Annotated in this window: 41 protein-coding genes and 1 pseudogene (1 of these 42 running past the window's edge); 35 read left to right on the forward strand and 7 right to left on the reverse strand. The window is 57.0% G+C overall.

From position 1 onward, the window contains the following. The 3 genes in view from B347_RS0123165 to B347_RS0123175 are tightly spaced (at most 52 nt apart) and all read right to left on the reverse strand, a layout consistent with a single transcriptional unit that may run on beyond the window. A protein-coding gene (locus B347_RS0123165) for a replication-associated recombination protein A (RefSeq protein WP_019412079.1) crosses the window boundary here: on the reverse strand, positions 1-1037 show its 5' portion. The gene continues 289 nt to the left of window position 1, outside the view; only the first 1037 of its 1326 coding nucleotides appear in the window; the start codon lies at positions 1035-1037; its stop codon lies off the left edge, out of view. Between the two features lie 27 nt (positions 1038-1064). After that, a complete protein-coding gene (gene lolA / locus B347_RS0123170) occupies positions 1065-1688 on the reverse strand; it encodes an outer membrane lipoprotein chaperone LolA (protein WP_019412080.1) in 624 nt (207 codons plus the stop codon). Positions 1689-1740: 52 nt separating this feature from the next. After that, a complete protein-coding gene (locus B347_RS0123175; RefSeq protein ID WP_019412081.1) occupies positions 1741-4143 on the reverse strand; it encodes a DNA translocase FtsK in 2403 nt (800 codons plus the stop codon). Between the two features lie 414 nt (positions 4144-4557). Here B347_RS0123175 and aat point away from each other — a divergent pair, with 414 nt between their 5' ends. The 3 genes from aat to infA all read left to right on the forward strand — a co-directional run bounded on the left by aat (position 4558) and on the right by infA (position 6318). After that, a complete protein-coding gene (gene aat, locus B347_RS0123180; RefSeq protein ID WP_019412082.1) occupies positions 4558-5238 on the forward strand; it encodes a leucyl/phenylalanyl-tRNA--protein transferase in 681 nt (226 codons plus the stop codon). A 54-nt stretch (positions 5239-5292) separates the two neighbouring features. Next, positions 5293-6000: an arginyltransferase gene (locus tag B347_RS0123185; protein WP_019412083.1), complete on the forward strand. Its 708-nt coding sequence runs from the start codon at positions 5293-5295 to the stop codon at positions 5998-6000. A 99-nt stretch (positions 6001-6099) separates the two neighbouring features. Next, complete coding sequence (infA, locus tag B347_RS0123190; RefSeq protein ID WP_002553999.1) at positions 6100-6318, forward strand: translation initiation factor IF-1; 219 nt, start codon at positions 6100-6102, stop codon at positions 6316-6318. A 135-nt stretch (positions 6319-6453) separates the two neighbouring features. On the opposite strand, the gene clpA is transcribed toward infA, so the two are convergent. Then, the gene (gene clpA, locus B347_RS0123195) at positions 6454-8724 is read right to left on the reverse strand and encodes an ATP-dependent Clp protease ATP-binding subunit ClpA (RefSeq protein WP_019412084.1); all 2271 of its coding nucleotides are present in this window, start codon (positions 8722-8724) and stop codon (positions 6454-6456) included. A gap of 29 nt (positions 8725-8753) precedes the next feature. Further along, positions 8754-9116, reverse strand: a complete 363-nt coding sequence (gene clpS, locus B347_RS0123200; protein ID WP_019412085.1) for an ATP-dependent Clp protease adapter ClpS — start codon at positions 9114-9116, stop codon at positions 8754-8756. 225 nt (positions 9117-9341) lie between these two features. Here clpS and B347_RS0123205 point away from each other — a divergent pair, with 225 nt between their 5' ends. The 24 genes from B347_RS0123205 (at position 9342) to B347_RS0123320 (ending at position 38336) form a co-directional block, all read left to right on the forward strand. Then, a complete protein-coding gene (locus B347_RS0123205; protein WP_019412086.1) occupies positions 9342-9620 on the forward strand; it encodes a cold shock domain-containing protein in 279 nt (92 codons plus the stop codon). Positions 9621-10222: 602 nt separating this feature from the next. After that, positions 10223-12445 carry an NADP-dependent isocitrate dehydrogenase gene (locus B347_RS0123210; protein WP_019412087.1) on the forward strand — a complete coding sequence of 741 codons (2223 nt, stop codon included), beginning with the start codon at positions 10223-10225 and terminating at the stop codon, positions 12443-12445. Positions 12446-12673: 228 nt separating this feature from the next. Further along, positions 12674-13120 carry an NUDIX hydrolase gene (locus B347_RS0123215; RefSeq protein ID WP_019412088.1) on the forward strand — a complete coding sequence of 149 codons (447 nt, stop codon included), beginning with the start codon at positions 12674-12676 and terminating at the stop codon, positions 13118-13120. A 59-nt stretch (positions 13121-13179) separates the two neighbouring features. Then, positions 13180-14313 carry a tRNA 2-thiouridine(34) synthase MnmA gene (gene mnmA, locus B347_RS0123220; RefSeq protein ID WP_019412089.1) on the forward strand — a complete coding sequence of 378 codons (1134 nt, stop codon included), beginning with the start codon at positions 13180-13182 and terminating at the stop codon, positions 14311-14313. After that, the gene (gene hflD, locus B347_RS0123225) at positions 14310-14933 is read left to right on the forward strand and encodes a high frequency lysogenization protein HflD (protein ID WP_019412090.1); all 624 of its coding nucleotides are present in this window, start codon (positions 14310-14312) and stop codon (positions 14931-14933) included. Before mnmA ends, hflD begins: the two co-directional genes overlap by 4 nt. A gap of 128 nt (positions 14934-15061) precedes the next feature. After that, positions 15062-16432: an adenylosuccinate lyase gene (purB, locus tag B347_RS0123230; protein ID WP_019412091.1), complete on the forward strand. Its 1371-nt coding sequence runs from the start codon at positions 15062-15064 to the stop codon at positions 16430-16432. 83 nt (positions 16433-16515) lie between these two features. Beyond that, entirely contained in the window at positions 16516-17682 is a 1167-nt protein-coding gene (locus B347_RS0123235) for a cupin domain-containing protein (protein ID WP_019412092.1), read from the forward strand. Then, on the forward strand, positions 17675-18097 hold the full coding sequence (locus B347_RS0123240; RefSeq protein WP_019412093.1) for a GNAT family N-acetyltransferase: 423 nt from the start codon (positions 17675-17677) through the stop codon (positions 18095-18097). Before B347_RS0123235 ends, B347_RS0123240 begins: the two co-directional genes overlap by 8 nt. Positions 18098-18287: 190 nt before the next feature. After that, positions 18288-19031, forward strand: coding sequence for a secretin N-terminal domain-containing protein (locus tag B347_RS0123245; protein ID WP_019412094.1), 744 nt, complete (start codon positions 18288-18290; stop codon positions 19029-19031). Between the two features lie 232 nt (positions 19032-19263). Beyond that, the gene (gene aceA, locus B347_RS0123250) at positions 19264-20589 is read left to right on the forward strand and encodes an isocitrate lyase (RefSeq protein ID WP_019412095.1); all 1326 of its coding nucleotides are present in this window, start codon (positions 19264-19266) and stop codon (positions 20587-20589) included. Between the two features lie 491 nt (positions 20590-21080). Continuing rightward, the gene (locus tag B347_RS0123255) at positions 21081-21494 is read left to right on the forward strand and encodes an NADH-quinone oxidoreductase subunit A (protein ID WP_003446990.1); all 414 of its coding nucleotides are present in this window, start codon (positions 21081-21083) and stop codon (positions 21492-21494) included. Positions 21495-21504: 10 nt separating this feature from the next. Further along, positions 21505-22179 carry a NuoB/complex I 20 kDa subunit family protein gene (locus B347_RS0123260; RefSeq protein ID WP_019412096.1) on the forward strand — a complete coding sequence of 225 codons (675 nt, stop codon included), beginning with the start codon at positions 21505-21507 and terminating at the stop codon, positions 22177-22179. Positions 22180-22252: 73 nt separating this feature from the next. Beyond that, positions 22253-24037: an NADH-quinone oxidoreductase subunit C/D gene (gene nuoC, locus B347_RS0123265; protein ID WP_019412097.1), complete on the forward strand. Its 1785-nt coding sequence runs from the start codon at positions 22253-22255 to the stop codon at positions 24035-24037. Between the two features lie 2 nt (positions 24038-24039). After that, a complete protein-coding gene (gene nuoE, locus B347_RS0123270) occupies positions 24040-24537 on the forward strand; it encodes an NADH-quinone oxidoreductase subunit NuoE (protein ID WP_019412098.1) in 498 nt (165 codons plus the stop codon). Then, positions 24534-25889: an NADH-quinone oxidoreductase subunit NuoF gene (gene nuoF, locus B347_RS0123275; RefSeq protein WP_019412099.1), complete on the forward strand. Its 1356-nt coding sequence runs from the start codon at positions 24534-24536 to the stop codon at positions 25887-25889. Before nuoE ends, nuoF begins: the two co-directional genes overlap by 4 nt. A 132-nt stretch (positions 25890-26021) precedes the next feature. Continuing rightward, on the forward strand, positions 26022-28736 hold the full coding sequence (gene nuoG / locus B347_RS0123280; protein ID WP_019412100.1) for an NADH-quinone oxidoreductase subunit NuoG: 2715 nt from the start codon (positions 26022-26024) through the stop codon (positions 28734-28736). Beyond that, positions 28733-29740: an NADH-quinone oxidoreductase subunit NuoH gene (gene nuoH, locus B347_RS0123285; RefSeq protein ID WP_019412101.1), complete on the forward strand. Its 1008-nt coding sequence runs from the start codon at positions 28733-28735 to the stop codon at positions 29738-29740. Before nuoG ends, nuoH begins: the two co-directional genes overlap by 4 nt. Positions 29741-29752: 12 nt before the next feature. Continuing rightward, a complete protein-coding gene (gene nuoI, locus B347_RS0123290) occupies positions 29753-30301 on the forward strand; it encodes an NADH-quinone oxidoreductase subunit NuoI (RefSeq protein ID WP_016780194.1) in 549 nt (182 codons plus the stop codon). Between the two features lie 9 nt (positions 30302-30310). Further along, positions 30311-30814, forward strand: coding sequence for an NADH-quinone oxidoreductase subunit J (nuoJ, locus tag B347_RS0123295; RefSeq protein WP_019412102.1), 504 nt, complete (start codon positions 30311-30313; stop codon positions 30812-30814). 1 nt (position 30815) lies between these two features. Further along, positions 30816-31124 (forward strand): NADH-quinone oxidoreductase subunit NuoK, encoded by a 309-nt coding sequence (gene nuoK / locus B347_RS0123300; RefSeq protein WP_019412103.1) that lies wholly within the window; start codon positions 30816-30818, stop codon positions 31122-31124. Then, positions 31121-32974, forward strand: coding sequence for an NADH-quinone oxidoreductase subunit L (gene nuoL, locus B347_RS0123305; RefSeq protein ID WP_019412104.1), 1854 nt, complete (start codon positions 31121-31123; stop codon positions 32972-32974). The genes nuoK and nuoL overlap by 4 nt, the downstream gene beginning before the upstream one ends. Positions 32975-33012: 38 nt before the next feature. Continuing rightward, a complete protein-coding gene (gene nuoM, locus B347_RS0123310; protein ID WP_019412105.1) occupies positions 33013-34545 on the forward strand; it encodes an NADH-quinone oxidoreductase subunit M in 1533 nt (510 codons plus the stop codon). A 7-nt stretch (positions 34546-34552) separates the two neighbouring features. After that, positions 34553-36022, forward strand: coding sequence for an NADH-quinone oxidoreductase subunit NuoN (gene nuoN / locus B347_RS0123315; RefSeq protein ID WP_019412106.1), 1470 nt, complete (start codon positions 34553-34555; stop codon positions 36020-36022). 196 nt (positions 36023-36218) lie between these two features. Continuing rightward, the gene (locus B347_RS0123320) at positions 36219-38336 is read left to right on the forward strand and encodes a TonB-dependent receptor family protein (RefSeq protein WP_019412107.1); all 2118 of its coding nucleotides are present in this window, start codon (positions 36219-36221) and stop codon (positions 38334-38336) included. On the opposite strand, the gene B347_RS0123325 is transcribed toward B347_RS0123320, so the two are convergent. Together B347_RS0123325 and B347_RS0123330 are read right to left on the reverse strand one after the other, a co-directional pair. Continuing rightward, positions 38333-39415: an AI-2E family transporter gene (locus B347_RS0123325; RefSeq protein ID WP_019412108.1), complete on the reverse strand. Its 1083-nt coding sequence runs from the start codon at positions 39413-39415 to the stop codon at positions 38333-38335. The genes B347_RS0123320 and B347_RS0123325 overlap by 4 nt on opposite strands. A 42-nt stretch (positions 39416-39457) precedes the next feature. Continuing rightward, on the reverse strand, positions 39458-40204 hold the full coding sequence (locus tag B347_RS0123330; protein WP_019412109.1) for a FadR/GntR family transcriptional regulator: 747 nt from the start codon (positions 40202-40204) through the stop codon (positions 39458-39460). 469 nt (positions 40205-40673) lie between these two features. Here B347_RS0123330 and B347_RS0123335 point away from each other — a divergent pair, with 469 nt between their 5' ends. The 8 genes and pseudogenes from B347_RS0123335 to B347_RS25345 all read left to right on the forward strand — a co-directional run. Further along, positions 40674-41942: an OprD family porin gene (locus tag B347_RS0123335; protein ID WP_026014380.1), complete on the forward strand. Its 1269-nt coding sequence runs from the start codon at positions 40674-40676 to the stop codon at positions 41940-41942. Between the two features lie 223 nt (positions 41943-42165). Next, on the forward strand, positions 42166-42993 hold the full coding sequence (locus B347_RS0123340) for an NAD-dependent epimerase/dehydratase family protein (protein ID WP_019412111.1): 828 nt from the start codon (positions 42166-42168) through the stop codon (positions 42991-42993). Positions 42994-43040: 47 nt separating this feature from the next. Further along, positions 43041-43928: a glucurono-1,5-lactonase gene (locus tag B347_RS0123345; protein ID WP_019412112.1), complete on the forward strand. Its 888-nt coding sequence runs from the start codon at positions 43041-43043 to the stop codon at positions 43926-43928. A 60-nt stretch (positions 43929-43988) separates the two neighbouring features. Next, positions 43989-44972, forward strand: a complete 984-nt coding sequence (locus tag B347_RS0123350; protein WP_019412113.1) for a TRAP transporter substrate-binding protein — start codon at positions 43989-43991, stop codon at positions 44970-44972. A 62-nt stretch (positions 44973-45034) separates the two neighbouring features. Next, on the forward strand, positions 45035-45562 hold the full coding sequence (locus B347_RS0123355; protein WP_019412114.1) for a TRAP transporter small permease: 528 nt from the start codon (positions 45035-45037) through the stop codon (positions 45560-45562). Beyond that, the gene (locus B347_RS0123360) at positions 45563-46843 is read left to right on the forward strand and encodes a TRAP transporter large permease (RefSeq protein WP_019412115.1); all 1281 of its coding nucleotides are present in this window, start codon (positions 45563-45565) and stop codon (positions 46841-46843) included. Positions 46844-46956: 113 nt separating this feature from the next. Next, positions 46957-47871, forward strand: a complete 915-nt coding sequence (locus tag B347_RS0123365) for an EamA family transporter (RefSeq protein ID WP_019412116.1) — start codon at positions 46957-46959, stop codon at positions 47869-47871. 27 nt (positions 47872-47898) lie between these two features. Continuing rightward, positions 47899-48148, forward strand: a pseudogene (locus B347_RS25345) (aldose 1-epimerase); the annotation flags it as partial.

A 48148-nucleotide genomic window follows, 5' to 3' on the forward strand; every position in this document is an offset into this window, starting at 1 on the left:
AAGCCCATATACACCGCGTTGCTTTTCGGCGCACAGGCCAGGTAAGTGATGGCCTGGGCCACGGCCAACTCGCCTTCGGGGCTGCCGAGCCGCTCTTGCACGTCCCAGGCCGAGAGGCACAGGCTCAAGGCACGCGGATCAGCGTTGCCGATGTCTTCACTGGCCATGCGCACCACCCGGCGAGCGATGTACAGCGGGTCGCAACCGCCATCAATCATCCGCGCAAACCAGTACAGCGCACCGTCCGGGTTGGAGCCACGCACCGATTTGTGCAAGGCCGAAATTTGGTCGTAAAACGCCTCACCGCCTTTGTCGAAGCGCCTCTGGGTATCGCCCAGCAAGTCATGCAGCAGGTCGACGCCGATTTCACTGTGGTCTTCCGCCAGGTCAGAGGCGTTTTCCAGCAGGTTGAGCAAACGTCGGCCATCACCATCAGCGGCCCTGAGCAACGTTTGGAAACCCTCATCGCCCAAGGTTAGGCCTCGCTTGCCTAGGCCTTTGTCTTCGGTCAACGCCCGGTGTACCAACTTGTGCAACGCCGTCTCGTCGAGGCTTTTAAGCACGTACACCCGCGCCCGCGACAACAGGGCGTTGTTGAGTTCAAAGGAGGGGTTTTCGGTGGTCGCGCCGATAAAAATCAGGGTACCGTCTTCAACGTAGGGCAAGAACGCATCTTGCTGCGACTTGTTGAAGCGGTGCACTTCGTCGACAAACAGGATGGTCCGTCGCCCGTATTGACCGGCTTGCTGCTTGGCGATTTCAACCGCCTGACGGATTTCCTTGACCCCGGCGAGGACCGCCGAGACCGTTTCAAAATGCGCATCCGACACTTCTGCGAGCAATCGTGCCAAGGTGGTTTTACCCACCCCCGGCGGGCCCCAGAAGATCATCGAATGCAACGCGCCCTGCTCCAGCGCTTCACGCAGTGGCTTGCCCCGGGCAAGTAAGTGTTCTTGACCGACGTACTCATCCAGATTGGCTGCACGCAAACGGGCAGCCAAGGGTTGGGCAATCGGGGCACTTCGAAACAGATCCATAGCAGCGTTTGAAACCTCGTCCAGGGCTTATTCCTGGATGACATCAGCCCCTTTCGGGATATCGAACTTGAATTTGGACGCAGGGATCGGCACGTTGGCCTTGACCCCGGTGAACAGCAGGTCAGTACGCTGACCCACGCTATCAACCAAACGCATGTTATTGATCAAACCCTTGTTAAACGACAGGTTCAGCGAGTCAAACAGGGTGTCTTTGGTCTTGGGCTTGAGAGTGAAGTCCATCACATCACCAGCCTGTTTGGAGGTAATGTCAAAACTTTCGCTGATTTTTGATACATCACCCGAGAGCAGCAAGGCCGGGGTCTGAGTCAGGCGCTGGTCAAGCTTCTTGATGGTGACCTGCTCAAGGTCCGGGTCCCACAAGGTGACCTTCTGGCCATCGGAAACCATGGTCTGCTCATTCGGCGCATCAGTGTGCCAGTAGAACCGCCCCGGACGCTGCAAGGCCATTTGCCCTTTAGTGTCTTGGAGCTGAGTCCCGCCGCCATCCAGGGTCAACTGAGAAAAATCGGCCGTCAACGTTTCCGACCGTTCCAGAAGGCTGGTCAGGCTCTGTACATCCGCGGGAGCGGAACTGGCGGAAAAGGCAGTTAACGCCAAAACCGGTAGCAACAACATGCTGACAAGACGCATGGAAATCCTCATTGATTAGTTAAACCCTGCTTGCAGATTACCTGCGAGCAGATCAGTCGCGTATTGGAGCTGGCGCCAGCACTTCGCGGGAGCCGTTAGTGTTCATCGAGGTCACAACCCCGGCCATTTCCATGGACTCGATCATACGCGCAGCGCGGTTGTAGCCGATCTTCAGTTTGCGTTGAACCGCAGAGATCGAAGCACGGCGGCTTTCAAGTACAAATTGGACGGCTTCGTCATACAGCGCATCAGTTTCAGCGTCGTCGCCGCCTTCACTGCTGCCGCCGTCAAAGCCACTGCCCGGCTCTTCAACGCCCGCTAGGATGTCTTCGTTGTAGTCCGGCGTGCCACGCAGCTTCCAGGCCTCAACCACACGGTGGACCTCATCGTCCGAAACGAACGCGCCGTGTACCCGAATGGGCAGGCTGGTGCCGGGCGGCATGTAGAGCATGTCACCGTGACCGAGCAATTGTTCAGCGCCGCCTTGGTCGATGATGGTCCGTGAGTCAATTTTGCTCGATACCTGGAACGCCATACGGGTCGGAATGTTGGCCTTGATCAGGCCGGTAATCACATCCACCGAGGGACGCTGGGTCGCGAGGATCAAGTGAATCCCTGCGGCCCGCGCCTTCTGGGCGATACGGGCGATCAGTTCTTCAACCTTCTTGCCGACGATCATCATCATGTCGGCAAATTCGTCGACCACCACCACGATGGTCGGCAACTTAGTCAGTAGCGGCGCTTCGTCATGAATGCTTTCGCGCTTGTACAGCGGGTCACTTATCGGCTCGCCAGCAGCCTCGGCGTCTTTGATCTTCTGGTTGAAGCCCGCCAGGTTACGCACGCCCATCTTCGCCATCAGTTTGTATCGGCGCTCCATCTCGGCAACGCTCCAGCGCAGGGCGTTGGCCGCGTCCTTCATGTCAGTCACGACGGGGCACAGCAAATGCGGAATGCCTTCGTAGATCGACAGCTCAAGCATTTTCGGGTCGATCATGATCAGCTTGGCGTCTTCCGGCCCAGACTTGAACAAAATCGACAGGATCATGGCGTTAACGCCTACCGACTTACCGGAACCGGTGGTACCGGCGACCAGCAAGTGCGGCATTTTCGCCAAGTCGGTGATGACCGGCTTGCCGCCAATATCATGGCCAAGGGCCAATGTCACTGGCGACTTGGCGTCATCAAACTCAGGTGTCGACAACACCTCGGAGAAGCGCACGATCTGGCGATCTTCGTTGGGGATCTCGATACCCACAGTGGTTTTGCCGGGGATCACTTCAACCACCCGCACGCTAGTCACGGCCAGCGAGCGTGCCAAGTCTTTGGCGAGGTTAGCGATACGGCTGACCTTCACCCCGGCAGCCGGCTGAATTTCGTAACGGGTAATCACCGGGCCAGGATGGATCGAGTCAACGGTCACCTCGACCCCGAACTCCTTGAGCTTGATTTCGAGCAAGTGGCCAACGGCCGCTAGGGATTCAGGAGAGTAATTAAGTTGTTTCTTCTCAGCGGGGTCAAGAATCGAAATCGGCGGCAAAGTGCCTTCAACTGCACTGTCGACAAACAGCGGGGCCTGCTTCTCTTTCTGCACGCGCTTGCTTGGCTCAGGCGCTTTGGCCTGCACGGGAGTGATCACTGCCGGGACGTGCTTTTCACGGTCGGACATGTGCTTGGTCAAAGCGTGCTCGCGTTCGATCAGGCGTTCTTTAACCTTGGCCTGCTCGCGCTTGTCGGAAACGCTTGGGGCGACGACTTCGTTGACACGGGTATCGACCTCGCGCAATTGAGCAACCAGTTGCTTGCGCTCATTGCGCTCCGACCACCAACGATTGGCTGCACCCTGGATCAGCTCAAACAAGTCGAGGGTAATTTTGCCGGTCACATCCATGACCTTGAACCACGACAAATCGGTAAATATCGTCAAGCCAAACAGGAACAAGGCAATCAGAAGTAAGGTGCTGCCTTGGATATTCAGGGCGTTTTTCGCCAAATCTCCCAGGCTTTCACCCAATGCACCGCCAGCACCTGCGGGCAAACCACTGGCTGAGTGGAAGTGAAGGTGCGCCAAGGCTGCACCCGAAATGACCAGAAACACCAGACCCACCAGACGCCACGAAAACAGCAGGCCGCTCCACTGCCAAGGCTGATGCCGCTCGCGGAAGATCTGAAACGCCTTGATCGCCAGCAACAGCGGAAAGATGTAGGCAAAATAGCCCAGCACCATGAACAGAATGTCCGCGCTGTAGGAGCCTGCAGGCCCGCCGAAGTTCTGCACGTCCACAACGCGGCTGTTATGGCTCCAGCCGGGATCGTCCTTACCATAGGTGAGCAAGGCCATCATCAGAAACAGGCATAAAGCGCCAATAGCAAGCAGTGCACCTTCCTTGAGCCGGTAGTGCAGTTGCTGACGCCAGAGTGGAACTGTTTTAGGTGCTGCTGTGGATTTCTTCAAAACGCGTCTTTTCCTGCGCCTGTGGCGCGCCCAACTATTGATTGACTGCAAAATACTGCTCAAATCGAGCAGGTGACAAGTTCAGAGATGAAACTGGACTAGCCTTGCACACAGCCTTGTAATATGACTCGCACTCCATGACCAGCCCGCCATGAATTACGATAAGTGTTGTGCAGTTTAGAACAGCTCAAACAGGCGGGCCATTGTACGGGTTTCAGCCGTTGATGCCATGCTGGCGCCTGCGGCGATTGGTTACGCCTAGTTCTGGCCCGAGAGCCGCCAATTTGAGCATGCATTGCCTTTTGTGACAAAGACTTATACCACTGTCAAAACAGCCACGGGCCAGATCGACTAAGACCGCATTAGCGCGACAGAGTTGCAGCCACCCCTCCCTCTTCTGTAAGACTGACTGCCATGCTGACCTGGTTAAAACGCGACACCCTGACATTCCCCCCGCTGACAAAGGCCATGCGCGAGCCCAACGGGCTGCTGGCGGCGGGTGGAGACCTGTCGGCAGATCGCCTAATCCAGGCCTATCGCCATGGCTGCTTCCCGTGGTTTTCCGAGGGCCAGCCGATTCTTTGGTGGTCGCCCGACCCGCGCACAGTGCTGCTCCCCGAAGAACTGCACGTCTCTCGCAGCCTGGGTAAATTGTTACGCCAGCAACGTTACCAAGTGAGTTTTGACTGTGACTTTGCGAGGGTCATTCAAGCCTGCGCCGCACCGCGCAGCTATGCGGATGGCACTTGGATTACCGATGAAATGCAAAATGCCTACATCGAGCTGCACGCTCGCGGGCATGCCCACTCGGTTGAGGTCTGGGACAACGGCGAACTGGTGGGAGGCCTGTATGGCTTGGCGATGGGCCAGCTATTCTTTGGCGAGTCCATGTTCAGTCGTGCAGACAATGCCTCGAAGTTTGGCTTTGCAACACTGGTCAAGCAGTTGAAGGCTTGGGGATTTGTGCTAATTGACTGCCAAATGCCAACCAGCCATCTCGAAAGTCTGGGTGCGCGCTCAATTTCACGCCAGCAATTCGCCGATTACCTACAAAAACATCTGGATCAGCCTACAACCGCGCAATGGGTTTTATAGGCGAGTTTTTCTAGCTGGCTTACACTTAATTCAAAGATTTCCCGAGGGCCAATCATGACCGAGCTGGCGCGCTTGAAGTTTTATGCCACTCAACCTCACGCTTGCAGCTACCTGCCCGAAGAACAGGCCACTACGCTGTTCCTCGACCCCAGCCAGCCGATGGACGTGCAGGTCTATGCTGACTTGTCCGATATGGGCTTTCGGCGCAGTGGCGACCATCTGTACCGGCCACACTGCCTCAAATGCGACGCGTGCACCCCTGCGCGCATACCTGTGGCGCTGTTTACTCCCAACCGTCAGCAAAAACGTATTTTCAAGCGCAATGCTGACTTGCACGTGCAAGCCGCCAAGCCAAGTTTCAGCGACGAATATTTTGATCTCTACCAACGCTATATCGAGCAACGGCATGCTGATGGCGACATGTTTCCTCCAAGCCGCGATCAATTTTCAACTTTTTTAGTGCGCGACCTACCGTTCTCGACATTCTACGAATTTCGCCTCAATGGACGCTTGCTGGCAGTGGCCGTCACCGACGTTTTGCCTAACGGATTATCGGCGGTTTACACCTTCTACGAACCTGCCGAAGAGCGCCGCAGTCTGGGGCGCTACGGCATTCTGTGGCAGATCGCTGAAGCCAGTCGTTTGGGGCTGGGGGCGCTGTACCTAGGCTACTGGATCAAGAACTGCAAAAAGATGAATTACAAGACCGAATACAGGCCCATTGAGCTGCTTATTAATCAGAGATGGAGCACTCTTAACTGAACCCCTTGGCTTAAACCCCACTTTTCGGGCACAATGCACGCCGCTTTTGCCTGGCGCAGTTGCACCGGGCCATTCATTGGACACCGAGGGCTTTACTGCATGTCGAAAGAAGACAGCTTCGAAATGGAAGGCACTGTCGTCGACACCCTGCCCAACACCATGTTTCGTGTGGAGTTGGAAAATGGGCACGTCGTAACCGCGCATATTTCCGGCAAGATGCGCAAGAACTACATTCGTATTCTTACCGGTGACAAAGTGCGCGTCGAGCTGACGCCCTATGACTTGAGCAAAGGGCGCATCACTTACCGCGCTCGTTAATCAAGCGAAGCTTGAGCGGCAAGCGGCAAGCTTGAAGCTCTTGACTTGAAGCTTGAAGCTCACAACTTGAAGCTTGCGGCTGCTTAATCCCAGCCAACAAAAAAGCGCCATAAGGCGCTTTTTTGTTGGCTGGGATTAAGCCATTTCAACCGCCGTTTCAAACTCGAAAGTCAACTCGCCGTCTTTCAGGTCGATGTGTACTACACCGCCATGATCAGCCAGTTCGCCAAAGAGAATTTCTTCAGCCAGCGGACGCTTGATTTTGTCCTGAATCAGACGCGCCATTGGGCGTGCGCCCATTTGCACGTCGTAACCTCCAGCAGCCAGCCAGCCGCGAGCGGCATCCGTCACCACAAGCTGAACGTGCTTGTCCTCCAACTGCGCTTGCAGCTCGGTAAGGAACTTGTCCACCACATGCTTGATAACCTCGTGACTGAGGCGACCAAACTGAATGATAGTGTCCAGGCGGTTGCGGAACTCAGGGGTGAAGCTCTTCTTGATCGCTTCCATCGCGTCGGAGGCGTGATCCTGGAACGTAAACCCGATCGATGCCCGCGAAGCCGTTTCGGCACCTGCGTTGGTGGTCATGATAATGATCACGTTACGGAAGTCAGCCTTGCGCCCGTTGTTATCGGTCAGCGTGCCGTGGTCCATGACCTGCAGCAGCAGGTTAAAGACTTCTGGGTGCGCCTTCTCGATTTCATCGAGCAGCAGCACGCAATGCGGCTGCTTAGTGATGGCTTCGGTCAACAGACCGCCCTGATCAAAGCCCACGTAACCTGGAGGCGCACCGATCAGACGCGATACGGTGTGGCGCTCCATGTACTCGGACATGTCAAAGCGAATCAGATCAACCCCCAGCGCCTTCGCCAACTGACGGGCAGCTTCGGTTTTACCGACACCCGTCGGACCTGCGAACAGGAACGAACCGACAGGCTTGTCAGGCGATTTGAGCCCAGCACGCGACAGCTTGATGGCCGTCGACAGGGAGTCAATCGCTGCATCTTGACCAAACACGGTCAGCTTGAGGTCGCGCTCGAGGTTGCGCAGCAGCTCTTTATCGGAGCTGGAGACGTGCTTAGGCGGAATACGAGCGATTTTCGCCACAATATCTTCGACCTGTTCCACTTCGATACGCTTGACGCGTTTTTCGACCGGTTGCAGCCGCTGGTAAGCACCCGCCTCGTCAATGACATCAATAGCCTTGTCCGGCATGTGCCGATCATTGATGTAACGCGAAGCCAGCTCAGCCGCCGCGCGAAGGGCCTCATCACTGTATTCGATACCGTGATGCTGCTCGAAGCGACCTTTGAGGCCTCGCAGAATGCCGATGGTGTCTTCAACCGAAGGCTCGGACACGTCAACTTTCTGGAAACGGCGCGCCAAGGCACGGTCTTTTTCGAAGATCCCGCGAAACTCCTGGAACGTCGTCGAACCAATGCAGCGGATGTCGCCCGAAGACAACAATGGCTTGAGCAGGTTTGAGGCATCCATTACGCCACCAGATGCCGCGCCCGCACCAATGATGGTGTGGATTTCATCGATGAACAAAATCGCCTGAGGGCGTTTTTTGAGCTCACCGAGCAACGCCTTGAAGCGTTTTTCAAAATCGCCGCGGTACTTTGTACCCGCAAGTAAGGCCCCGAGATCAAGGGAGTAGACGATGCTGTTAGCCAGCAAGTCAGGCACTTGATTGTCGACGATCCGCTTGGCCAGTCCTTCAGCAATCGCGGTTTTACCCACGCCCGCCTCGCCTACCAACAGCGGGTTGTTCTTACGGCGACGTGCCAGGATCTGAGCAACGCGCTCAACTTCCATTTCGCGCCCCACCAACGGATCGATACGACCCTGACGGGCCAACTCGTTCAAGTTGCTGGCATAAGCATCCAAAGGATTGCTTGAAGACGAGGGCTCACCACCCTCCTCATCCTGCATTTCATGCTCACTCTCGGAGTGATCGCCATGGCCAGGCACTTTGGAGATGCCATGAGCAATAAAGTTGACGACATCAATGCGCGCAACGCTCTGCTGCTTGAGCAAGAACACTGCTTGGCTTTCCTGCTCACTGAAAATCGCAACCAATACGTTAGCGCCCGTGACTTCACGCTTGCCGGAGCTTTGCACATGGAATACGGCACGCTGCAAAACACGCTGAAAGCCCAAGGTTGGCTGGGTTTCACGGTCTTCGTCGTGGACAGGGATCAGGGGAGTCGTGGAATCAATAAACTCTTGCAGGTCATGCTTGAGTTTGTCGAGGTTTGCGCCACAGGCGCGTAGAACGGTTGCGGCCGCCTCATTATCTAGGAGCGCTAAAAGGAGATGCTCGACCGTCATGAATTCATGACGCTTTGAGCGGGCTTCCTTAAAGGCAAGATTGAGGGTGACTTCGAGCTCGCGATTTAACATGGCTTCACCTCATACCCAAGTGGTCGGCGTTAACCGTCCTTCTCGATTTCACAGAGTAGCGGATGCTGGCTTTCGCGTGCGTACTGGTTTACCTGCGCTGCCTTGGTCTCGGCTATATCGCGAGTAAAAATGCCGCATACGGCCCGTCCTTCTGTATGGACGGCCAACATGACCTTGGTCGCCAATTCGCGATTCAAGTTAAAAAACACCTCAAGCACTTCGACAACGAAATCCATGGGTGTGTAGTCATCGTTGAACAAAACCACCTTGTACATCGGCGGCGCCTGAAGCGCAGGCTTAGCCTCTTGCACAGCCAAGCCAGCGGAGTCTTCGTCATCAAAACCGGGCTGATCCTGATTGAATGTTAGTCGAATCTGGCTGATTGCATGCATGGAAAGAAAGGTTCGTCTTTGAGCGGTTACAGTGATGGAGGCAGGCATGTCAAATTTCAACTGTGCCGCCGCGTGACCTTGACTATCGGTAAAACGGTGTTACAACCAATAGAACCCACAGTGGGGAATAAAGGTCCGTGCAGTCAACCATATTTAATGGTTTCTGCGCGAGTGAACTGGATGATACTCCAGTGATGGAGTTGTTTGCAGCAGAGGGAGATGAGTATGCAAGGCAAGGTCAAATGGTTCAATAACGCCAAAGGCTTCGGCTTTATCAATACGGAAGCCAAGGAAGGCATCGACGAGCAGGGACATCCAATCGACTTCTTCGCCCATTTTTCAGCTATTCAGATGGATGGCTATAAAACCCTGAAAGCGGGCCAACCTGTAAGCTTCGAAATTACCCAAGGCCCCAAGGGCTTGCATGCAGTCGCGATTACCGATGCAAAGGCACAAACCTTAAAATCGGTACCTGCGCTAGAGGTCAACAGCCTCTCGGTCTGAACCTGCAAGGCAAAAAAACAGTTACAAAAACACGGCCGACTCATATTTTTGAATCGGCCGTTTTTATTTCAGAGAAAGAAGGGGCTGCGTTGGCGGTGATTTTCTCACCCGCGGCTGGAACTTTGACCTTGCTGTTCCCTGCTGAACTCCATTTTTGGGTGGCACACCAAGCGACCTTGAGCCTAGCCCGGTTAAATCGCCGCGCAAACAGAATGTTTCCAAACACGCTGCAACCTCCCCGCCAACTCCCTTTTAAACCCTTTAAACACGGGGTGAAACGCCAAAAACAAGGGCATTTTGACGCAGGCTCTTAGACCAATGGATGATTTGTGATACGCAGCCCCCCTCGCAGCAACCTTAGTGACCTATGTATACTGCGCCGGTGACTATGGAGTCACCCAGAAACACCTACTGGAATGAGTCTTTCAGGCCTAGAAAGGCTGAGTCGTTACCCCGGCTCGACCGCTTGACGCTCTACTGATGCATTCACATCACCGCGAAGAGCCTCGACTTTCGGCTCATTGTTCACTGTGAACGAAAGCGCCTACCCTGCGCATCTCGAGTATCTGAGCACGCTCAGCAAAGAAGAGAGTTAATCCGAAATGCCCAACCGTTCGAAGATCATCTATACCTTCACCGACGAAGCTCCGGCGCTCGCCACCTATTCACTGCTGCCTATCATCGAGGCTTTCACCGCCAGCGCTGATATCGACGTTGAGACGCGCGACATCTCTCTGGCAGGCCGCATCCTCGCAAGCTTCCCTGAGCAATTGGGTGACAAGGCTGTAGCAGACCACCTCGCCGAACTGGGCGCCCTGGCCGTTACCCCTGAAGCCAACATCATCAAGCTGCCTAACATCAGCGCCTCGGTCCCGCAATTGCAGGCCGCGATCAAAGAACTGCAAGCGCAAGGCTTTAACATTCCGGACTACCCGGAAACTGTCACCACTGACGCCGAAAAAGAAACCAAGGCGCGTTACAGCAAAGTGATGGGCAGCGCCGTGAACCCGGTACTGCGTGAAGGCAACTCTGACCGCCGCGCACCGCTGTCGGTTAAAAACTACGCTCGCAAGCACCCGCACAAAATGGGCGCGTGGGCTACAGACTCCAAGTCTCACGTTGCGCACATGAGCGAAGGCGATTTCTACGGCAGTGAAAAAGCAGCCCTGATCGAAGCCCCGTCCAGCGTTAAAATCGAATTGATCGCTCAGGACGGCACTACCACCGTCCTGAAAGAAAAAACCACCGTGCAAGCCGGTGAGATCATCGATTGCTCCGTCATGAGCAAAAAAGCCCTGCGCGAATTCGTAGCGGCCGAAATCGAAGACGCCAAGAAACAAGGCGTGCTGTTCTCGGTTCACTTGAAAGCCACCATGATGAAGGTTTCCGACCCAATCATGTTTGGTCAGATCGTGGCTGAGTTCTACAAGCATGCGCTGGAAAAACACGCTGACGTCCTGAAAGAAATCGGTTTTAACCTGAACAACGGTATTGGCGACCTCTACGCCCGTATCCAGGCGCTGCCGGCTGAGAAACAAGCTGAAATCGAAGCTGACATCCAAGCTGTTTACGCTGATCGCCCTGCACTGGCGATGGTTAACTCCGACAAAGGCATCACCAACCTGCACGTGCCAAGCGACGTTATCGTCGACGCCTCGATGCCTGCAATGATCCGTGACTCCGGCAAAATGTGGGGCACCGACGGTCAATTGCACGACACCAAGGCGTTGATCCCAGATCGCTGCTACGCAACCATCTACCAGGCCACGATCGAAGACTGCAAAAAGCACGGCGCTTTCGATCCAACCACGATGGGCAGCGTGCCAAACGTTGGCCTGATGGCGCAAAAAGCCGAAGAATACGGCTCTCACGACAAAACCTTCCAAATCAAGGCGCCTGGCGTTGTTCGGGTTACCGACAGCAACGGCAACGTGCTGATGGAACAGAAGGTTGAAGAAGGCGACATCTGGCGCATGTGCCAGGCCAAAGACGCGCCGATCCGCGACTGGGTTAAACTGGCTGTTAACCGCGCTCGCGCCAGCAACACTCCGGCCGTGTTCTGGCTGGACCCACAGCGTAGCCATGACGCACTGATGATCGAGAAAGTTCAGACCTACCTGAAGGATCACGACACTAGCGGCCTGGACATTCGCATCATGTCGCCGGTTGAGGCCATGAAGTTCACGCTTGAGCGCACCCGTGCAGGCCAAGACACCATCTCGGTGACCGGTAACGTACTGCGTGACTACCTGACGGACCTGTTCCCGATCATGGAACTGGGCACCAGCGCCAAAATGCTGTCGATCGTACCGCTGATGAATGGCGGCGGTCTGTTTGAAACAGGCGCAGGCGGTTCGGCTCCAAAGCACGTTCAACAACTGCTGGAAGAAAACTTCCTGCGTTGGGACTCGCTGGGTGAGTTCCTGGCACTGGCTGCCTCCCTGGAGCACCTGGGCACGACCTACAACAACCCTAAAGCGTTGGTGTTGGCCAAGACCCTAGACCAGGCCACTGGCCAGTTCCTGGATAACAACAAATCGCCATCGCGCAAAGTCGGCAACATCGACAACCGCGGTAGTCACTTCTACCTGGCGCTGTACTGGGCTCAAGCCCTGGCTGCACAGACTGAAGACAAAGAACTGCAAGCCCAATTTGCCCCTGTGGCAAAAGCCATGGCCGAGAACGAAGCAAAAATTGTTGCTGAACTCAACGCCGTGCAGGGCAAGCCTGTCGACATCGGTGGTTACTACCACGCGAATGCTGACAAGGTGAGCACCGTAATGCGCCCTAGCGCAACACTGAACGCGATCATCGCGTCTGTGTAAGAGCAACACGTAACACCACAAACCCCGGCCCACGACGCCGGGGTTTGTGGTTTAAGGGTGCTCGCAACCGTGTAGTCGCTGCCGAAGGCTGCGATCAACGGCGAAGCCGGTGTAAAATCAGCGCACGAAACATTTCAGTCGCACTCTTTGCACGGCATAACGATTGCTTCGCAACCGAACGCAGCCTTCGGCAGCGACTACAAAACCTCACCCTCTGGAACCCCTCCCATGGAATGGAAACCCCACCTCACCGTCGCCACGGTCGTCGAAGACAACGGGCGCTTTTTGATGGTTGAAGAATTTAGCGGCGAACGCGCCGTGCTCAATCAGCCCGCCGGGCATCTGGACCCGAACGAAACCCTGATCGAAGCCGCCATTCGCGAAACCCTCGAAGAAACCGGCTACGACGTCGAACTGACCGGGGTCATCGGTATTTATTTGTACACAGCCCCCAGCAATGGAGTGACCTATCAGCGCGTGTGCTTTGCGGGCAAGGCTTTAAAACATCACCCTGAATACACCCTGGACACCGGCATCATCGGCCCGTTATGGCTGACCCGTGACGAGTTAATAGCCCAACGCCATCGCTGGCGCAGCGAGTTGAGCCTGCACTGCATTGACGATTATCTGACCGGCAAACTGTTCGACCTCACGTTAATCCGCCCTTCGGTTTAGCCTTGAGCGCTCGGGCCTGCTAGAATCGCGTCCTTTTTCAAGACACTCATTGAAACCTTATGCGTGATCCAGCCTTAGTCGCCCCCGAAAAACAGCGCGTCATCGTCGGCATGTCCGGTGGTGTCGACTCTTCCGTTTCCGCCGTTCTGCTCATGGAGCAGGGCTACCAGGTGGAAGGCCTGTTCATGAAGAACTGGGAGGAAGACGACGGAACGGATTACTGCACCGCCATGGATGATCTGGCAGACGCCCAGGCCGTGTGCGACAAAATTGGCATCAAGCTGCACACTGCCAACTTTGCCGCCGAATACTGGGATAACGTGTTTGAACACTTCCTGGCCGAATACAAAGCCGGGCGCACGCCCAACCCGGACATCTTGTGCAACCGCGAAATCAAGTTCAAGGCGTTCCTCGACTACGCCCTGATGCTCGGCGCAGATCTGATCGCTACCGGCCACTACGTGCGCCGTCGTGACATTGACGGCCGCACAGAGCTGCTCAAGGGCCTTGATCCAAACAAGGACCAAAGCTACTTTCTGCACGCCGTTGGCGGCGAGCAAATCGCCAAGACCTTGTTCCCAGTTGGCGAACTGGAAAAACCAGAAGTGCGCCGCATCGCTGAAAAGCATGATCTGGCCACCGCCAAGAAAAAAGACTCCACGGGTATCTGTTTTATTGGCGAGCGCCGCTTCAGCGACTTCCTCAAGCAGTACCTGCCTGCACAGCCGGGCGAAATCAAAACCACCGAAGGTGAAGTCATTGGCCGCCATCACGGCCTGATGTATCACACTATCGGTCAACGCCAGGGCTTGGGCATTGGTGGCCTAAAAGACGCCAGTGACGAGCCGTGGTACGTGCTGATCAAAGACCTTGAGCACAACGAACTGATCGTCGGCCAAGGCAACGATCATCCATGGCTGTTCTCACGTGCCCTGCTCGCCTCAGAGATCTACTGGGTCAACCCGATCGACCTGAGCACACCATTGCGCCTGACGGCCAAGGTCCGGTATCGCCAAAGCGACCAGCCGTGCACCCTTGAAAAAACCGCTACCGGCTACCGCGCGACCTTCGACGACCCGCAGCGCGCCGTAACACCTGGCCAGTCCGTGGTGTTCTACGACGGTGAAATCTGCTTGGGCGGCGGCGTGATCGAAGTGGCCGAGCCATGGACCAGCAAAGGCCTGCACGCATGAGCCCCACTCAGGAGCAACTGATAGCCCTTGGCGGCGTATTTTTCGCCGCCGTGCTGGTAGACAAGATCGCCAAGACCGGCCAGATCAGCGAAGCCGATCTGGCCTGCATGCTCGGCAGCTTATTGGTGCGCGACCCCAAGGACACACTCGAAGTCTACGGTGGCGACGACATCAACTTGCGCGAAGGCTATCGTGCCCTGATTGGCGCGCTCGAGCGCGACCCCAACACCCTGCAACGCGAGCCCTTGCGCTATGCGCTGTCGATGCTCGGCCTTGAGCGTCAACTGGCCAAGCGTGAAGACATGCTTGAGTTGATTGGCAAACGTCTGCCACAGATCCAGTCGCAGGTTGAGCATTTTGGCCCCGCTCACGAAAACGTCGTTGCGGCATGCGGCGGGTTGTACCAAGACACCCTGAGCACGCTGCGCCAACGCATTCAAGTGCACGGCGACATGCGCAACCTGCAACAACCCAACAATGCTGCAAAGATTCGCGCCCTGCTGCTGGCCGGTATCCGCTCCGCGCGGCTATGGCGCCAATTGGGCGGGCATCGCTGGCAACTGGTATTTAGCCGCCGCAAGCTGCTCAAAGAGCTCTATCCGATGCTTCGCGGCAATTGAAACACCTAAGCAGACACACGTTGTAAGCTCGTCACGCGTAAGACGCCGGTCAGTTGGCAACGGACCGGTCGTTTTTTTCATGTATGATACGCGCCCCATTTCGTTGCCCGACTGTCCGAGAACACCCCATGCAGCTTTCTTCGCTCACTGCGGTTTCCCCTGTTGACGGCCGCTACGCCGGCAAAACCCAGGCCCTGCGCCCAATTTTCAGCGAGTACGGCTTAATCCGTGCCCGCGTTCTGGTTGAAGTCCGCTGGCTCCAGCGTTTGGCCGCCCACGCAGCCATCCCTGAAGTCCCGGCTTTTTCCGCCGAGGCCAACGCCGTTCTGAATGAACTGGCCGAAAACTTTTCTCTGGAGCACGCCGAGCGCGTCAAAGAGATCGAGCGCACCACCAACCACGACGTCAAAGCCATTGAGTACCTGCTCAAAGAACAGGCTGCGAAGCTGCCTGAACTGGCCAACGTCAGTGAGTTCATCCACTTTGCGTGCACCAGCGAGGACATCAACAACCTGTCCCACGCACTGATGCTGCGTGAAGGCCGTGATGACGTAATGCTGCCGCTGATGCGCCAAACTGCCGAAGCCATCCGCGAACTGGCAATCCGCTTCGCTGACGTGCCGATGCTGTCGCGTACTCACGGCCAACCGGCTTCGCCTACCACCCTGGGCAAAGAATTGGCCAACGTGGTTTACCGCCTGGAGCGTCAAATCGCTCAAGTCGCCGCTGTTCCGCTGCTGGGCAAAATCAACGGTGCCGTGGGCAACTACAACGCACACCTGTCGGCCTACCCGCAGATCGACTGGGAAGCCAACGCCCGCGCCTTCATCGAAGACGAACTGGGCTTGGGTTTCAACCCATACACTACGCAGATCGAACCGCACGACTACATCGCTGAGCTGTTCGACGCTATCGCACGCTTTAACACCATCCTGATCGACTTCGATCGCGATATCTGGGGCTACATCTCGCTGGGCTACTTCAAACAGCGCACTATCGCTGGCGAAATCGGCTCCTCGACCATGCCGCACAAGGTCAACCCGATCGACTTCGAAAACTCCGAAGGCAACCTGGGTATCGCCAATGCCTTGTTCCAGCACCTCGCCAGCAAATTGCCAATCTCCCGCTGGCAGCGCGATCTGACCGACTCCACCGTACTGCGCAACCTTGGTGTAGGCTTTGCCCACAGCGTGATCGCGTACGAAGCCAGCCTCAAAGGCATCAGCAAACTTGAGCTGAACGCTCAAAAAATCGCTGCTGACCTGGACGCTTGCTGGGAAGTACTGGCCGAGCCGATCCAGACCGTGATGCGTCGCTACAACATTGAAAACCCGTACGAGAAGCTCAAAGAGCTGACGCGCGGCAAGGGCATCACCGCCGATGCCCTGCAAACTTTCATCGACGGCCTTGAAATGCCGGAAGCGGCAAAAGCCGAGCTGAAGCTTCTGACGCCTGCCAATTACATTGGCAATGCGGTCGAACAAGCCAAACGCATCTGATCGCTGCAACGACCTATTAACGCCCGGCCGTGCCGGGCGTTTTTATTCCCGAATACAAAGCGCTTTTTTTCAATAGGTTACACATGAATCCTGATACTCCTCTTCAACTTCTGGGCGGCATCACGGCACGCGAATTCCTGCGCGACTACTGGCAGAAAAAACCGCTGCTGATCCGTCAGGCCATTCCTGACTTCGAAAGCCCGATCGACGCCGACGAACTGGCCGGTCTAGCACTGGAAGAAGAAGTCGAATCGCGCCTGATCATCGAACACGGCGAACGCCCATGGGAATTGCGTCGCGGCCCGTTCGCTGAAGACGAATTCGGCAAGTTGCCAGAGCGCGAATGGACCCTGCTGGTGCAAGCAGTTGATCAGTTCGTGCCTGAAGTCGGCGAATTGCTGGAAAACTTCCGTTTTTTGCCAAGCTGGCGCATTGACGACGTGATGATCAGCTACGCGGCCCCCGGCGGCAGCGTAGGCCCGCACTTCGACAACTACGACGTATTCCTGCTGCAAGGTCACGGCAAGCGCCACTGGCAAATCGGCCAGATGTGCGACTCCGATAGCAAGATGCTGGAACATGCCGACCTGCGTATTCTGGCCGACTTCGAAGCTACCGACGAATGGACCCTCGAACCGGGCGACATGCTGTATCTGCCGCCACGCCTTGCGCACTGCGGCGTTGCAGTCGATGACTGCCTGACCTACTCGGTCGGCTTCCGCGCCCCGAGCGCCGCAGAAGTGCTGACCCACTTCACCGACTTCCTGAGCCAGTACCTGTCGGACGAAGAGCGCTACACCGATGCCGACGCACAACCGGTGAGCGATCCACACCAGATCCAGCACGACGCACTGGGCCGCCTCAAAAGCCTGCTGACCGAGCACATGAGCGATGAGCGCATGCTACTGACCTGGTTCGGCCAGTTCATGACCGAGCCACGCTACCCGGAACTCGTGGTCGGCCCGGAACTCGAAGAAGAAGACTTGATGGACAGCCTGGCACAAGGCGCCATCCTGATCCGCAACCCTAGCGCGCGACTGGCCTGGTCCGAAGTCGATGAAGACCTGTTGTTGTTCGCCAGCGGCCAAAGCCGCCTGCTGCCGGGTAAACTGCGCGAACTGTTGAAAATGATTTGTGCCGCCGATGCGCTGCACAGTGAGAATCTCGGCCCATGGCTGGCCGATGAAGATGGACGTAACCTGCTCTGCGAGCTGGTTAAACAAGGAAGCCTGGGGTTTGCCGATGAATAGCATCCACGTACGTGTCGCCGACTGGCATAAGGACAACGCCGAACTTCGACGCATTCGTGAGGCGGTATTTATTGCTGAACAACATGTCCCGCCTGAGCTTGAGTGGGACGCCGACGATGCAGATGCCGTGCATTTTCTGGCTTACGAGGGCGACTTTCCAATTGGCACTGCCCGGCTCTTGCCGGACGGCCACATTGGCCGGGTATCCGTCCTCAAAGACTGGCGCGGCCTCAAAGTGGGTGACGCACTGATGCAGGCCACGATCAACGAAGCTGAAAAGCGCGGCCTCAAAGAACAAAAGCTAAGCGCGCAAGTGCACGCAACGCCGTTCTATGAGCGCTTGGGTTTCAAAATCGTCAGCGACGAATTCCTCGAAGCCGGCATTCCGCACGTTGATATGGAACGCGTCAGCTGATCGCGACCCTGTAGCCGCTACTGCAAACTGCGATAAGGGCCGAAGGACCTGCAACATAAGGGGTCCATCGCAGCCTCCGGCAGCGACTACAAAGACACGTTACAAACGCCCTGCCATCTTCGGATCGCAGGGCGTTTTGCTATCTGCCACACTCCGCGGATACTTTTCACGTATTGCGGAGATAACGGACATGTCCCTACGCGCTTTCATCGCCAGCCTGCTAATAGTCTTCAGCATTAGCGCGCTGGCCGACACTAAAGTCATCACCCTGCAAAACCGCACCAGCGCCGATTTACTACCGATTGCGCAGAACTTTATCGGTAAAAACGGCAAAGTCAGCGCCTACGGCAATCAGCTGATTGTCGAAGCAGCACCCTCGAAAATTCAAAACCTCGAAAACCTGCTGGCGCAACTCGACACACCCGCCAAGCGCTTGCTGATTACGGTCGACACTCGCGACAACAGCCTGCCCCAGTCAAATTCAGACACCCGCGTGATCAGTACCGCCAGCCGAGAAGGTGGCATTCAACAGATTCAAGCCACTGAAGGTATCCCCGCACAGATCCAGATCGGCCAAAGCGTACCCCTCACCAGCACGCAAACAGATGCCTACGGACGGGTGCTTGCACAGACCGATTACCGTGATGTCACTCAAGGTTTTTACGTCACCGCCAACGTTACAGGTGAAACGGTACACCTCACGATCAGCACGCACCTCGACACCATGAGCCAAGAGCAGCCAGATGTAGTGAACGTGCAAAATACCGACACACACGTCAGCGGCCCACTCGGCCAATGGATCACCGTGGCAGGCAGCAGCAACCAGAGCCAAAGCAAAAATAACGCTACAACCCTTACGTACTCTACTCAAGGCCGCAACGACATGACGGTGCGGGTCAAAGTCAACATTCTCGACCAGAGGACCCAGAACTGACCGAAGAGTCGTATTAGACTAAATATGTAGTGCTAGCAAAAAAGCACTACAAAACGTTTGACGACTTAAAAATGCGAAGGCATGATGGCCCCGCTCCCGCTAATCAGAGCCCCTGCAAAGGGCCGAGTGCCTTATAGCGATCAGCCATTCACGCACAGACTCAAACACGATTGTTGTGTGCTGGTGGAGCAAACATTTTTCAACCCAGACCTATGCGACGAGGTTTATCTCCATGGCACTGACACGCGAACAGCAAATTGCAGCCCTTGAAAAAGACTGGGCCGAAAATCCACGCTGGAAAGGCGTGACTCGCGATTATTCCGCTGCTGACGTGGTCCGCCTGCGCGGCTCGGTTCAACCTGAGCACACTTTCGCAAAATTGGGCGCTGACAAGCTGTGGAAACTGGTGACACAGGGCGCACACCCGTCCTTCCGTCCTGAGAAAGATTTCGTCAACTGCATGGGCGCCCTGACCGGGGGCCAAGCAGTTCAACAGGTTAAAGCCGGCATCCAGGCTATCTACCTATCGGGCTGGCAAGTGGCAGCAGACAACAACTCTGCTGAATCCATGTACCCCGATCAGTCGCTATACCCGGTGGACTCGGTACCAACCGTGGTCAAGCGCATCAACAACTCGTTCCGTCGTGCTGACCAGATCCAGTGGAAAGCCGGCAAAAATCCGGGCGACCAGGGTTACATCGACTACTTCGCACCCATCGTGGCTGACGCAGAAGCCGGTTTCGGCGGCGTGCTAAACGCTTATGAACTGATGAAGAGCATGATCGAAGCAGGCGCCGCTGGCGTTCACTTCGAAGACCAACTGGCGTCCGTAAAAAAATGCGGCCACATGGGCGGCAAGGTTCTGGTTCCTACCCAAGAAGCTGTACAGAAGCTTACCGCTGCACGTCTGGCTGCTGACGTTGCTGGCACCCCAACCATCATCCTGGCGCGTACCGACGCTAACGCAGCAGACTTGCTGACATCAGATTGCGACCCGTACGACCAGCCGTTTGTGACGGGTGAACGCACCAAAGAAGGCTTCTATAAGGTGCGCGCAGGCCTGGACCAGGCTATCGCTCGCGGCCTGGCTTACGCACCGTATGCCGACCTGATCTGGTGTGAAACCGCTAAACCGGATCTGGAAGAAGCCCGTCGCTTTGCTGAAGCGATCAAAAAGGAATACCCGGACCAACTGCTGTCGTACAACTGCTCGCCTTCCTTCAACTGGAAGAAAAACCTGGACGACGCGACCATTGCCAAGTTCCAACGCGAATTGTCAGCAATGGGCTACAAGCACCAGTTCATAACCCTGGCGGGCATCCACAACATGTGGCACAGCATGTTCAACCTGGCGCACGACTACGCCCGCAACGACATGACTGCTTACGTGAAACTGCAAGAGCAAGAGTTCGCTGACGCCGACAAGGGCTACACCTTTGTGGCGCACCAGCAGGAAGTGGGCACTGGCTACTTCGACGACATGACCACCGTCATCCAGGGTGGCTCGTCTTCGGTAACCGCCCTGACCGGCTCGACTGAAGAAGAACAGTTCCACTAAGAGCTGCTTTTCAGTCATTGACGCCCCGACTGGTTCGGGGCGTTTTTTGTGTGTCCGCAACGCATTTGTAGGGGTGAGCACTCACCAAAACGTGACCCAGATCCATGAACAAAAACCAAAACCAGGGTAAAAAACCAAGTTCAAAACTTGCTAACCCGGCTTATATAAGCCAACTTCAAGGAACCTGCGGTACAGGCTCACACTAACCAGCCGCTTAAACGATACTAATTATCATTTAGAGTTGCTTTTGTTGATTACTGTTGCTGTAAAACATATTCCCTGAAATATGCTGTAATGCCCGTATCACATGGCTTACGTAGACTTTAAGGAGTGATCTACCACTAAAGGATTGAATTAATTCATCTTAGAAAATTTACTTGCTGGGTGTTTAGCCATAAAATCCCGGCCATCAATAGCGCTGCGACATATCGTCACTGCTTTATTACCTTTTTAAGCTCAGAGACCTTTGCTCTCTGTTAAGGATTTCCAGCATGCCCGAAGCGACAGGACTCATAGCCCACAACTGGGGCTTTGCCATTTTCCTTCTCGGCGTTGTCGGCCTTTGTGCCTTCATGCTCGGCGTCTCCAGCCTTCTCGGGTCAAAAGCCTGGGGACGCAGCAAAAACGAACCGTTCGAGTCCGGCATGCTACCTACAGGTGGCGCCCGCTTGCGGCTCTCAGCCAAATTCTATCTGGTCGCGATGCTCTTCGTGATCTTTGATATCGAAGCCCTCTTTCTCTTTGCATGGTCTGTGTCTGTTCGCGAAAGCGGCTGGACCGGATTCGTCGAAGCTCTCGTTTTCATAGCAATTCTGTTGGCAGGCCTTGTCTACCTATTTCGAGTGGGCGCTCTTGATTGGGCGCCGGAAGCTCGTCGTAAGCGGCAGGCCAAGCTGAAACAATGAGGCTTTGGCGATGCAATACGAACTCACCAGGATCGACCCGGATGCTCCTAACGAGCAGTACCCGATCGGCAAACGGGAAACCGTTTCCGATCCGTTAGAAGATCAAGTCCACAAAAACATTTTCATGGGCAAGCTTGAAGACGTGCTGAACGGCACGGTCAACTGGGGGCGTAAAAACTCCTTGTGGCCGTACAACTTCGGCCTGTCGTGCTGCTACGTGGAAATGACCACCGCCTTCACGGCGCCCCACGACATCGCGCGCTTTGGCGCCGAAGTTATCCGGGCATCGCCGCGTCAGGCGGATTTCATGGTTATTGCCGGTACCTGCTTCATCAAGATGGCGCCGATCATTCAGCGTCTCTATGAGCAAATGCTTGAGCCTAAATGGGTTATCTCCATGGGTTCTTGCGCCAACTCCGGCGGCATGTACGACATCTACTCCGTGGTTCAAGGGGTGGATAAGTTCCTGCCCGTGGACGTTTACGTGCCAGGCTGCCCACCCCGCCCTGAGGCTTTCCTGCAAGGCTTGATGCTCTTGCAAGAGTCGATTGGCCAGGAGCGTCGCCCACTTTCCTGGGTTGTCGGCGAACAAGGCGTTTATCGCGCCGAGATGCCGTCCCAAAAGGAACAGCGCCGCGAACAGCGTATTCAGGTCACTAACCTGCGCAGCCCCGACGAAGTCTGATCCAGCGCCGCTTCTTTAAGTAGAACGAAACACTGGCCTCATTCTTTACGTTGACCGAAAGCGATAAAAAACCATGACTACAGGCTCCGCTCTGTACATCCCGCCTTATAAGGCTGACGACCAAGATGTGGTTGTCGAACTCAATACCCGTTTTGGTCCCGAGGCGTTTACCGCCCAGGCCACACGCACCGGCATGCCGGTGCTTTGGGTTACCCGCGCAAAACTGGTTGAAGTCCTGACCTTCCTGCGCAACCTGCCAAAACCTTACGTGATGCTCTATGACTTGCACGGTGTAGACGAACGTCTGCGTACCAAGCGTCAGGGCCTGCCATCGGGCGCAGATTTCACCGTCTTCTATCACCTCATGTCGCTTGAGCGTAATAGTGACGTAATGATCAAGGTTGCCTTATCCGAGAGCGACCTCAGCGTACCGACCGTGACCGGTATCTGGCCAAACGCCAACTGGTACGAGCGTGAAGTCTGGGACATGTTCGGGATCGACTTCAAAGGTCACCCGCACCTGTCGCGCATCATGATGCCGCCTACGTGGGAAGGTCACCCGCTGCGCAAGGACTTCCCGGCTCGCGCCACTGAGTTCGACCCGTACAGCTTGACCCTCGCCAAAGTGCAGTTGGAAGAAGAAGCCGCGCGCTTCCGCCCTGAAGACTGGGGCATGAAGCGTTCTGGCGAAAACGAGGACTACATGTTCCTCAACCTGGGCCCGAACCACCCTTCGGCTCACGGTGCCTTCCGCATCATCCTGCAACTGGACGGCGAAGAAATCGTCGACTGCGTGCCTGACGTCGGCTACCACCACCGTGGTGCCGAGAAAATGGCTGAACGCCAGTCCTGGCACAGCTTCATCCCGTACACCGACCGTATCGACTACCTCGGCGGCGTGATGAACAACCTGCCGTACGTGCTCTCGGTTGAGAAGCTCGCCGGCATCAAGGTGCCGGATCGGGTCGACACCATCCGCATCATGATGGCCGAGTTTTTCCGTATCACCAGCCACCTGCTGTTCCTGGGGACTTACATCCAGGACGTGGGCGCCATGACCCCGGTGTTCTTCACCTTCACCGACCGTCAGCGCGCTTACAAAGTGATCGAAGCCATCACCGGTTTCCGTCTGCACCCGGCCTGGTACCGCATTGGTGGCGTCGCCCACGACCTGCCAAATGGCTGGGAGCGTCTGGTCAAGGAGTTCGTCGAGTGGATGCCAAAGCGTCTGGACGAATACCAAAAAGCCGCTCTGGACAACAGCATTCTGCGTGGCCGTACCATCGGCGTCGCTCAGTACAACACCAAAGAAGCCTTGGAATGGGGCGTCACCGGTGCTGGTCTGCGCTCGACCGGTTGCGACTTCGACTTACGTAAAGCGCGCCCGTACTCCGGCTACGAGAACTTCGAGTTTGAAGTCCCGCTGGCGGCCAACGGCGACGCCTACGATCGTTGCATCGTGCGTGTCGAAGAAATGCGCCAGAGCCTGAAAATCATCGAGCAGTGCATGCGCAACATGCCCGCCGGCCCGTACAAGGCGGATCACCCGCTGACCACGCCGCCGCCTAAAGAGCGCACGCTGCAGCACATCGAGACCTTGATCACGCACTTCCTGCAAGTTTCGTGGGGCCCGGTCATGCCGGCCAACGAATCCTTCCAGATGATTGAAGCGACCAAGGGCATCAACAGTTACTACCTGACGAGCGATGGCGGCACCATGAGCTACCGCACCCGGATTCGCACCCCAAGCTTCCCGCACCTGCAGCAGATCCCTTCGGTGATCAAAGGCGAAATGGTCGCGGACTTGATTGCGTACCTGGGGAGTATCGATTTCGTTATGGCCGACGTGGACCGCTAAGCATGAACAGCACGCTTATCCAGACAGACCGTTTCGCCCTGAGCGAAACCGAGCGCTCGGCCATCGAGCACGAGATGCATCACTACGAAGATCCACGCGCAGCGTCGATCGAAGCCCTGAAGATCGTTCAGAAGGAACGCGGCTGGGTGCCGGATGGCGCGGTATACGCCATCGGCGAACTGCTCGGCATTCCGGCCAGCGACGTAGAAGGCGTGGCTACGTTCTATAGTCAGATCTTCCGTCAGCCGGTTGGCCGTCACATCATTCGCGTGTGCGACAGCATGGTCTGCTACATCGGTGGCCACGAGTCCGTGGTTGGCGAAATTCAGAACAAGCTGGGCATCGGCCTGGGCCAGACCACTGCAGACGGCCGTTTCACGCTGCTGCCCGTGTGCTGCTTGGGCAACTGCGACAAGGCGCCGGCGTTGATGATCGACGACGACACATTCGGTGACGTGCAGCCTGCTGGCGTCGCCACGTTGTTGGAGGGCTACCCATGACCCTGACTTCTTTCGGCCCTGCCAACCGCATCGCGCGATCGGCAGAAACCCACCCGCTGACCTGGCGTCTGCGTGATGACGGCGAGCCTGTATGGCTCGACGAATATCAGGCCAAAGACGGCTACGCGGCTGCGCGCAAAGCGTTCGCGGACATGGCTCAGGACGATATCGTCCAGACCGTGAAAGACGCGGGCCTCAAGGGTCGCGGTGGTGCGGGCTTCCCCACGGGCGTGAAGTGGGGGCTGATGCCTAAAGACGAATCCATGAACATCCGTTACCTGCTGTGTAACGCTGATGAAATGGAACCCAACACCTGGAAAGACCGCATGCTGATGGAGCAACTGCCCCATCTGCTGATCGAAGGCATGCTGATCAGTGCCCGCGCTCTTAAAACCTACCGTGGCTATATCTTCCTGCGTGGCGAATACACCACCGCAGCCGTGCACCTGCGTCGCGCGGTCGAAGAAGCCAAGGCAGCCGGCCTGCTGGGCAAGAACATCCTCGGTTCTGGCTTTGACTTCGAACTGTTCGTGCACACCGGCGCCGGGCGTTACATCTGCGGTGAAGAAACCGCACTGATCAACTCCCTTGAGGGCCGTCGCGCCAACCCGCGCTCCAAGCCGCCGTTCCCGGCCGCTGTGGGCGTATGGGGCAAGCCGACCTGCGTGAACAACGTAGAAACCCTGTGCAACGTCCCGGCAATCATCGGCAACGGCGTTGACTGGTACAAATCCCTCGCCCGTGAAGGCAGCGAAGACCACGGCACCAAGCTGATGGGCTTCTCTGGCAAAGTGAAGAACCCTGGCCTGTGGGAACTGCCATTTGGCGTGACCGCTCGCGAGCTGTTCGAAGACTACGCTGGCGGCATGCGTGACGGCTTCAAGCTCAAGTGCTGGCAGCCCGGCGGCGCCGGTACTGGCTTCCTGCTGCCAGAACACCTGGACGCACAAATGTACGCCGGTGGCATCGCTAAAGTCGGCACCCGTATGGGTACAGGCTTGGCGATGGCGGTCGACGACAGCGTCAACATGGTGTCTTTGCTGCGCAACATGGAACAGTTCTTTGCCCGTGAATCGTGCGGTTTCTGCACCCCTTGCCGCGATGGCTTGCCATGGAGCGTCAAGCTCTTGATGGCCATCGAGAAAGGCGAAGGTCAGCCCGGCGATATCGAGACCCTGCTGGGTCTGGTCGGTTTCCTCGGCCCTGGCAAGACGTTCTGTGCGCACGCACCGGGTGCCGTGGAGCCGTTAGGCAGCGCGATCAAATACTTCCGTCCAGAGTTCGAAGCCGGTATTGCGCAAGCAAAGCCTGGCGCCGTCCCGCTGGCACGCCCGATTGTAATCGGCGCGTAACGCTCTGAATGAAGGGGGTCCGTGCCCCCCTCTGATCGTTCGATAACGCCGTAAGGCTGGGTTGCTTCGAACGCATAACAAGATTCCATTAGCCACGCCCGCTGACACCGGGCCAACGAAGAACTTTGAACCATGGCCACTATCCACGTAGACGGCAAAGAGCTCGAAGTCGATGGGGCAGACAACCTATTACAGGCTTGTTTGTCGCTAGGACTCGATATTCCGTATTTCTGCTGGCACCCTGCCCTCGGCAGCGTTGGTGCCTGTCGCCAGTGCGCGGTCAAACAGTACACCGACGAAAACGACACCCGTGGTCGTATCGTCATGTCCTGCATGACCCCGGCCACTGACGGAAGCTGGATTTCCATCGAAGACGAAGAAGCGAAAGTGTTTCGCGCCAGCGTCGTCGAATGGCTGATGACCAACCACCCGCACGACTGCCCAGTCTGCGAGGAAGGCGGTCACTGCCACCTGCAAGACATGACGGTGATGACCGGCCACAACGAGCGCCGTTATCGCTTCACCAAGCGCACCCACCAGAACCAGGAACTCGGCCCGTTCATCTCTCACGAAATGAACCGCTGCATTGCCTGCTATCGCTGTGTGCGCTTCTATAAAGACTACGCAGGCGGCACTGACCTCGGCGTATTCGGCGCTCACGACAACGTGTACTTCGGTCGCGTTGAAGACGGCGTGCTCGAAAGCGAGTTCTCCGGCAACCTCACTGAGGTCTGCCCAACCGGCGTGTTCACCGACAAGACTCACTCCGAACGCTACAACCGTAAGTGGGACATGCAGTTTTCGCCAAGCATCTGCCACGGTTGCTCAAGCGGCTGCAACATCAGCCCGGGCGAGCGTTACGGCGAGCTGCGTCGCATCGAAAACCGTTTCAACGGTTCGGTAAACCAGTACTTCCTGTGTGACCGCGGCCGTTTCGGCTATGGCTACGTTAACCGCACCGACCGCCCACGTCAGCCGCTGCTGGCCGACGGCACCAAACTGGGCCTGGACGCTGCGCTGGACAAGGCTGCTGACCTGCTGCGCGGTCGCAACATCGTCGGCATCGGTTCACCCCGTGCCAGCCTCGAAAGCAACTACGCGTTGCGCGAACTGGTAGGCGCCGAGCACTTCTACTCAGGCATCGAAGCTGGTGAGCTGGAGCGCATCCGCTTGGTACTGCAAGTACTCAAGGACAGCCCGCTGCCTGTGCCGAACATGCGCGAGATCGAAGATCACGACGCCATTTTCGTCCTCGGCGAAGACCTGACCCAGACCGCCGCCCGTATGGCGCTGTCGCTGCGTCAATCGGTTAAAGGCAAGGCCGAAGACATGGCCGACGCCATGCGCGTTCAACCTTGGCTCGACGCTGCGGTCAAAAACATCGGCCAGCACGCGCTGAACCCGCTGTTTATCGCCAGCCTGGCTGAAACCAAGCTCGATGACGTGGCTGAAGAATGCGTACACGCGGCACCAGACGATCTGGCGCGCATCGGTTTCGCCGTGGCCCACGCCCTCGACGCCAGCGCACCTGCCGTCACCGGTCTGGACGCTGAAGCCCTTGAGTTGGCCAAACGCATTGCTGACGCTCTGCTCGCGGCCAAGCGCCCCCTGATCATTGCCGGTACTTCGCTGGGCTCCAACGCCTTGATCGAAGCCGCAGGCAACATCGCCAAAGCCCTGCACCTGCGCGAAAAAGCCGGCTCCATCAGCCTGATCGTGCCGGAAGCCAACAGCCTTGGCTTGGCCATGCTCGGCGGCGAATCGGTCGACGCAGCGCTGCAAGCGGTCATCGACGGTAAAGCCGACGCGATCGTGGTGCTCGAAAACGATCTGTTCACGCGTGTTGATGCGGTCAAGGTCAACGCTGCGCTGGACGCTGCCAAGGTGGTCATCGTTGCTGACCATCAGAAGACTGCGACCACCGACCGTGCCGATCTGGTACTGCCAGCTGCAAGCTTTGCTGAAGGCGACGGTACGCTGATCAGCCAGGAAGGCCGCGCCCAGCGCTTCTTCCAAGTGTTTGAGCCGCGCTACTTGGACGCGAACATTCTGATCCACGAAGGCTGGCGCTGGTTCCACGCTTTGCGCAGCACGCTGCTGAACAAGCCGATTGACTGGACCCTGCTTGACCACGTGACCCAGGCCACTGCGGCCAGCAATGCGGCCCTGGCCAATATTGTTGAAGCAGCACCGTCTGCGGCGTTCCGCATCAAAGGCATGAAGCTGGCACGCGAACCTCTGCGTTACAGCGGCCGGACCGCCATGCGCGCCAATATCAGCGTACACGAGCCACGTACCCCACAAGACCCGGACACCGCGTTCGCATTCTCGATGGAAGGTTACTCGGGCTCCGTAGAACCGCGCCAACAAGTACCGTTCGCCTGGTCGCCAGGCTGGAACTCGCCACAAGCGTGGAACAAGTTCCAAGACGAAGTCGGTGGTCATATCCGTGCTGGCGATCCGGGCATCCGCCTGATCGAAAGCCAAGGTGATGCACTGAACTGGTTCGCCAACATTCCGGCAGCATTCAACCCGGCACGGGGTACTTGGCAGGTCGTGCCGTTCTATCACCTGCTTGGTAGCGAAGAGAACTCTTCCAAAGCCGCGCCGGTACAAGAGCGCATTCCGGCCGCTTACATCGCAGTGGCTAAGTCCGAAGCCGACCGTTTGGGTGTCAACGATGGCGCGCTGCTGAGCTTGAACGTTGCGGGCCTGACCTTGCGTCTGCCACTGCGTATCAACGAAGAGCTGGGTGCAGGTCTGGTGGCATTGCCCGCCGGCTTGCCAGGCATTCCGCCAGCGATCTTTGGCCTTACCGTTGACGGTTTGCAGGAGGCAGCCCAATGACCTGGTTTACGCCTGAAGTGATCGACGTGATCATCTCGGTGGTGCAAGCCATCGTGATCCTGCTCGCCGTGGTGGTGTGCGGTGCTCTGTTGAGCTGGGTCGAGCGTCGTTTGCTCGCTCTGTGGCAAGACCGTTACGGTCCGAATCGCGTTGGCCCGTTCGGCGCGTTTCAGATTGCCGCTGACATGATCAAAATGTTCTTCAAGGAAGACTGGACGCCACCGTTTGCCGACAAGGTGATTTTCACCTTGGCCCCGGTTGTGGCCATGAGCGCCTTGCTGATCGCGTTCGCGATTATCCCGATCACCCCAACCTGGGGCGTGGCGGATCTGAACGTCGGTATCCTGTTCTTCTTCGCCATGGCCGGTCTGTCGGTGTATGCGGTGTTGTTCGCTGGCTGGTCCAGTAACAACAAGTTCGCCCTGCTGGGTGCCTTGCGTGCCTCGGCCCAGACCGTGTCGTACGAAGTGTTCATGGGCCTGTCGCTGATGGGGATCGTGGTGCAAGTTGGATCGTTCAACATGCGCGACATCGTCGAATACCAAGCGCAGAACCTGTGGTTCATCATTCCGCAGATCTTCGGTTTCCTGACCTTCTTCATCGCCGGCGTGGCCGTGACTCACCGTCACCCCTTCGACCAGCCAGAAGCAGAGCAGGAACTGGCCGATGGTTACCACATTGAATACGCCGGCATGAAGTGGGGCATGTTCTTTGTCGGTGAATACATCGGGATCGTGTTGATCTCGGCGTTGCTGGTGACTTTGTTCTTCGGTGGCTGGCACGGGCCTTTCGACATTCTGCCGCAGATCCCGTTTATCTGGTTCGCCCTGAAGACCGCGTTTTTCATCATGATCTTCATCCTGCTGCGCGCTTCTATTCCGCGTCCACGGTATGACCAAGTGATGGACTTCAGCTGGAAGTTCTGCCTGCCGCTGACCCTGATCAATTTGCTGGTAACCGCTGCAATCGTGTTGATGAACACGCCTGCAGTCGCGGTTCAGTGAGGATAGAGACCCATGTTCAAGTACCTGTTTGACATCGTGCATGGCACCTACACCCAGCTTCGCAGCTTGGTGATGGTGTTTGGCCATGCCTTCCGCAAGCGTGACACGCTGCAATACCCGGAAGAACCGGTCTATCTGCCACCGCGTTACCGTGGCCGTATCGTCCTGACCCGCGACCCGGACGGCGAAGAGCGTTGTGTAGCCTGTAACCTGTGCGCCGTAGCGTGCCCGGTTGGCTGCATCTCACTGCAAAAAGCCGAAACCGAAGATGGCCGTTGGTACCCGGAGTTCTTCCGCATCAACTTCTCACGCTGCATTTTTTGCGGCCTGTGTGAGGAAGCCTGCCCGACCACCGCGATCCAGCTGACACCGGATTTCGAAATGGCCGAGTTCAAACGTCAGGACCTGGTGTACGAGAAAGAAGATCTGCTGATCTCCGGCCCCGGCAAAAACCCTGATTACAACTTCTATCGTGTTGCGGGTATGGCCGTTGAGGGCAAGCCGAAAGGTGCTGCTCAGAACGAAGCCGAGCCGATCAACGTGAAGAGCTTGCTGCCTTAAGGAAGAACGATGGAATTCGCTTTCTATTTCGCATCGGGTGTCGCTGTCGTGTCCACGCTACGCGTGATCACCAACACCAACCCTGTGCACGCCCTGCTCTACCTGATTATTTCGCTGATTGCCGTGGCGATGACGTTCTTTAGCTTGGGTGCACCGTTTGCTGGTGTGCTCGAAGTGATCGCCTACGCCGGTGCCATCATGGTGCTGTTCGTGTTCGTGGTCATGATGCTCAACCAAGGCCCCGCCTCGGTGACGCAAGAACGCCATTGGCTCAAGCCCGGCATCTGGATCGGACCTAGCATTCTGTCTGCCATTCTGCTGGCCGAACTGCTGTACGTGCTGTTCGCTCACCCGAGCGGTGCAGCCATCGGTCAAACCACCATTGATGCAAAAGCCGTGGGCATCAGCCTGTTCGGCCCGTATCTGCTGGTGGTCGAACTCGCCTCGATGCTGTTGCTTGCTGCAGCAGTGACGGCGTTCCACTTGGGCCGCACTGAGGCGAAGGAGCAATAAGATGCCTGGAATACCTTTGGAACACGGACTTGCGGTTGCAGGCATCCTGTTCTGCCTCGGTCTGGTTGGACTGATGGTTCGCCGTAACATTCTCTTCGTATTGATGAGTCTGGAAATCATGATGAACGCCGCTGCATTGGCGTTCATCGTTGCCGGTGCACGCTGGGCGCAGCCAGATGGACAAGTCATGTTCATTCTGGTGATTACCCTGGCAGCCGCTGAGGCCAGTATTGGTCTGGCGATCCTGCTGCAGCTGTATCGCCGCTTCCATACGCTTGATATCGATGCTGCCAGTGAGATGCGCGGATGAACCTTCTCTTTCTGACTTTCGTATTCCCCCTGATCGGCTTTTTGCTGTTGTCGTTCTCCCGTGGACGCTTCAGCGAAAACCTCTCGGCCGTGATCGGCGTCGGCTCCATTGGCCTATCGGCCATTGTGGCCGCGTTTGTGATCTGGCAATTCAATGTGGCGCCGCCTGAAGGCGGTCAGTTCACGCAAGTGCTGTGGCAGTGGATGTCGGTGGGTGACTTCAAACCCAACTTCGCCCTGCACCTCGACGGCCTGTCCGTGACCATGCTCGGCGTCGTCGTCGGTGTGGGCTTCCTGATCCACGTGTTTGCCTCCTGGTACATGCGCGGTGAAGACGGCTACTCACGCTTCTTCGCCTACACCAACCTGTTTATCGCCAGCATGCTGTTCCTGATCCTGGCCGATAACCTGTTGTTCGTGTACTTCGGCTGGGAAGGTGTAGGCCTGTGCTCCTACCTGTTGATCGGTTTCTACTACAGCAACCGCAACAACGGTAACGCGGCACTTAAAGCCTTCATCGTGACCCGTATCGGTGACGTGTTTCTGGCCATCGGCCTGTTCATCCTGTTCCAACAGTTGGGGACGCTGAATATCCAAGAGCTGCTGGTTCTGGCCCCTCAGAAATTCCAGGCCGGTGACTTCTGGATCGTTCTGGCAACCCTGATGCTGCTGGGCGGCGCGGTCGGTAAATCGGCGCAACTGCCTCTGCAAACCTGGTTGGCAGACGCGATGGCTGGCCCGACACCTGTTTCGGCACTGATCCACGCCGCAACCATGGTGACCGCCGGTGTTTACCTGATCGCGCGGACCCACGGCCTGTTCACCCTGGCCCCTGAAGTGCTGCACCTGGTCGGCATCGTCGGCGGTGTGACCCTGGTGCTGGCAGGTTTCGCAGCACTGGTACAAACCGACATCAAACGTATCCTCGCCTACTCGACCATGAGCCAGATCGGCTACATGTTTCTGGCGCTGGGTGTGGGGGCATGGGACGGCGCGATCTTCCACTTGATGACCCACGCTTTCTTTAAGGCCCTGCTGTTCCTTGCTTCCGGTGCGGTGATTGTTGCCTGCCACCACGAGCAGAACATCTTCAAAATGGGCGGCCTGTGGAAAAAACTGCCATTGGCTTACGCCAGCTTCATCGTCGGCGGCGCAGCCTTGTCGGCCTTGCCATTGCTGACTGCCGGCTTCTACTCCAAGGACGAAATTCTTTGGGAAGCCTTTGCTAGCGGTAACAACGCCTTGCTGTATGCCGGTCTGGTCGGTGCGTTCATGACCTCGCTGTACACCTTCCGCCTGATCTTCGTCACCTTCCACGGTGACGCCAAGACAGAAGCCCATGCAGGCCACGGTGTGACTTACTGGCTGCCACTGAGCGTGCTGATCGTACTGTCGACGTTCATCGGCGCCATGATCACCCCGCCACTGGCTGGCGTACTGCCACAAAGCGTTGGGCATGCCGGCGGCGAAGCCAAGCACAGCCTGGAAATCGCCTCGGGTGCTATCGCCTTGGCCGGTATCCTGCTCGCCGCTCTGCTGTATCTGGGCAAACGTCGCTTCGTCAGCGCGGTTGCCCAAAGTGGCATTGGTCGATTCCTCTCGGCCTGGTGGTTCGCTGCCTGGGGCTTCGATTGGTTGTACGACAAACTGTTCGTCAAACCGTACCTGTTGATCTGCCGCATGCTGCGCAAAGATCCGCTGGACCAGACCATTGGTTTGATCCCGCAGATGGCCAAGGCCGGGCATAACGCCCTGAGCCGCAGCGAAACCGGTCAACTGCGTTGGTACGCTGCTTCCATGGCCGCCGGTGCTGTACTGGTCATGGGCGCCATCGTACTGGTAGCGGTCTGATATGAACCTTCGACATTGCGAAAGGAATTGAGCCCGTCATGATTCTGCCTTGGCTAATCCTGATCCCCTTTATCGGCGGCCTGCTGTGCTGGCTGGGTGAGCGCTTCGGCCCTACCCTGCCACGCTGGATTGCGTTGCTGACCATGTCTCTTGAGCTTGCACTCGGCCTTTGGCTGTGGGCTCACGGCGACTACCACCTGGCACCTAACCCGGGCGCTGCCCCGGCGTGGGCGCTTGAGTTCCAGCACACCTGGATCGAGCGCTTCGGCATCAGCGTCCATCTGGCACTCGACGGTCTGTCGCTGCTGATGATCTTGCTGACCGGCCTGTTGGGCGTGTTGTCGGTACTGTGTTCTTGGAAGGAAATTCAGCGTCACGTGGGCTTCTTCCACCTGAACCTGATGTGGATCCTGGGCGGCGTGGTTGGCGTGTTCCTCGCCATCGACCTGTTCATGTTCTTCTTCTTCTGGGAAATGATGCTGGTGCCGATGTATTTCCTAATCGCGCTCTGGGGTCACAGCTCCTCCGACGGCAAGAAAACCCGTATCTACGCCGCCACCAAGTTCTTCATCTTCACTCAGGCTTCCGGCTTGATCATGCTGGTGGCGATCCTGGGTCTGGTGCTGGTCAACTTCAATGAAACCGGCGTGCTGACCTTCAGCTACGCCGAGTTGCTGAAGACCAAGATGTCGCTCACCACTGAGTACATCCTGATGCTCGGCTTCTTCATTGCGTTTGCCGTGAAGCTGCCGGTCGTACCGTTCCACTCTTGGTTGCCTGACGCTCACGCACAGGCACCGACCGCAGGCTCGGTCGACTTGGCGGGTATCCTGCTCAAGACCGCTGCTTATGGTCTGCTGCGTTTCGCCTTGCCGCTGTTCCCGAATGCCTCGGCCGAATTTGCGCCGATTGCCATGACGTTGGGTCTGATCGGGATTTTCTACGGCGCATTCTTGGCCTTCGCACAAACCGATATCAAGCGTCTGATCGCGTTCTCCAGCGTTTCGCACATGGGCTTCGTGCTGATCGGCATCTACTCCGGCAGCTTGCTGGCGTTGCAAGGTGCGGTAATTCAGATGCTGGCACACGGTGTTTCGGCAGCCGCGCTGTTTATCCTCAGCGGCCAACTCTACGAGCGTCTGCACACCCGCGACATGCGTGAAATGGGCGGTTTGTGGTCCAAGATCGCTTACCTGCCAGCCATCAGCCTGTTCTTCGCTGCCGCGTCGCTGGGCTTGCCAGGCACCGGTAACTTCGTGGGTGAGTTCCTGATTCTGATGGGCTCGTTCGCAAGCTTCCCTTGGGTCACGGCGATTGCAACGACCGGTCTGGTGTTTGGTTCGGTCTACTCGCTGATCATGATTCACCGCGCCTACTTCGGCCCGTCCAAATCGGATGCGGTACTGGCCGGTATGGATGCTCGTGAACTGATCATGGTGCTCGGTCTGGCGGTACTGCTGATTTTCATCGGCGTGTACCCACAACCGTTCCTCGATACCTCTGCTGCGACCATGCATGGCGTGCAGCAATGGATCGGCACCGCCTTCACTCAACTCGCTTCGGCCCGGTAAGAGCGCTATGGAATTCACGATCCAACACTTTATCGCGCTTGCTCCACTGCTGATTACCAGCCTCACCGTTGTGGTGGTGATGCTGGCAATCGCGTGGCGCCGCAATCACTCACAGACCTTCCTGCTTTCAGTGGCGGGTCTTAACCTGGCACTGTTGTCGATTTTCCCGGCGTTGAAAGTTGCTCCACTGGCTGTCACCCCGCTGTTGATGATGGACAACTTCGCCTACCTGTACATCGGGCTGATTCTGGTCGCGACCCTGGCCTGTGTGACATTGGCACACGCCTATCTGGGCGAAGGTGGCACGGGCTATCCGGGCAACCGAGAAGAGCTATACCTGCTAACCCTGCTGGCTGCCACTGGCGGTATCGTGCTGGTGAGCGCGCAACACCTGGCGGGCTTGTTTATCGGCCTGGAATTGCTCTCGGTTCCGGTTTACGGCCTGGTGGCTTACGCCTTCTTCAATAAGCGTTCGCTGGAAGCCGGCATCAAGTACATGGTGCTGTCGGCCGCAGGTTCTGCGTTCCTGCTGTTCGGTATGGCACTGCTGTACGCCGAAGCCGGTAGCCTGAGCTTCAGCGGAATCGGTCACGCGTTGGCGGCCACTGGCGCCCCGAGTGCCATTGCACAGCTAGGTCTGGGCATGATGCTGGTGGGTCTGGCGTTCAAACTGTCGCTGGTACCTTTCCACCTCTGGACCCCAGACGTGTACGAAGGTGCTCCGGCGCCGGTTGCCGCTTTCCTGGCGACCGCATCTAAAGTGGCAGTGTTTGCGGTCATGGTACGTTTGTTCCAGATCTCCCCGGCAGCAACTACCGGTGTGATGAGCGATGTACTGACCGTGATTGCGATTGCTTCGATCCTGTTCGGTAACCTGCTGGCCCTAACCCAAAACAACCTCAAGCGTCTGCTAGGTTTCTCGTCCATCGCTCACTTCGGCTACCTGCTGATCGCCCTCGTGGCGAGCAAAGGCATGGCCATGGAAGCGATTGGCGTGTACCTGATCACTTACGTGCTCACCAGCCTCGGTGCGTTCGGCGTCATCACCCTGATGTCCTCGCCGTACAAAGGCCGTGACGCTGACGCGCTGTACGAGTACCGCGGCCTGTTCTGGCGCCGTCCGTACCTGACTGCGGTCATGACCGTAATGATGTTGTCGCTGGCCGGTATTCCGCTGACCGCAGGCTTCATCGGCAAGTTCTACATCATCGCCACCGGCGTTGAAGCACACCAATGGTGGCTGGTAGCGTCCTTGATCCTGGGTAGCGCCATTGGCGTGTTCTATTACCTACGCGTGATGGTGACCCTGTACCTGGTAGAGCCAAAACTGCATCGCCACGATGCTCCGCTGAACTGGGAGCAGAAGGCAGGTGGCGTGATGCTGCTGGCGGTTTCGGTTCTGGTATTCGTGCTGGGTGTGTACCCGCAACCGATGCTGGAACTGGTACAACACGCAACGCTGTACCTGCATGGCTAAGCGTTAAACGGTTGTCCCCATACCCCGTGAAGGCCCGGCCTTCACGGGGTATTTTTTTGCGCTGGAATCAAGATAAAAAATCATGTGTCGTTTCATGCCGCACACGAAATCAGCAGTCATTGTCTGACAGTTGCGGGCGATTCCTGGCTTGTATAGGCTGTCGCGCCGCCCGCCCATCGTCCTGGAATGCCTGTTAATGCGATCTGCTCTCTCCTCATTGCTCCCCTTGGCGCTTGTTTGTGCCGCTCCAACCTATGCTGGCCCGCTTGAGCTGGGCGAGGTTCAGGTACGCAGCGAAGAAAGCAGCGAACTTGAAGTCGCCCAGATCGCACTGAATCAGGTGCCTGGCGCCAGCAATCTGATCGACATGAACACAGTCGAACAAGGCCGCGTGGCGACCAACAGTGATGTGCTGGCCTATCAACCCGGTGTGTATGCGCAGTCGGGCGGTAATGAGGGGACCAAAGTGTCGGTGCGCGGCTCCGGCATCAACCGCGCGCCTGGCGCTCACGGCTCTGGCCTTTACGTGATGTTTGATGGCCTGCCGCTGACCGGCCCCGGCGGCACACCTTACGAATTGTTCGAGCCTCTGTGGTTGAGCCGCGCCGAAGTGTTGCGCGGTGCCAACGGTTTTGAAACGGGGGCGCTGGCCTTGGGTGGCTCGATCAATTACGTGACCCACACCGGATACGACGCCGCACCGCTACAGGTGCGCTATGAAGCGGGCAGCTATGGCTACCAAAAGCGCCAGATCAGTTCGGGACAAGTACTCGGCGATCTCGATTACTACGTGTCACTGACCGACGCCGAGACCAACGGCTATCAGGATCACACGTCAGGCAATAGCAAAGGCATCGCGGCCAATGTCGGTTACCGCTTCAGCCCGCAACTGGAAACACGTTTTTACCTGCGTTATCGCGAAACCGATAACGAACTCGCAGGCAGGGTCACCAAAGAGAAAATCAAGCATCACCCACGCGCCGCCAACCCGGCGTATGTGAGCGGCGACTACACCCGTCCGCAACCCGGCAGCACCTGGTTGGGTAACAAAACCACGATGTACCTAGACGACGACTCGCAACTGGAAGTCGGGCTGGTGTACCACGATTACCCCATGGATCTGCGTGAGGGGCCTAACCGGCTGAAGGTTGCCTACACCGACGTCAGCGGCACCTTGAACTACAAGCGCCGCGACACTCTATTTGGCCTGCAAAGCAACACGACTGTGGGCTTGCGCACCACTAAACACCTGCCCAATAGCGGCGCTTCAGAATACGTACGCATCCCGCGAGGTAACACGGCGAGTTATGCCCCAGGCACCAAAATGCGCGATTTCAGTTATCAGGGCTCCGACACCGTGCTGCACGCCAGCAATGATCTGGAACTGATGCACGATCTGTGGCTGACCACCGGCATGGCGCTGATCTATACCCGCCGCGAAAGCGAGGTGAGCTACCCCGAGAGCGGGGGTAAGGTCAGCCAGCACGATTGGGACTACGCGCCGCGCATCGGCTTACGCTATGAGTTCAGCCCTCACCTGCAGGTGTACGGCAATCTCAGCCGCTCGGTAGAACCGCCGCACCCGTGGTCGATGATCTGGAGTTCGCCGTACGTGTTCCCGGTCGGCAGCGGCCCGGCAACCGGGCGCCAAAGTGCGCCGATTGCGATGCAGAACCAAACCGCGACCACGCTTGAATTGGGTACGCGTGGCGACTCGGGGATCGGGCAGTGGGATTTGGCTTGGTACTACTCGGCCGTACGCCATGAACTGCTGACCGTTGAACTGCAAGCTGCAACAGCCGACCTGGCACCGATACTCGGCGAGTCCAACGCAAGCCCGACCGTGCACCAAGGCATTGAAGCCGGGCTCAATAGCCGGTTGTGGGAGCGCGATGGCGTGGGCAAAGTTTCGTTGCGTCAGGCCTACACCTTCAGCGACTTCCATTACCGCGATGACTCGCGCTTTGGTGGCAACCGCTTGCCGGGTATCCCACAGCATTACTACCAAGCACAAATCCGGTATGACCACCCGCAAGGTTTCTATACCGGGGTAAACACCCAAGTCGCCTCACGTATGGCGGTGGATTACGCCAACTCGTATTACTCGTCGTCCTACATGCTCTGGGGCGCAACGCTGGGTTATGCCTCGCCTAAGCAGGACTGGCAAACATGGATCGACTTGCGCAACCTGACAGGCGAACGCTACGCCGCCACGATTACGCCGGGCTACGACGACAAAGGTCTGGATGCCGCACGCTCCACCCCCGGCGAAGGCCGGGGCGCCTACGTCGGGGTTTCGTATAGCTTTCGCTAGTCGAGCGTGACTTTATCGGCGGGAAACCGGACCTTGCGCCGGGTACCGCCGAACAGCCCCCAACTCGACAGGAACAGAGCGGCAATCAAGGGGCCAATGACGAAGCCATTGAGGCCGAAAATCGCCATGCCGCCCAAGGTCGAGATTAGGATCAAGAAGTCCGGCATTTTCGTGTCTTTGCCCACCAAGATCGGGCGCAGCACGTTATCTACCATCCCAATCACAAACACGCCGAACAGTGTCAGCACCACCCCTTGCCAGATCATCCCGGTAGTCAGAAAGTAAACCGCTACAGGGGCCCAGACGATGCCTGCACCCACAGCGGGCAGCAACGACAGGAACATCATTAGCACCGCCCAAAACAGCGAGCTCTGGATGCCGAGGATCCAGAAAATCAACCCACCCAGCGAACCTTGTACGACTGCTACGGCCAGATTGCCTTTAACTGAAGCCCTGACCACGCGGCGCAGCTTAATTTGCAGCAAGCGTTTGTGCTGTTCGGCCATCGGCACGGCGTTACGGATTATGCGCACCATGGACTGGCCGTCACGGATAAAAAAGTACAAGAGGTAGAGCATGATGAAAAAGCTCACCACCAAATCAAAGGTGCTTTGGCCGAAGTTGAACACTTGTGTGGCAAAGAACTGACTCCCCTCAAGAGCCCCCTTGGAGACTTTTTCGCTGATGCCTTCAAAGCTTCCCAACCCTAGGCGATCGAGCCATTCCAATGCCTGATGGGGCAAACTGCCTTGCAGTTGCTCCATGTAACGAGCAGCGTTGATCTTGCCACTTTGTACATCGCTATAGAGCGTGGCGACTTCCTGCACCAGCAGGACCGTGGTGAAAATGACCGGCAGAATCGCGATCAGGGTGCAGGCCAGCAGCGTGATAAAAGTGGCCAGGTTACGTCGGCCTTTGAGTTTCAGCAGAAGTTTGCGCTGCAAGGGCGCGAACAGAATGCCCAGTGCCACAGCCCAGAAGATTGCCCCGTAAAACGGAAGCAAGATCCAGATAAAGGCAATGCTCACGAAGGCCAGCAGTAAAATCAGGGTTTTGCGTTGCAGGCTTGTTTCGTTCATAGGCCTTCCATGTCAATAGAATGTGTAGCCGCTGCGATCAGTTTAGCCCTGCGCCTCTGCCTCTTCATGGGCGTGACGCAGGCGTTCACGGCTATTAGTCAAGTGCAGGCGCATAGCCGCGCGGGCGGCATCCGAGTCCTGACGAGCAATAGCAGTATAGATTTCTTCGTGCTCGCGGCTCAGGCGGCTCATGTAGTGCTGCTGGTCGTCATGGGCGAGGCTCGCCGAGTTCAAGCGGGTACGCGGAATGATGCTGGTGCCCAAGTGATTCATGATGTCAGTGAAGTAGCGGTTGCCGGTCGACAGCGCGATCTGCAAGTGAAACTGGAAGTCGGACGCCACAGCGTCACCGTTACGCGCGGTGTTTTCGTTCAAGGCATCCAGAGCAGCGCGCATCGCGGCCAATTGCTCGGAACTGCGACGTTGCGCAGCCAGACCAGCGGACTCGACTTCCAGGCTAATACGCAGCTCCAGAATCGCCAATACGTCACGCAACGTGACCACTGTTGCTGGGTCGATGCGAAAACCGCTCGGGCTCGGGGTATCCAGCACAAAGGTACCGATGCCATGCCGGGTCTCGACTTGCCCCGCCGCCTGCAAACGGGAGATGGCTTCACGCACTACGGTGCGACTCACACCATGTGCTTCCATGATTGCGGACTCGGTGGGCAATTTGTCGCCGCGCTTGAGCAAGCCATCGCGAATCTGCTCGGACAGCACCGTCACCAACTCCTGCGCGAGGCTGCGGCGTTTGCGAGGAATGCGGGAAACGTCAGTCGGTTTTTCCATGGTAAGCTTTGTTCTCGGGTTCAAAGGCGCGGAGTGCTAATCACCGCATCATAGCTCATGCTGGTTGTACGATCACTAATCGGTAACGCCATCATCCACCCTTGATCCCGACAAAACCCTGAATTGTTTGCCTGACCCTCGATTGACAAAAACGTGGGAAGGTGTAAATAATTCGCGATAGTTGTACGACAACGGATAAAAAAATAATAATAATCAGGGAGCTTTCGTATGACCGCATTCACCTGCGCTCCATCTTCTGCCACACCCCCCTACACGCTTATCGAACCTACCCCCCCAAGGGTCGATCGCCTGTCTCTTTTGCTGAACCTCTGTACGCAGCAAATGGCTTATTCGCATCAGCGATTTGAGCCTGCGCCCTGAAGTCTGGGCACCCCACACCGCCTTCAATTTTCTGGCCGCTTATGTGGCCAAGGGAGGACGGTTTTGTCAAAAAAAGGAGCACACAATAATGAGATCTAAACACACACGTTCATTGATTCTTATGGGGCTTGGCAGCATGAGTCTGTCGCTGCCTTTGACGGGCTTAGCTGAAGGGTTTGTCGATGACACCAAAGCCACCCTTACGCTGCGCAACGCTTACATCAATCGCAATTTCACCAACCCGAACTACCCCAACAGCCGTGCACCACAAAGCAAGGCTGAGGAATGGACACAAAACTTCATTCTCGACGTCAAATCCGGCTTTACCCAGGGTACCGTCGGTTTCGGCCTTGATGTGCTGGGCATGTACTCGCAGAAGCTCGATGGTGGCAAAGGCACCGCGGGCACGCAGTTGCTGCCAACCGGGAGCGATGGTGAGCCGGCCAAGAACTTTGGGCGTCTGGGCGTCGCCGCCAAGGCCAAATTTTCCAACACGGAACTGAAAGTTGGCGAGTGGATGCCGGTCCTGCCGATTTTGCGTTCGGATGACGGTCGCTCTCTGCCACAGACCTTCCGCGGCGCACAGATCACTTCCAAGGAAATCGCCGGCCTGAATCTCTACGGCGGCCAGTTCCGCGCCAACAGCCCGCGTAACGATGCGAGCATGGAAGACATGTCGCTCAACGGTAAGGGGGCGTTCACCTCGGACCGCTTCAACTTTGCCGGCGGTGATTACACCTTCAACGAAAAACGTACTCAAGTCGGCCTGTGGTACGCGGAACTGGAAAATATTTATCAGCAACAATTCGTTAACGTAATTCACAGCCAGCCGATTGGCGATGTCACGCTGGGCGCAAACCTGGGTTATTTCTGGGGCAAAGAAGACGGCAGCAAACGAGCTGGCGATCTGGACAACAAAACCGCTTCTGCACTGTTCTCTGCCAAATACAAAGGGAACACCTTGTATGTCGGTCTGCAGAAAGTCGGCGGCGACGATGGCTGGTTCCGCGTCAACGGCACCAGCGGCGGTACGCTGGCCAACGACAGCTACAACTCCAGCTATGACCAAGCTAAAGAACGTTCCTGGCAGCTGCGCCACGACCTGGACTTCGCGGTCCTTGGCGTACCCGGCCTGACCATGATGAACCGCTACATCAGCGGCGATAACATCCATACCGCAACCGTCAATAACGGCAAGGAATGGGGCCGTGAGTCGGAACTGGCGTACACCGTGCAAAGCGGCACGCTCAAGGATCTGACTGTGCGCTGGCGTAACGCGAGTATCCGTCGCAACTACAGCGCCAACGAGTTTGACGAAAACCGTGTCTTCATCAGCTACCCGTTGTCGTTGTTGTAACCCCACCCCCATGTAGGGGCGAGCTTGCTTAGCGATCTTTTAGATGAACAAAAGATCGCGGGCAAGCTCGCTGCTACACATCATCCGGTGCCGCTTAAAGAAATGATGGCACCTCGCTAAAGTTTGCCTAATCGTGCATTGACAACACCCTTCATGCCTGTGAATAATCCGAACCAAGTCATACGACAACAGATGACATAAATAAGAAACGCAGGGACTCTTGATGACAAACACTCGCTCTGTCCAAACCCCCTTCAATCGCCTTCTTCTTACCGGGGCCGCAGGTGGTTTGGGGAAGGTTCTGCGCGAAAGCCTCAAGCCTTATGCCAAGTTCCTACGACTGTCTGATATCGCGCCAATGGCGCCTGCTGTCGACAACAGCGAAGAAATTCAGGTGTGCGACCTTGCCGACAAACACGCCGTGCACCAACTGGTCGAAGGCGTAGACGCCATTCTGCATTTTGGCGGTGTCTCGGTAGAGCGTCCCTTTGAAGAAATACTCGGGCCGAACATCAGCGGCGTTTTCCACCTCTACGAAGCCGCACGCCGCCATGGCGTAAAGCGTGTCATTTTCGCCAGCTCCAACCATGTGATCGGCTTTTATAAGCAAGACCAGAAGCTGGATGCCCACTCCCTGCGCCGTCCTGATAGCTACTACGGTCTGTCCAAGTCTTACGGCGAAGACATGGCGACCTTCTACTTCGACCGTTATGGCATCGAAACCGTCAGCATCCGCATCGGTTCTTCATTCCCAGAACCGCAAAACCGCCGAATGATGAGCACCTGGCTGAGCTTCGCCGACCTCACACAATTGCTCGAACGCGCGCTTTACACGCCGAATGTAGGCCATACCGTGGTCTACGGCGCTTCAAACAATTTGAACGTGTGGTGGGACAACCGCTTTGCCGCCCATTTGGGTTTCGAACCCAAAGACACCTCCGAAGTGTTCCGCGACAAGATAGAAGCCCAGCCTATGCCCGCAGCCAATGATCCCGCGATGGTTTACCAAGGCGGTGCGTTTGTTGCAGCCGGTCCGTTTGGCGACGAATAAACAGGTTTCGCATCCAATAAGAACAACAGCCACAGAGATCAAGCCGCATGACTGCCGAACTGATTCTCGATGCACGCAATTCCACCGGAGAGAGCCCGGTCTGGAGTACCGCGGAGCAAGCGCTGTACTGGGTTGATATCCCGGCAAAGCGCCTGCACCGCTTAAATTTGGTCGATGGGCACAGCCAAAGCTGGCAAGCCCCGCAGATGCTCGCGTGCATTGCACGCAGCAGTGATGGCAACTGGATTGGCGGCATGGAAAGCGGCGTGTTCGCCCTCACCCCCCATGCCGATGGCCGCCTAAGTGCTCGACTGTTGAGCAGCGTGGCGCACACACAACCCGGCATGCGTTTCAATGATGGTCGCTGTGATCGTCAGGGACGTTTCTGGGCCGGGACCATGTTGATGGACATGTCGGCAGGTGCGCAGGTGGGTGCAATGTATCGCTATAGCGCCGGCCAGGAGGCCGCCCTCACGCCGCAGATCGACGGACTTATCGTGCCTAACGGCCTGGCATTCAGCCCAGACGGCCGGACGATGTACCTGTCGGACTCACACCCCGACGTGCAAAAAATCTGGGCTTTCGATTACGACATCGATACAGCCACCCCACACAGCCGCCGCCTGTTTGTCGACATGACACAACATCCAGGTCGACCCGATGGCGCTGCCGTCGACGCAGAGGGTTGCTACTGGATTTGCGGCAACGATGCAGGCCTGATCCATCGGTTTACCCCCGCTGGCACGCTCGACCGTTCGTTGGCCGTACCCGTGAAAAAACCTGCGATGTGCGCCTTTGGCGGACCGGATCTGGACACATTGTTTGTCACCTCGATTCGCCCTGAGGGCGACATCAGTGACCAACCGTTGGCGGGCGGCGTGTTTGCCCTGAACCCTGGTGTTAAAGGGCTGACGGAGCCCACCTTCAAAAGCTGACCGTTTTACCCCTGCTGATCCAAGACCTTTAAATAAGAAAAACAATATGTGGAGTGACCCATGGATTTTAAACGCACCTTACTCATCGCCGCATTGCCGCTGGCTTTCTGCCTCTCAGGCGTAGCCCAGGCAGAAATCAAAATCAAATTCGCCGAAGTTCACCCCGCTGGTTATCCACCCGTAGTGGCTGAACAAGAGATGGGCAAAAAGCTCCAGGCTCAAAGCAACGGTGATATTTCCTTCAAGATGTTTGCCGGTGGTGTGCTGGGCTCAGAGAAAGAAGTGGTCGAGCAGTTGCAGTCGGGCGCCGTGCAGATGACCCGCGTCAGCCTCGGCATCCTTGGCCCTGTGGTACCGGAAACCAACGCCTTTAACCTGCCCTTCGTGTTCCGCGATCAGGCGCACATGCGCAAAATCATCGACGGCGAGATCGGCCAGGAGATGCTCGACAAAATCACCAACTCCGACTTCAACATGGTCGCTCTGGCATGGATGGATGGCGGCACCCGCAACCTCTATACCAAAAAACCGGTGCGCCAGCTTGCCGACCTTAAGGGCATGAAAATTCGCGTACAAGGCAATCCGGTGTTTATCGACACCATCAATGATATGGGTGGCAACGGCATCGCCATGGCCACCGGCGAAATTTTCAGCGCCCTGCAAACTGGGGTAATTGACGGCGCCGAAAACAACCCGCCGACGTTCCTGGAACACAACCACTACCAGAACGCCAAATACTTCACCTGGACCGATCACCTAATCCTGCCGGAACCGATCGTGATCGCCAAAACCACGTGGAACAAGCTCAACCCGGAACAACAAGCCCTGGTGCAAAAACTGGCCCGCGAAGCGCAGATGGAAGAGCGCGTGATCTGGGACAAAAAATCGGACGACAGCGTCGCCAAGCTCACGAAAGATGGCGTGGAATTCATCACCCTCACCCCTGAACAGAAAAAAGCGTTCTACGACGCAACCCAGCCAGTGCGTGACAAATACGGCGCGAACTACAAAGAGCTGATCTCGCGCATCGAAGCCGTTCAATAAGCCTGTCCGATAACGCCGCGGTGGCGGGTGCGAGCCCGTTTGCCGCCGCAGTGGTGAACCCCATGAAAAATACCGTACTGCGTTTTAACGACTTGCTGTACAGGGTCTGTATCGGGATCGCCGGGTTGTCGGTGCTGACCATGAGCCTGATCATTCCGTGGGGCATCTTTGCCCGTTACGTCTTGGGCTCGGGCTCCAGTTGGCCAGAACCCACCTCTATTTTGCTGATGGTGGTCTTTACCTTCTTCGGTGCTGCCGCCAGTTATCGCGCCGGCGCGCACATGGCGGTGGCGATGGCGGTTGAACGCATGCCTGCACAGGTGCGCAAACACGTTGCGGTGCTGGTGCAGATCCTGATGGTCATCGTCTGTCTGTTTATGACGGTCAAGGGTTTCAAGCTCTGCATGACCACCTGGAACCAGTACCTCGGTGAGATGCCGAGCATGCGAGTGGGTATTTCCTATTTGCCCATTCCCTTGGGCGGCCTCATCACGTTGGTCTTTGTCTTGGAAAAACTCTTCCTGGGTGACCAAAGCCACCGCCGAGCCGTGCGGTTCGACATCGTAGAAGCCAGCGAAGAGGCCGTATAAATGGATGCTTTCGTATTGTTGGGCAGCTTTATTGCCCTGATTCTGCTCGGTATGCCGGTCGCTTATGCCTTGGGCCTGTCAGCGTTGGTAGGTGCCTGGTGGATTGATATTCCATTCGACGCCCTGATGATTCAGGTAGCAGGCGGTGTGAACAAGTTCTCGCTGCTGGCGATTCCATTCTTCGTCTTGGCGGGCGCCATCATGGCCGAGGGCGGGATGTCACGCAGGCTGGTGGCGTTTGCCGGGGTACTGGTGGGCTTCGTGCGCGGAGGCCTGTCTTTGGTCAACATTGTGGCCTCGACCTTCTTCGGTGCGATTTCCGGTTCGTCAGTGGCGGATACGGCGTCGGTGGGTTCAGTGCTGATTCCCGAGATGGAACGCGCTGGCTACCCTCGCGAGTTCTCCACGGCCGTGACCGTCAGCGGCTCGGTACAAGCGCTACTAACGCCGCCTAGCCACAACTCGGTGCTGTACTCATTGGCCGCGGGCGGCACGGTGTCGATCGCCTCGCTGTTTATGGCCGGAATCATGCCAGGGCTGCTACTCAGTGCGGTGCTCATGGGGCTTTGCATGATCTTCGCGCGCAAGCGCAACTACCCTAAAGGTGAAGTCATCCCGCTGAAAAAGGCGCTGAAAATCGCCGGTGAGGCGCTCTGGGGCATGATGGCCATGGTCATCATCTTGGGCGGAATCTTGACGGGGGTTTTCACCGCCACCGAATCGGCCGCGATTGCTGTGTTGTGGGCGTTCTTTGTCACGATGTTTATCTACCGCGATTACAAATGGCGCGACCTGCCCGAGTTGATGCACCGGGCTGTACGCACTATTTCCATCGTGATGATCCTGATCGGTTTTGCCGCCAGCTTCGGGTACATTCTGACGCTGATGGAAATCCCGATGAAAATCACCACCGCGTTTCTGACACTGTCAGATAACCGCTACGTGATTCTGATGTGCATCAACGTGATGTTGCTGTTGTTGGGCACCGTGATGGACATGGCCCCGCTGATCTTGATCCTAACCCCGATTCTGCTGCCGGTGATCATTGGCATCGGCGTCGACCCAGTGCACTTCGGCATGATCATGCTGGTGAACCTAGGGATCGGGCTTATTACACCGCCCGTGGGCGCGGTGCTGTTCGTGGGCGCTGCGGTGGGTAAAGTTACGATCGAAAACACGGTTAAAGCGCTGCTGCCGTTCTACTTGGCGCTGTTTGCAGTATTGATGTTGGTAACCTACGTGCCGGCTATCTCACTGTGGCTGCCAAGCATGGTGTTGTAACCCTCCCCTCTGTAGGAGCGAGCGTACCTCGCGATCTTTTGATCCTTTAAAAGATCGCGAGGCACGCTCGCTCCTACAGTGCGTATTTTTCCAGCCAAGGAGGCTGGTTGCTTATGTCTGCTCCTGCTCTATTTCCCCGCCATATCGCGGTATTAATTCTGGTGTTGCTGGCCTGTGCGTTCGCCGGTAATCACATCGCCGCACGCATTGCATTCGATCACGACACTGGCCTGTTGCTGGCAATTTTGTGCCGCGCCGGGGTGACGCTGCTGGTGTTGACCGGTTTAGTGCTGTGGCAACGCGAACGCCCTCGGTTAACCCCCGCCAACTGGCGCTGGCAATTGCTACTGGGGCTGCTGATTGCCGCGCAGAGTTTCTTTATTTATTCAGCCGTGGCACGTATCCCCGTGGCGCTGGCGCTGCTGATCGGTAACGTGGCACCGATTCTGTTGGTGTTGCTGACCTGGGCGCTGGGTGGCTCACCCCCTTCACGACGCGCAGCTATGCTGATGGGGCTGATCATGTGCGGGCTGGTGTTTGCGCTGGACGTGCCCGAACGCCTGTCTAACCAACACACAACCGAAGCGCAATGGCTGGAGGGCATTCTGTTCGGTTTTGCCGCCGCCTCAGTGTTTGCTTGCGCGCTATGGATAACCGATCACAAATTATCGAGCCTGCGCGGCACCGTTCGCAGCATGCTAACGATGCTAATTGTGTTAAGCGCAGCCGCGTTGGCCGGGGTCAGTGGCGTATTGCCTGGCGGCGTGTCGCTCCCCAGTTCGTCCACCGGCTGGACCGCTCTTGCCTGCCTCGTGGTGCTCTATGGGCTAGGGTTCTGCCTGCTATTTATCTGCATGACGCGCCTAAACATGGCCAAAAACGCGCCGGTGATGAACGTTGAGCCAGTGGCAAGCCTACTGTTCGGCTGGCTGATCCTTGATCAAGTGCTTAGCCGCGGTCAGGTCATCGGCGGGATGATTGTGGTCGCAGGCATTGTGATGCTGACATGGCGCCGTGCTGCGGATTGATGGTTCATTAACGTGGGGTAAACATAGATGTCTGCAAACCTGCTGACCCTGGAAGACGGCCTAACCCGTCTGACCCTCGCGCCGCACATCGGCGGCAGTATCGCCAGTTGGCAGGTGATTGCCAGTGACCAACCCTTGCTTCGGCCCAGCGACGCCCGGGCACTGAGCAGCGGTTCGGCCAATCAATTGGCCTGCTACCCGCTGGTGCCGTGGTCGAACCGGATTGGCGGGGGCGGCTTTGCCGGGCCAGAGCACTGGTTTGCACTGCAACCCAACA

Origin of the sequence: Pseudomonas psychrophila HA-4, from assembly GCF_000282975.1 — a bacterium.
GTDB classification, from domain to species: Bacteria; Pseudomonadota; Gammaproteobacteria; order Pseudomonadales; family Pseudomonadaceae; genus Aquipseudomonas; species Aquipseudomonas psychrophila_A.

Excerpts from the sequence above, each read along its gene's own strand:
- lolA (WP_019412080.1), bottom strand. The coding sequence starts at position 1,688 with ATGCGTCTTGTCAGCATGTTGTTGCTACCGGTTTTGGCGTTAACTGCC.
- aat (WP_019412082.1), top strand. The coding sequence starts at position 4,558 with ATGCTGACCTGGTTAAAACGCGACACCCTGACATTCCCCCCGCTGACA.
- B347_RS0123185 (WP_019412083.1), top strand. The coding sequence starts at position 5,293 with ATGACCGAGCTGGCGCGCTTGAAGTTTTATGCCACTCAACCTCACGCT.
- infA (WP_002553999.1), top strand. The coding sequence starts at position 6,100 with ATGTCGAAAGAAGACAGCTTCGAAATGGAAGGCACTGTCGTCGACACC.
- clpA (WP_019412084.1), bottom strand. The coding sequence starts at position 8,724 with ATGTTAAATCGCGAGCTCGAAGTCACCCTCAATCTTGCCTTTAAGGAA.
- clpS (WP_019412085.1), bottom strand. The coding sequence starts at position 9,116 with ATGCATGCAATCAGCCAGATTCGACTAACATTCAATCAGGATCAGCCC.
- B347_RS0123205 (WP_019412086.1), top strand. The coding sequence starts at position 9,342 with ATGCAAGGCAAGGTCAAATGGTTCAATAACGCCAAAGGCTTCGGCTTT.
- B347_RS0123210 (WP_019412087.1), top strand. The coding sequence starts at position 10,223 with ATGCCCAACCGTTCGAAGATCATCTATACCTTCACCGACGAAGCTCCG.
- B347_RS0123215 (WP_019412088.1), top strand. The coding sequence starts at position 12,674 with ATGGAATGGAAACCCCACCTCACCGTCGCCACGGTCGTCGAAGACAAC.
- mnmA (WP_019412089.1), top strand. The coding sequence starts at position 13,180 with ATGCGTGATCCAGCCTTAGTCGCCCCCGAAAAACAGCGCGTCATCGTC.
- hflD (WP_019412090.1), top strand. The coding sequence starts at position 14,310 with ATGAGCCCCACTCAGGAGCAACTGATAGCCCTTGGCGGCGTATTTTTC.
- purB (WP_019412091.1), top strand. The coding sequence starts at position 15,062 with ATGCAGCTTTCTTCGCTCACTGCGGTTTCCCCTGTTGACGGCCGCTAC.
- B347_RS0123235 (WP_019412092.1), top strand. The coding sequence starts at position 16,516 with ATGAATCCTGATACTCCTCTTCAACTTCTGGGCGGCATCACGGCACGC.
- B347_RS0123240 (WP_019412093.1), top strand. The coding sequence starts at position 17,675 with ATGAATAGCATCCACGTACGTGTCGCCGACTGGCATAAGGACAACGCC.
- B347_RS0123245 (WP_019412094.1), top strand. The coding sequence starts at position 18,288 with ATGTCCCTACGCGCTTTCATCGCCAGCCTGCTAATAGTCTTCAGCATT.
- aceA (WP_019412095.1), top strand. The coding sequence starts at position 19,264 with ATGGCACTGACACGCGAACAGCAAATTGCAGCCCTTGAAAAAGACTGG.
- B347_RS0123255 (WP_003446990.1), top strand. The coding sequence starts at position 21,081 with ATGCCCGAAGCGACAGGACTCATAGCCCACAACTGGGGCTTTGCCATT.
- B347_RS0123260 (WP_019412096.1), top strand. The coding sequence starts at position 21,505 with ATGCAATACGAACTCACCAGGATCGACCCGGATGCTCCTAACGAGCAG.
- nuoC (WP_019412097.1), top strand. The coding sequence starts at position 22,253 with ATGACTACAGGCTCCGCTCTGTACATCCCGCCTTATAAGGCTGACGAC.
- nuoE (WP_019412098.1), top strand. The coding sequence starts at position 24,040 with ATGAACAGCACGCTTATCCAGACAGACCGTTTCGCCCTGAGCGAAACC.
- nuoF (WP_019412099.1), top strand. The coding sequence starts at position 24,534 with ATGACCCTGACTTCTTTCGGCCCTGCCAACCGCATCGCGCGATCGGCA.
- nuoG (WP_019412100.1), top strand. The coding sequence starts at position 26,022 with ATGGCCACTATCCACGTAGACGGCAAAGAGCTCGAAGTCGATGGGGCA.
- nuoH (WP_019412101.1), top strand. The coding sequence starts at position 28,733 with ATGACCTGGTTTACGCCTGAAGTGATCGACGTGATCATCTCGGTGGTG.
- nuoI (WP_016780194.1), top strand. The coding sequence starts at position 29,753 with ATGTTCAAGTACCTGTTTGACATCGTGCATGGCACCTACACCCAGCTT.
- nuoJ (WP_019412102.1), top strand. The coding sequence starts at position 30,311 with ATGGAATTCGCTTTCTATTTCGCATCGGGTGTCGCTGTCGTGTCCACG.
- nuoK (WP_019412103.1), top strand. The coding sequence starts at position 30,816 with ATGCCTGGAATACCTTTGGAACACGGACTTGCGGTTGCAGGCATCCTG.
- nuoL (WP_019412104.1), top strand. The coding sequence starts at position 31,121 with ATGAACCTTCTCTTTCTGACTTTCGTATTCCCCCTGATCGGCTTTTTG.
- nuoM (WP_019412105.1), top strand. The coding sequence starts at position 33,013 with ATGATTCTGCCTTGGCTAATCCTGATCCCCTTTATCGGCGGCCTGCTG.
- nuoN (WP_019412106.1), top strand. The coding sequence starts at position 34,553 with ATGGAATTCACGATCCAACACTTTATCGCGCTTGCTCCACTGCTGATT.
- B347_RS0123320 (WP_019412107.1), top strand. The coding sequence starts at position 36,219 with ATGCGATCTGCTCTCTCCTCATTGCTCCCCTTGGCGCTTGTTTGTGCC.
- B347_RS0123325 (WP_019412108.1), bottom strand. The coding sequence starts at position 39,415 with ATGAACGAAACAAGCCTGCAACGCAAAACCCTGATTTTACTGCTGGCC.
- B347_RS0123330 (WP_019412109.1), bottom strand. The coding sequence starts at position 40,204 with ATGGAAAAACCGACTGACGTTTCCCGCATTCCTCGCAAACGCCGCAGC.
- B347_RS0123335 (WP_026014380.1), top strand. The coding sequence starts at position 40,674 with ATGAGATCTAAACACACACGTTCATTGATTCTTATGGGGCTTGGCAGC.
- B347_RS0123340 (WP_019412111.1), top strand. The coding sequence starts at position 42,166 with ATGACAAACACTCGCTCTGTCCAAACCCCCTTCAATCGCCTTCTTCTT.
- B347_RS0123345 (WP_019412112.1), top strand. The coding sequence starts at position 43,041 with ATGACTGCCGAACTGATTCTCGATGCACGCAATTCCACCGGAGAGAGC.
- B347_RS0123350 (WP_019412113.1), top strand. The coding sequence starts at position 43,989 with ATGGATTTTAAACGCACCTTACTCATCGCCGCATTGCCGCTGGCTTTC.
- B347_RS0123355 (WP_019412114.1), top strand. The coding sequence starts at position 45,035 with ATGAAAAATACCGTACTGCGTTTTAACGACTTGCTGTACAGGGTCTGT.
- B347_RS0123360 (WP_019412115.1), top strand. The coding sequence starts at position 45,563 with ATGGATGCTTTCGTATTGTTGGGCAGCTTTATTGCCCTGATTCTGCTC.
- B347_RS0123365 (WP_019412116.1), top strand. The coding sequence starts at position 46,957 with ATGTCTGCTCCTGCTCTATTTCCCCGCCATATCGCGGTATTAATTCTG.